The following is a 57,671-nucleotide window of genomic DNA, read 5'->3' as shown; positions in this document are numbered from 1 at the left end:
GCAGGAGGCTTTGGAGCGGGAATTGCGCAAGCTTGCCCAGGACCGCGCCGAGCTGATCCGCGGCCAAGTCCTGCGCTCGATGGAGGTCTTGCACGCCCTCGCAGGGCTGTATCGGACCGACGCCGAGGTCACGCGGGAGGAGTTCCGGACCTTCGTGGAGCCGACGCTTTCCCGCCAACCGGAACTCCAGGCGCTGGCGTGGGATCCGCGGGTAAAGGCGGCGGATCGCGAGAAATGGGAGGCGAAGGCGCGCGCCGAGGGGTTCGCGGACTTCAGCTTCACCGAGGAGAACGCGGAAGGCCACTTCATCCCCGCCGCCGCACGCGAGGAATATTTCCCGGTCTTCTATCTGGAGAGCTTGGCGAGGAATGCTCCGGCACTGGGGTTCGATGTCGGCTCGGAGCCGGTCCGGCGTGCGGCTTTGGAATTAGCACGCGACTCCGGACTGCCAACCGCCACCGCACCGGTACGACTGGCACAGGAACCGGGCTCACAGTCGGGCTTTGTGGTTTTTCTCCCGATCTACCGAGGACCGGTCGAAACAGCAGAACAACGTCGCGAGAACCTGTTAGGATTCGCCACCGCGGTATTCCGCATCGGTGATCTGATCGAATCGACGCTGCGGCCGGTGGGCAACAATGGCGTGCTAATTTCCATTGAGGACCCCGCGGCCGGCGGCACGATCTACCGCCAATCCGGCGAGCGCTGGCATGGCACGCTGTCGTGGACCACTCCGGTCGAGTTTGCCGGGCGGCACTGGAATCTGCACTTTGAGCCGGACCCGCTGTTGAGACGGCTCTATGCCGCGACCCTCCCGTGGATTGTTGGCGCGACCGGGGCGGCGATCACCGGGTTGCTGGCGGCTTACCTGTGGCTGGAGGCCCTGCGCTCGGCGCAGTTGAAGGCATCGCATGAGGCACTGTTAGGAGAGATCCTCGTCCGCAAGGAGGCCGAAGCATCGGCCGAGTCGGCCAACAAGGCGAAGTCGGAATTCCTCGCCAGCATGAGCCACGAGATCCGCACGCCGATGAATTCGATTCTCGGCTACTCGCAGATCCTCGCCCGCGATAGCGGGCTGCCGCCCTTCCACCGCGACATGATCGCAACGATCCTCAGCAGCGGGAACCACCTGCTGCACCTGATCGATGAAATCCTCGATCTCTCGAAGATCGACGCCGGCCGGATGGAGATCACGCACGTCGACTTCGACGTCAACGCCCTGGCGAACGAACTGGTGGCGATCTTCCAGCACCCCTGCGAAGAGAAGCAGCTCGGCCTGCGGCTCGATGCACCCGCGCTTGGCTGGCCGCTGTTAGTCCATGGCGACGAGGGAAAGCTGCGGCAGATCCTGATCAATCTGCTAGGGAATGCGGTGAAGTTCACCAAGAGCGGCCGGGTCGTGCTGCGGATCTACCAGATCGGTGACGCGTGGGATTTCGAAGTCGAGGACACCGGCCCGGGCATCGATCCGGGCTCGCAGGAACGAATCTTCGAGCCCTTCCAACAAGATCCGGGCAGCCACGCCGAGACCGGCACGGGCTTGGGCCTCGCGATCTCGAAACGGCAGGCAGCGATCCTCGGCGGCGCACTCACGCTCGATTCCCAGCCCGGCCATGGCTCGACCTTCCGTCTTTCGCTCAAGCTCCCTCTGGTCGGCGAGTCCGCGCGAAAACCGGCGCCGCAGCGGCAGACTCGACACCTGGCCGAGGGGAACCGCGTGAAGGCACTCGTGGTGGATGACATCGCGGAAAACCGGGACGTGCTCGCGACGATGCTCACGCAGGTCGGCTGCGAGGTAGTGCTCGCCGAGCACGGCCGGCAGGCGGTGGAAGTGACCGGCGTGTCGCGTCCGCAGATCGTATTCATGGATGTGCGGATGCCGGAATTCGATGGCATCGAGGCCACGCGCAGGATCGTCAACCAATTCGGCACGACCGGCATCAAGGTCATCGCCACCTCGGCATCGGCCTTGGTTCACCAGCGCGAGCAGTGCTTGAAAGCCGGCTGCGACGACTTCGTGGCGAAGCCGTTTCACGCCGAGCGGATCTATGCGGTGCTGCATCAGCACCTCGGCGTGAATTTCGACAGCGACCCTGTGCCGCAGTCGGTTTCGAGCGCGGAGAGCATTGATTTCAGCGCGCTCGTGCTTCCCGAAGAGCTCGCCTCCCGGATGGTGATGGCCGCCGAACTCCACAGCGCGACGGTCCTGAAGAACTGCCTCGCCGAGGTCGAAGCGCTGGGTCCGCCGGGCGAGCGTCTGGCACAGCATCTGCGAGAATTCGTCTCCAGCTACGACATGAAGACCATCCAACGCGTGCTGGCCCAAATCCAAGTGACATGACCGAAGGCCGCATCCTCGTCGCCGATGACACCCCGGCGAGCCTCTCCCTCATCAGCCATGTGCTGGAGAAGGAAGGCTACGAAATCTTCGCTGTCTCGAATGCCGTGGACGCGCTGCGCATCGCCGGCAAGGCCAAGCCTGATTTGATCCTGCTCGACGTCATGATGCCGGGTCATGACGGCTACTACCTCTGCCGGGAATTGAAGGCGGAGGCGACGACCAGCGACATCCCGGTCATCTTCATCACCAGCCGCAACGATACCGAGAGCATTCTGAAAGGATTCAGAGTCGGCGCGGTGGACTATATTCAGAAGCCTTTCCAGGCGGAGGAGGTTGTCTCGCGCGTGGCGACCCACCTCAAGATCGGGCGGCTGACCCGCGAACTTCAGGAACGCAACGCCGAGCTGGAGGCCGAGTCCGGCCGTCGCCGCGATGCCGAGCAGGCCCGCGACACCGCGAACCAGCGGCTTCACACGCTGGCCAGAAAGGAGGCCGAGCGCTGGGGCATCGGCGGCTTCATCGGCCACAGCAAGCACTTGAAGCGCATCCTCGACGACATCGAGCGGCTCCAGCAATTCGGCAAGACCAGCGTGATGATCACCGGCGAAAGCGGCACTGGCAAGGAACTCGTCGCGCGCGCGGTTCACCATCACAGCCCGCGTTCGGAAGGAGCGTTCATTCCCGTGAACTGCGTCGCCATTCCCTCCGAGCTGATGGAGTCGCTGTTCTTCGGCCACATGAAGGGCTCGTTCACCGGCGCGACCTCGGATCGCAAGGGCTACTTCGAGCTCGCCGATGGCGGCACCCTTTTCCTCGACGAGATCGGCGACATGCCCGCGACGCTCCAAGCGAAGCTGCTGCGAGTGTTGGAGGATGGAGAGGTCACGCCGGTCGGGGCGACCCGGTCGCGGCGTGTCGATGTTCGCGTGCTGAGTGCCACCAATGCCGACCTGCAGGCGAAGATCGCGAGTGGCGATTTCCGGCAGGATCTCTACTTCCGGCTCGCCCGCTACACCGTGGACTTGCCTCCGCTGCGCAACCGGCCCGAAGACCTACCGCTGCTCGCGCGGCATTTCCTTGAAGTCTTCTCCCTGGAGATGGGCACCGCGGTTCCCGCCATTTCGGCGGATGCCTTGGCCGTGCTCGCCTCGCACGATTTCCCCGGGAACATCCGCGAACTCAAGAACGTCATGGAGCGGGCACTGATTCTCTCCGGCGGAAAGCCCGTGCAACCCGAGCACCTCCAGCTCTTCGCCTCACGATCCAAGCCCGCCCCTCCACCTCAGGGTGAAAGCTTCGACCTCGAATCCGCCGAGCACTCCGCGATCCAGCGGGCCCTGGAGCAGACCCAAGGCAACGTCGCCGAGGCCGCGCGCCTTCTGAAGATCCACCGCAGCCGGATCTACCGGAAGTTCCCCCACCTCGCAGGCGGATCGCAGTAAGTGTCGCACCTGTCGCGGGATGGAACACTTGCGACAGAACACTAAAAGACCGCTTCCATAGGATTCACCGCAATCCCTTCCAAATCAAAGCGCCAATCTCTTTCTCACGCATGGCACACGCGATGCCATTGGAAATGCCGCCATGAAGTCCCTCGCTTGTCGCGCATTTCCCCTCCTCGTCCTCGCCGCCAGCAGCGCCTCCCCGCTGCTGGCAGGCGAGGCGGAATCCACCCCTGCCATCGCCCCGGCGGCAGCTCCTTCGAGAATCAACGCCCTGTTCCAACTCGATGTCTCCGACCACTACATCACGCCCCGCGGTCTGAACGTGGAGAACGACGGCATCATCTTCCAGCCGCTGCTGCTGTTCTTTGCCAATCTCTACTCCAGCGAGACGGGCTTCGTGGACAGCGTCTCGCTAACCGCAGGCATGTGGAGCTCGATCCACACCGAGAAATCCGGCCCCGACCCGGGACACTGGAATGAGTTCGACCCCATCGCCGGCTTCACGATCAAGTTCGCAGACATCTTCAAGTTGGATACCACCTGGACCGCCTTCGACAGCATGGTGGATGCGTATCCGACCTCGCATCACCTGGAGCTGAAGCTGAGCGTGGATGACTCGAAGTGGCTCGGCGCCTGGGCTCTCAATCCCTACGTCGCCTACTGGCAGGAGCTGGAGAACAAGGCCACCGTGGTCTTCAACCAGGCGACCTCCGACGAGTCGTTCTACTTCACCTTGGGCATCAATCCCTCGATCAAGTTCGAAAAGGTGAAGGTCGAGTTCCCGACCTTCATGAACATCGTGGGCGACGACTTCTACCAGCAGTTCAGCGGCGCGGGTGGAGGTGACGGCATCGCGGTCGTCTCCACCGGGATCAAGGCCAGCGTGCCGCTCACCTTCATTCCCGAGGGATACGGCCATTGGACCTGGTACGCCGGAGTGAAGTACTACCACCTTAGTAACGACGGACTGGAAGACGGCAACCTCGTCCTCACGCCCAACGGCGACAACGACGAGGACGATCTGATCCAGTTCCACACCGGCATCACCGCGTTTTTCTGATTCGAAACCCGCCGCCCCGCGTCCATGAGCGATCCTCTCCCCATCCCCGCCGAACCTTACCCGTTCGAACTCTCCCCGAAGAAGTGCGCGCTGCTGATCATCGACATGCAGCGTGACTTCCTCGAACCGGGCGGCTTCGGCGAGATGCTTGGCAACGATGTGTCGCAACTCCGCCGCACGATCGAGCCAAACCGGATCCTCCTGGACGCGTGGCGTGCCGCCGGCCTGACCGTCCTCCACACCCGCGAGGGCCACCGGCCTGACCTCGCCGATCTGCCGCCTGCCAAGAAGATTCGCGGCAAGTCCGCCAAGACCATCGGCGATCCCGGCCCCATGGGTCGCATCCTCATCCGCGGCGAAGCGGGCCACGACATCATTCCCGAACTCTACCCGCTGCCCAGCGAACCGGTCATCGACAAGCCGGGCAAGGGCGCCTTCTTCGCCACCGATCTCCACGCCATCCTGCAAAACCTCGGCATCACCCAACTCGTCGTCACCGGCGTCACCACCGAGGTCTGCGTCAATACCACCGTCCGCGAGGCCAACGATCGCGGCTACGAGTGCCTGGTCCCCTCCGACTGCGTCGGCTCCTACTTCCCGGAATTCCAGGAAATGGGGCTGAAGATGATCAAGGCCCAAGGGGGCATCTTCGGCTGGGTCACCGACTCGCAAACGATTCTCTCCGCCCTGAGCTGACTGCCGCTCACCCTTCCCCTCCCGCCTAACAGAACGAACGGACATGAACACCGGCTTCAAACCAAAAATCTGGGTTCCGGGCGACTGGAACGCCTTCTTCGGGTTCGGCACGAACATCCTCGTGAACCTGCTCACCCTCACCGGCCTGCTGCTCTTCGTCCTGAAGATGCCGGCCGAGATCGTCTTCGGCCGCATCCTGCCCGCGACCGGATTGATGCTATGCCTCAGCACTGGTTACTATGCGTGGCTCGCCTACAAGCTGGCGAAGCAGACCGGCCGCACTGACGTCTGTGCGCTGCCCTCGGGAACGAGCGTGCCGCACATGTTCGTGGTGGTCTTCGTGATCATGCTGCCCATCACCCTTCAGACCGGTGATCCGATCAAGGGCTGGGAAGCCGGCCTGACGTGGGTCTTCATCCAGAGCTTCGTGCTGATGATCGGCGGTTTCGTCGGCCCGTGGATCCGCAAGGTCACTCCCCGCGCCGCGCTGCTGGGCACACTGGCCGGTGTCTCGGTCACCTTCATCTCGATGAAGCCGGCGGTGGAAATGTTCATGACGCCGGTGATCGGCATCACCTGCTTCGCGGTCATTCTCCTGAGCTGGTTCGGCGGCGTGAAATACCGTGGCGTTCCTGCCGGCCTGGTGGCCATCGCGGTAGGCACCTTGATCGCCTGGGGTTCCAATCTCTTCGGTCTGAATTACGGTGGCATGACCACCGCAGCGCTCTCCGAGGCACTGAAAGGCTTCGGCTTCAGCGTTCCCCTGCCCGCCTTCGGGCACGTCTTCGGCGGCTTCGAATATCTCGGCATCCTGCTGGTCACCGCGATCCCCTTCGGCATCTACGATCTGGTCGAGGCGCTCGATAACGTGGAAAGCGCAGAGGTCGCTGGCGACGCCTTCCCCACCACCCGCGTGCTCACTGCGGACGGCGTGATCAGCCTCATCGGCTGCGTGATGGGGAATCCCTTCATTAATGCCGTCTACATCGGCCACCCCGGCTGGAAAGCCATGGGCGGACGCATCGGCTACTCCGCCGCCACCGGCATCGCGGTGATCATTCTAACATGGCTCGGCATCGTCTCGGTGATGCTCGCGCTGATTCCCACCGTGGCGATCCTGCCCATCCTGCTCTACATCGGCATGCTGATCGGCGCACAAGCCTTCCAGGAAACACCGAAACGCCACGCCCCGGCCATCGTGCTCTCGTTGGCACCGCACTTGGCTCACTGGGTGGTTACCATGATGACGGGAGCCCTCGCCGGAGCAGGGACCATCCTCGCCACGCTCGGCCCCGAGAAGAAAGCGGAACTTCTCAAGGCGATGAACAACGAGGGCGTGCTCTTCCACGGGCTGGAAATCCTCGGCGGCGGTTCCATCCTCGGCGGCCTCATCCTTGGCTCGATCGCGGTGTTCATCATCGACCGGAACTTCCTCAAGGCAGGCCTCTTCTCCATGACCGGCGCAGGGCTGACCTTCTTCGGGTTTATGCACGGCGACCGACTCGGGATCGCCCAGAGCCCGACCGTTGCTGCGAGCTACTTGATCGTCGGCTGCATCATGGTCGCCGCATCGAAGCTGGCTGCTGTCTCACCGGTCGTCGCCCATGAGGAAGAAGAGGAAGAAGAAGAACCCGAGGCTGGCGGTGTCCTCGCCAAATCCTAGCTGCCAATTTCCAGGACGAATCTCGGTTAAAACGGAATGGTTCCACGGATCTCACCGGTGGCGAAATGAAGGCACGCGCATCTTGGCCTGCATTCCGCTCCGTGGGGTCCGTGGCATTCATCCAACCAACCCCTGCTTTCTCACCATGCCCCACGTTGATGCCGATCCCTACCCGTGGCCGTATGACGGCGATCTCCGGCCGGAAAACACCGCCTTTCTCGTCATCGACATGCAGATCGATTTCTGTGGACCCGGCGGCTATGTCGATCAGATGGGCTACGATCTCTCGCTGACGCGCGCGCCGATCGATCCGATCAAGAAGGTCTTCGCCGCGACCCGGTCCAAGGGCTACCACGTGATGCACACCCGCGAGGGGCACCGGCCCGACCTCGCTGATCTGCCCGCCAACAAGCGCTGGCGCAGCCAAAGGATCGGCGCGGGCATCGGCGATCCCGGTCCCTGTGGCCGCGTGCTGGTGCGCGGGGAGCCGGGATGGAACATCATCGACGAACTCGCACCGCTACCCGGCGAAGTGATCATCGACAAGCCGGGCAAAGGATCCTTCTACGGCACGGATCTCGACATGGTGCTGCGCCAGGCGGGTATCCGGAACATCATCCTCGCCGGCATCACCACCGACGTCTGCGTCCACACCACCATGCGCGAGGCGAACGACCGCGGCTTCGAGTGCCTTCTGCTCTCCGATTGCACCGCGGCGACCGACCACGGCAATCACCTCGCCGCTTTGAAGATGATCAAGATGCAAGGCGGGGTCTTCGGCGCAGTTGCCGATTCGGACGCATTGATCCATGCTCTCGCTTGAACTTGTGAGCGACCTGGACCACCCGCCCTTCGAGCATCTCGAAATCCAAGACCTTTTCCACCTCGCGCAGCACCCCGACAGCATCGTCTGGGAGCCATTTCGCGACGGGGTGGAGATTCACCGGCTTTACGGAGATGGCGTGTCCGGCCCGACCGCGGCGCTGCTGCGATTCCGGAAGCAGGCCAAGGTCCCGCTGCACGTGCACGAGGGCTACGAGCACCTGCTCATCCTCGCCGGTAGCCAGCGCGATGCGAACGGCGTGCTGAAAGCCGGCACGCTGCGGGTTCACCCGCCGGGCACGCAACACAGCGCAATTAGCGAGGCCGGCTGCATCGTGCTCGCGATCTACGAGAAGCCGGTGAGGTTCGTGGAGTGAGGCGGTTCTCATCGGCTTGCACCGCTGGGATCGCGGAGCCTCTGGCCCGCAGAAGCACGCGTTCGCTCGGCTTTTAATTTCGTCCGCATCGCCTTTTCTGCGCTGCGTTCATCTTCATGAGGCAGCGTGAATCGTGCGAGGAGCATGAAGCTACGAAGCAGGCCACACTTGGCGATACGGGCATCGAGTGGGCGACGGAGCGATCACGTGCTTCTGAGGGCCAGAGGCTCCGCGATCCCAGCGTGCAATGGCATAGTCCGAGCCCTCGGCAGTCCTACATCTGATCAATTGCGAGCCATCACTCATCTTGAGTAGTGGCGCTTCAAATACTCCGCCAGATTCACGATCCTGTAGGTCGCATCCAACGGGAAGATCGAGTTCTCATCCTGCAACTGCCGGGGCGTGACGAGCCCCTCTGCCAAGCGGCGCGCATCTTCTGCACGCTGGCGGCGCTTGTCTTCCTGCGAGGACTCGAAGCTGACGTATTCCTCAGGCACAGACCACAGGATACCCGATGTCTCCGGCCGGTCAAGACGGCCGGGCCAGAGCTTCTGGGCCGCTGTCAGCTCACCCGCTCCATCTTCCCGCACGCGGAGGGTGCGGGCCACCTCAATGGCGGAAATGCCGGTGACCCGTGAAGATCATCGCCAGGCCCGCGGCGTCCGCGGCGTCGATGACTTCCTGGTCACGCATCGAGCCGCCGGGCTGGATGCAGGCGGTGGCACCGGCTTCGATCGCGGCTTGAAGGCCATCGGCGAAGGGGAACATGGCGTCCGAGGCGATGACCGAGCCCTTGAGCTCGAGTCCGGCTTCCTTCGCCTTCCACACCGCGATGCGAGAGCTGTCCACACGGCTCATCTGGCCGGCACCGATGCCGAGCGTGCGATCGGACTTGGCGTAAACGATGGCGTTCGACTTCACATGCTTCACCACGCGCCAGGCAAAGCGCATCGCGCGCATTTCCTCTTCTGTTGGCGGGCGCTTGGTGACCACTTTGCTCTCCAAGTTGTCGAGGCCGAGCGCGGTGTGGTCGCGGTCCATGACCATGAGACCGCCCGGGCAGGAACGGATGACCGGTGCCTTTTTCGCAGAGAGGTAGGCGTCGTTCAGCTTCATGATGCGCAGGTTCTTCTTCTTCTGAAGGACGGCGCGGGCTTCCGGCTCGTAGTCCGGCGCGATGATGACGTCGGTGAAGATCTCGGAAATGATACGGGCCACGCCTTCAGTGAGCGGGCGATTGCAAACGATCACGCCACCGAATGGAGCCTGGCGGTCGGTCTCAAAAGCCTTCTGCCACGCGATGCGCAGGTCCTCGTCATCCTGGCCGACGCCGCAGGGATTGGTGTGCTTGAGGATGCCGATGGTCGGGCGGACGAAGTCGAGGATCAGGTCGGCCGCAGCCTCGATGTCGAGGATGTTGGTGTAGCTGAGTTCCTTGCCTTGGAGCTGGCTGAAGCAGCTCTTGAAGTCGCCGTAGAGCGCAGACTTCTGGTGCGGGTTGTCGCCGTAGCGCAGCTCCATTTCGAGCGGCAGGCTGACGGTGAAATTGCAGCGCGTCCCCTGCTTGCACTGGCCGAGGAAATTCGAGATCGCAGCGTCATACTGCGAGGTGCGGAGGAAGACCTTCACCGCGAGTTGCTCGCGGAAGCCGAGCGTGGTGTTGCCACCGTGCTCCTTCATTTCCTCGATCACCTTCTCATAGTCGCCGGGGTCGGTGACCACGGTGACCGAGGCATAGTTCTTCGCCGCGCTGCGCAGCATTGAAGGACCACCGATGTCGATGTTCTCGATCGCGTCCCCCAGCGTCACACCCTCTTTGGCAATGGTCTGCTCGAAGGGATAAAGGTTCACCACCACGAGGTCGATCGGCGGGATATTGTGCTCCTTGGCTTGGGCGAGGTGCTCCTTGTCGTCGCGCTTGTGGAGCAGGCCGCCGTGGACCTTCGGGTGGAGCGTTTTCACGCGGCCTTCGAAAAGCTCGGGCGCACCGGTGAATTCGGACACATCCATTACCGGCAGACCTGCCTCGCGCAGGGCCTTGGCAGTGCCGCCGGTGGAAAGGAGTTCGACGCCCTGCTCATGGAGCTGCTTGGCAAAGTCGGCGAGTCCGGTCTTGTCAGAGACGGAAAGGAGAGCGCGTGCAATGGGCATCAGAACGAAATGGTTGGTGGTAGAGGCAGGGGCGACCCGCCCCGCGTAGTCGCCGGTCCGGCGGGGGGCAAGCGCGGAGTGCGGCGGGGAAATTCAGTGGCTGGCTACGATGCGCTGTTTCATCTCCCCGATGCCTTCGATGCCAAGTTCCACGCAGTCACCGGGGGAAAGGTAGCGTGGCGGCTTCATTCCCATGCCGACTCCGGCGGGGGTGCCGGTGGCGATCACGTCGCCGGGCAGCAAGGTCATGAAGCGGCTGATGTAGCTGACCAGATGGCGGACGCCGAACATCATGTCGCCGGTCCAGCCGTTCTGGCGGAGTTCGGTGTTCACCTTGCACCACAGGCGCAGGCCCTGCGGGTCGGAAATCTGTGAGGCCGGCACCAGCCATGGGCCCATCGGCCCGAAGGTGTCGTGGCTCTTCCCCTTGGTCCACTGGCCACCCATTTCCTTCTGCCAGGCCCGTTCTGAGTAGTCGCAGAATACCGAATAGCCGGCCACGTGATCGAGGGCGTGCTCCTCTTTGATATTGGAAGCGGTCTTGCCGATGATCACCGCGAGTTCGACTTCGTAGTCGAGCTTGGTGGAGCCGGGCGGAGTGACCACGTCGTCGAAAGGCCCGGACCAACAGGTGGTGGCCTTCATGAAAAGCACCGGCTCGGTCGGGATCCCCTCCCCGAACTCCTTGGCGTGCTCCAGGTAGTTCTTGCCGACGCAGACGATCTTCGACGGCCGGTCGATTGGCGGGCCGAGGCGGGCCTCGGGCGGGACTTCCTCGGCATCGGGGCAACCGTCATCAACCCAAGCTTGCAAGGCTTCCAGACCGCCGAAGGCGAAAAAGGACTCGTCGTAGTCGGTGAATTGACCGCCGACATCCAGGCGGCGGCCATCCTCAAGAATCACTCCGGGTTCCTCGCGGCCGGGCTCACCGTAGCGGATCAGTTTCATGCATGGTTCCTAACAAGCAGCGCGACCGCTGGCAATGCGGGGCTCTCCGGGCCTTTTGCAATCGTCACAAGCGGTTGAAAATGCGACTTTTCCGCCCAAGAACATGGTTTCCTTGGCAATCAGGCTCACTAAATGCTTTTCAATCCCAGATATTTCAGGCAAGGTCTGGACGCGCTGGACCGCTTCGGCATCCAGCGTCTTGGCCGTGCCGAGTCGCGAATTCCACTGACGGATTTGACCTCTGGGGGGAGATCAACCGACTGAAGTCGCGGCGGAGGCCGGTCATTCCTGAAAGGGCGCGAATCTGGACTCCGGGGGGAATCTTGTTCGCGCCCTTTCTCTTCCCTTGTTAGGAGCACGAGATTCGCCTGAACGGAAAGGTTGCCCGACGGGGCATTTGCCCGTAAACCGCGCGCCCCGATGTTTCAGGTTCTTGCGCGCGATCCTTCCTGCCTCGCCCGGCGTGGCCGCATGGAGCTGGCCCATGGCACGGTGGAGACACCGATCTTCATGCCGGTGGGCACGCAGGGCACTGTCAAGACGCTGCACCCGGACGAACTGGAGTTGCTTGGCGCGCAGATCATCCTCGGAAACACCTACCACCTGTGGCTGCGGCCCGGGCCGGAGACGATCAAGGAACTGGGCGGCCTGCACAAGTTCGCCACGTGGGACAGGCCGATGCTAACCGATTCCGGCGGCTTCCAGGTCTGGTCGCTGGCCAAACTCCGCAAGATCACCGAGGAGGGCGTGCGCTTCCAGAATCACCTCGATGGCTCGCGGATGATGCTGACGCCGGAGCTGAGCATGGAAATCCAGGCGGCGCTGGGTTCGGACATCGCGATGCTTTTCGATGAGTGCCCGCCCTACCCCTGCGAGCGGGCCTATGCCGAGAAGTCCCTGGGCCTCACCACCCGCTGGGCGAAACGCTGCAAGGACTGGGTCGAAACGAACCGGCCGGCCAGCGGCGATGGCATCCAGCGGCACTTTGGCATCGTGCAGGGCTCGATCTGGGCCGATCTGCGGGAGAAGTCCGCCCGCGAACTGGTCGACCTGGACTTCGACGGCTACGCGATCGGCGGCGTCTCGGTGGGAGAGCCGGAGGAGGAAATGATGCGCGCCGTGGAGCACAGCGTCCCATTCCTTCCGGAGCATAAGCCGCGCTACGCCATGGGATTGGGCACGCCGCCGCAGATTCTGGAAATGATCGGCCGTGGCGTGGACATGTTCGACTGCGTGATGCCGACCCGGGTCGCCCGGCACGGCCAGGCCTTCACCCTCGACGGTCCCATTCACATCAAGAATCTCGCTTTCGAAAGGGACCCCCGGCCCCTGTGCGAGAGCTCCCACCCGCACGTCGCGAGGTTCTCGCGGGCCTACATCCGGCACCTTTTCCGGGCCGGGGAAATCCTCGCTTTGCGGTTGCTTTCCTTTCACAACCTGCATTTCTTCCTGCGCCTTGCCGCCAACGCGCGGGAGGCCATCAGCGAAGGCAAATTCCTTGAATTCAAGGAGTCCTTCATCCGCCGCTACACCCAGTCGAAATCCGAATGATGCTTTCTTTTGTCACGCTGCTTGCCCAAGCACCAGCCGGCCAACCCTCAGGCGGCCTCTTTGCCCGGCCGGAAATCATGATGGTCCTGATGGTCGTCATGTTCTACTTCCTGCTGATCCGTCCCCAGCAGCGGCAGCGCAAGGAGCTTCAGAAGCGCATCGACGCCCTGCAGAAGGGCGACCAGATCGTGACCTCTTCCGGCAAGCATGCCATCGTTCACAACGTCAAGGACCGCACCGTGGTCCTGAAGGTCGCGGAAGGCGTCATGGAGGAATACGAAAAGTCCGCCGTCGCCACGGTCATCAAGAAGGAAGCTTCCACGACCGCCTGATCCGTTCGCGCCCCTTGCGCAACCCCTTCCCTTTCCCGTCATGCTCTCGTCCGCGCTGCTCGCCGTCTCGATCCTGAAGGATCCGATTCTCCTATTCCTCTCGGGTCTCGCCCTGCTGGTTTTGTTCTTCTGGTACTTCGCGACCGATTACGAAGCCCGCAAGCGCAACATCGGCACCTTCCTCATCTTCGGCATCTCCGCGCTCTGCGTGCTGGCCCTGTATCCGCCGAAGGAAACGCTCAACCTCGGCATCGACCTCGCCGGCGGCTCGTCCTTCACGCTGCAAGTGAAGCCGAAGATCGACGCGTCCAACAACCAGCCGATCCCAATCACCAAGGACGACGTCGAACAGGCGAAGATCACGATTCAGAAGCGCCTCGACGCCTACGGCACCAAGGAAGCGACTCCAGTCACCCAAGGGACTGACAAGATCCTGGTTCAGATGCCCGGCATGTCGCCCGAATCAGCAGCGGAAATCCGGAAGTTGCTTGAACAGGTCGCCCGCCTCGAAGTCCGCAAGGTCAATCCTGAAGGTTCCCAACCCGGTCCCAACGGCAAATCCCTGGCGGAACGCATCAAGGACAACGAGGAGCCGCGCATGCCCGGCTACAAGGTGTATGAGAATCATTCCGAGCACGAAGGCGTCAAGCACACCGAATACCTCCTGCTCAGCAACCGTGTCGCCTGGACCGGCAAGGACGTGCAGCAGGCTTATCCCGAGGCAATGGGCGGCGGTGTCAGTGTGGGCATCACGCTGACCAACGCCGGTGGCGACAAGATGATCGCCCTGACCAAGGATCTCGAGCCCGGCAAAGACCGCATCGCCGTGGTGCTCGATGGCGAGGTCATCACCGCCCCCGGCCTGAGGGAAGTACCGCTCGGCAAGCGCTTCCAGATCGACGGTCAAGAGAGCCTCGAAGAAGCCCGCGCCCTTTCCAATGCCCTGAAGAACCCGCTGGAGAATCCGCTCGAAATCATCGACGAGCGGACCGTTTCCCCGACTCTTGGCGCCGCGGTCGTCCAGCAGGGCGTGTGGGCTGGCGCGATCGGCCTTAGCATCACCGCCCTTTTCGTGCTGATTTACTACCGCGCTGCCGGCCTCGTGGCCTTGTTCGGTCTGGCCGTCAACACGCTGATCATCTTCGGCTGCATGGCCATGTTCGGCTTCACCTTCACGCTGCCCGGCATCGCGGGCATGATCCTTTCGATCGGCATGGCTGTGGATGCAAACGTCTTGATCTACGAGCGCCTTCGCGAGGAGATCGCCGCGGGCAAGTCGCTGAAGACCGCCATCGTGACCGCTTACGAAAAAGCATTCACCGCGATCTTCGACTCGAATCTCACCTCCTTCATCACGGCGGCCATCCTGCTGTGGATGGGTAGCGGCACCATCAAGGGCTTCGCCATCACGCTCGTGATCGGCATCGCGGCCTCGATGTTCTCCGCCATCCTGGTGACCCGGGTGCTCTTCCGCTGGAGCAACGACCTCAACATCTTCAAGAAGCTCAGCTTCCTCAACCTGATCAAGTCGACGAACATCGACTTCCTCTCGAAGACGAAGATCTCCTACATCGTCTCGGGCGCACTCATCCTCGCTGCCATCGGCGCGGTGACCATGCGCGGCGAGAAGAGCTTCGGCATCGACTTCATGGGCGGCACGTTGACCGAATTCCAGCTCGGTGAGAAACACCTCGACCAACAGGAAGTCGAAGCCGCACTCGGCCAGCTTCAGACCGAGAAGCGACCGGTCGTCCAAGTGGAAAAATCGATCACCGGCGAGTTGCTGACCGTGCGTAGCGCGAAGGGCGACGAAGGGAAGATTGAGGAGCATTTGCGCTCCACCATCCCGCTGCTTGGCGAGAAGGACGCAGAAGGAAAAAATGTGGTCCAGATGAGCACGACGGCCGTCTCCGCCGCACTGGGCAAGGACTACCTCATGGAATCTGGCCTCGCGCTGCTGCTTGGTCTGCTGGGCATCCTGATCTACATCACCATCCGCTTCGAGTTCTCCTTCGCGCTCGGTGGTTTCGTCGCGCTGCTTCACGACGTGGTGCTGTCGGCCGGTTTGGTAATCCTGTTCGGCGGGGAGCTTTCCCTGATCCACGTCGGAGCCTTGCTGACCATCGCCGGTTACTCGATCAACGACACCATCGTTATTTTCGACCGTATCCGCGAATCGCTGCGACAAGGTGACGGTGATGTGAAGCAACTGATGAACGAGGCGATCAATGCGACCCTGTCCCGCACCGTGCTGACCTCGCTGACCACCATCGCCACGGTGGCCATCCTCTCCGTCTTCGGTGGATCGGCCTTGAAAGACTTCTCCTTCATGATCCTGATCGGCCTGCTGATCGGCACCTACTCCTCGATCTTCATCGCCTCGCCGGTGGTGTTGTGGTGGAGCCAGCGCAAGGGCGGCAGCCTGCGGAAGGAAATCATGCACACCTCGCTGGCCGAGTCGGATATCCAACCCGTCCCGTAAGCGATCCATTCGCCCCGCATGAAACACCTCATCCTCGGTCTCGCGCTGCTCGGTCCCGCTCACGCCGAGACCACGGATGAGTTGCCGATCGGGATCGAAGTGGTCACGGGTTTCCGCACCGACTACGTCCATCGCGGGTTCCAACTCGCGGGGAGCCTGATCGACGTGCAGGCCGAGGCGGAGGTCGCCCTGAGCAATGACTGGTTGCTCGCCGTTGGCGGCTACTACGGCACCGCCACCGGGGATGGCGACTTCTCCGAAGCCGCTGCCTTTTTCGACCTTCGCTACGAGACGGAGAAGTGGACCGCCGCCTTCGGCACCACATGGCGCGACTACCAGGACAGCTTCTTCAAGGATGGCTTCGATCTGGCGCCGTCCTTCACGTGGCATCTCACCGATGACTGGGACCTCGGCACCGGCATCGCCTATGACACGGGCGACGGCGGTTTGTATGGCCACCTTGAGGCCAATTGGTCGAAGCCGACCGGCGAGCACTCATTCCTTTCCACAGAAGTCGGCACCTCGTGGACCGAGGACTACTACGGTAGCAGCGGCTGGCATGACCTGTATGCCCGTGTTGGCTGGACCTACGCGTTCAACCGCAATGTCTCGGTGACGCCCTTTGTGGGCACTTCCATCCCGATGAGCAGCGGCCCGGAACGCAACCGACTCTTTGGCGGCGTGTGGTTCGAGGTGAACTTCTGACTTCCGGCGCGCCGCGGGAACGGCGGTTGGCCTGGGAGCGCCGGTCTCCAGACCGGCTCGAATGGTCCTTCTCTGCCGGTCTGAAGACCAGCGTTCCCCGGATTCAATTCCCAAGAGCCGGGTCAGGGACCAACAGGAGCCCCATCCTTCTTTGGCCCCTCAGGCTTCGGGCCGTCCTGCGGCGGAGGGAAGTCGGCAGCGTCAATCTTGAGGTCCTTGTTGCGGTCCATTTCCTCGAAGCGGTCCTCCTGCTCGTCCTCACTCTTCTCCTTCAGGAAGCCGGCTTGGCGGAATTCCTCGAAGCTGAGAGCTGCATCGCCATTCTGATCGAGCTTGCGGACGATATCCGACGGGTTGCCGCCGCGACCGCCCTTGCCGTCCTCGCGACCCCCTTTGCCGTCTTTGCCATCCTTCTTCCCATCGCGCTTGCCGTCTCGGTGCGGCGGACCTTCGGGACGATCCTTCGGGGTCAGCGCCCCGTCGCCGTCCCGGTCCATGCGACTGAACATCTTCTGCTGCCGTTCTTCCGGAAGCTTGGCAACGAATCCAAGGTTCTTGAACTCCGTGAAGACGATCCGGCCATCCTTGTCCGCATCGACCTCTTCCAGCGGTGGCATGCCACCCTGAGGCCGCCGCGGCAATTCCTTCAAATCGATGCGTCCGTCCCCATCCTTGTCGAGCCGCTTGAAAATCTCGGTGCGCTTCTCCTCCGGAAGCTGGCCGGGACGCTCCATGGTCGCGAATTCGGCCGCGGAAATGAAGCCGTCGCCATCGGAATCGGCCTTCTTCCAGAAGTCCTGCATCCGTCCCCCGCGATCCTTGTCCTTGCCCGGACGATCCTTGCCACCCTCGCCTCGTGGCGGGGGCGGAGTGTCGTCGGTCTTCGGCGGTTCCTGCGCGAGGGCGGTGCCGACGAAAAGCAAGGCGATCCAAGGGGTGAGAGAGGAGTTCATGGGGCCGGAGCGAGAATAGCGGGACCGTTACGGTCCGCGAGGTGGAAAACTCCCCGGATCCTGCGAAGTTGCGACAGCGCCGGTTTTTTGCTCCCCACGCCGGGGCGCAGGCACCCATGCTGCGGCTGTCTTTCAGCGCATGCATATCCGCGACATCCTGGCGAACCGCCGTCCGACCTTTTCCTTTGAGTTCTTCCCACCGAAGTCCACCGCCGGGGTGGAGGACCTCTACAAAACCATTGTCGAACTGGAGGCCTATCAGCCGTCGTTCGTGTCGGTGACCTACGGGGCCGGCGGCAGCACGCGGGAAATGACCCACGAGCTGGTGGTGAAGATCAAGCAAACCACCTCCGTCCCACCGGTGCCCCACCTGACCTGCGTCGGTCACAGCGAGCCGCAGATCGAGGAGATCCTTCGCCGCTATGCTGCGGCCGGGGTGAGCAACATCCTTGCCCTGCGCGGCGATCCGCCCCGCGATTGGCCGGACTACGACTGGTCCGACTGCGACTTCCGCCATGCCGCGGACCTGGTCCGCTTCATCCGCAAGTTCAATGAATCCGGGGCGCATCCAGACCCCCGGGGCTTTGGCATCGGCGTCGCCGGCTTCCCCGAAGGTCACCCCACCACTCCCAACCGGCTGTTGGAACTCGATCACCTCAAGGCCAAGATCGATGAGGGTGCGGACTACATCTGCACGCAGTTGTTTTTCGACAACCACGACTTCTTCGACTTCCGCGACCGCTGCCGGCTCCATGGCATTCACGTTCCGATCATCGCGGGCATCATGCCGGTGACTTCGCTTTCCAGCATGAGCCGGATGGCCGAACTGGCCGCCGGCGCCCGCTTCCCGGCGAAGCTGCTGCGGGCGCTGGATCGCGCCAAGGGCGAACCCGCAGCAGTGGAGAAAGTCGGCATCCACTACGCGGCACAGCAATGCGCCGAGCTGCTCGACCACGACGTGGACGGCATCCATTTCTACACGCTCAACAAGAGCAAGGCCACCCGCGAGATCTACGCCAGCCTGGGGCTCGCTACCCCGGCGATCTGACGGGGATTCACGGCCGTCAGCGCTTTTCGGTGAGCTGGCTGATCTCCTCCGCTTGGCGGCGGGTCAGCTCGAAGAGTGTGCCATCCAGCGGCACATCCATGGCGATGCGGCCCGTGCCGGGGTCGACCGGAAAGGCTTCGCGCAAGGGCTGATTGCGATCAAAGGCTTCACCTGGGATCGTGATCCGCACGCCGCCGCTGCAGCGCAGGGACTGGGCGCGGCGGATCAGTTGCTCCTGTTCGAGTTGCTCGTCGATGCGCTCCTGGGCCCGGCGGTCGAAAATCTGCATGTCCTTCGAATCCGACGAGTTCGCCTTGCCCGCCTTTGAAAGAGACATCTCGTCACCCTTGGTGCTCTCGGTGGCAGCTTTCGCGTCGAAGACCGGGGCAAACCGGCCCGGAGAATTCGTACCCTCGGGGCCGGAAAGTTCCTGATCGGTCGGGTAGCGGACCTCCAGCAGACCCTGCATGGTCATCAGATCGCCCGCAACGAGGTCCACTCGGGTCAGCTTCAGCGAACCACCGCCGGTCTTGAGATGAAAGCTACCGCGGGTAAAGTCGACCTTGCGGTAGCTGTTGAAGCGGTCGGCCAAGGCCAGCGACTTCAGGAGTTCGATCCGCTCGCGAAGGCTGATCACGGAGCCCTCGGCCAACTTCACGTCGCCTTCGAACTGGATCCCCTCCACCGTATTGGTCGATCCGGATATGGCCAGTTCACCGGAAATTACTCCCTCCACCAGCGAGGTGGCAGCTTCCGGCAGCAACGACGAAAGTTCCACATTCGTAAACTCCACCTTGCCGGAGACCTGCGGCTTGTCGCCGCCTGTCACCGCCACGTTGTTGAAGACCACGGTGCCCTTGCCGCACTTGAACTTGCCCTCCTTGACGTTAAGTCCCCCGCGGCCGATCTCGACGATCATGCTCTCGATCGCGAGATCCCTGAGCCAGTTCTGGGAAAATCTGCCGCCGGTGAGGACCAATCGCCAGCCTTCCGGCGAGCGGGTCGCGATCATGCGGCTCTTTTCGATGCGGCCGGCCGCTCGCTGCGAGAATCCCCAGCGGAGCGACGCTTCATCCACTTCCACCGAGGAGAAGTCGAAGCCTGCCCAGTCGCGGAAAAGCGCGTCCCCCAGCAGTTTTGCCTGCTCCGTCGAATCGGTGCCCGCCTTCACCTCCATCTCCAGCCACTTTGCCTGCAAGGTGCCGGCCTTCCAGGTGCCGCTGAGGCCCGCCATCAGGGGCATCTTGAACCGGATGTTCCCGGCGTCCAAGCTGCGGAAAAAGCTCTTCTCGCCACCTTCCACGCCCACCCGGCGGATCTGGGCGTCGCCCTGTACCCGGCGAAGTTCCAGGATTTTCGCCTCACTGGCGGAAAGCCCCGTGGCCAATCCACCGTCGAGCGATTGGATGAAGGACCCCGAATCCACCCGCTTGATCAGGTAGATCCCGAATACGGCCGCCGCGACCAGCAGGGCGATCAGCACCTTGAAGCCCAGACGCGTCAGGTGACTGAGCGTCATTGCCCAGCCGCCGCCGCCCGACATCGAGTGCCGGAGCTGGAACCAGAAGCCTTGACTGGCGATCCACTGGCTCAGCTTCTGATTGAATGACTGCGTTTGATCCGCCTCCATGATAAGCCCCGCGGGGAGCGGCGGGATTACACCGGTGCAGCCTTACGCTTGCGAGCGCAAATTTCCCCTCGCCCGCCGGGGGGCGATCCCCTACCTGTCCGGCCGTGGAAGGCACCGACTACAAGGTAAAACTGGACATTTTCGAGGGTCCCCTCGATCTGCTTCTCTACCTCATCAAGAAGGATGAGGTGGACATCCACAACATCTCGATCGCCCGCATCACCAGCCAGTACCTCGACTACATCAACACGTTCCGACTCCTGAACATCGATCTCGCCGCCGAATTCATCTTGATGGCGGCGAACCTGATGTATCTGAAGAGCCGCACGCTGCTGCCGCGCCAGGACCAACCGCCGGAGGAAGACGCCGAGGAAGACGACCCGCGCTGGGAGTTGATCCGCCAGCTCATCGAGTACAAGAAGTTCAAGGACGCCGCCGGATTCCTCAGCCTGAAGGAGGTCGAGCAGGAAGGGTCGTTCGCCTACCAGTCGGAAAAACCGGATCTTCCGGAGGAACCGGTCAGCCTCGCCGAGGTGTCGATCTTCGACCTCATCCGGGCCTTCCAGAACGTGCTCAAGCGCTTCGAAGAGTCGCACGACCTCGGCGACATCGTCGATGACCGCTACACGGTGGCCGACAAGATCGAGATGCTGTTGTTCCGCTTCGTGCCGGGACAAGCCGCGCGCTTCGATTCCCTCTTCGAAACCGCGACCACCAAGGCGGAGGTCATCGTGACCTTCCTGGCGGTGCTGGAGCTGATGAAGATGAACCAGTTCATCCTGCGCCAGGCGCACATGTTAGGCGAGATCGAGATCGAACGGCGCCTCCACACCGCGCCTCATGTTGTGGAGGGAGAGGAGGAACTCGAGGAATCGGAAGCCTGAACGCCTCAGCCTTCCGCCAGCCGGATTTCCTCCGCTTGAACAATCCGGCGGATGCCCTCGGGAGTGCGGATCAGCAACTCACCGCCGTCGCCGATTCCGGCGGCTTCTCCTGCGAGAACTCCGTCGGCGCAGGTCAGGCGGATTTGCTTGCCAGTCAGCGCGCAGCGCTCGCGAAAGCGACGTAGCAGTTCATCGAAGTCCGCACCGATCTTGGCCTCCCATACCGGCAGGCGTTCCAACACGGAGGCGAGCACCAGCGGCAGTTCCGGGGCGTCGCCACACTCGAGGGCGAGCGAGGTGGCGCTGGCTGCCAGCATTTCGGGGAAATTCGTCACGCCGACATTGATGCCGATGCCCACGGTCACGAAATCTTCGCCGGCTTCGACCAGGATCCCGGCGATCTTTTTCCCGCCGATCCAGACGTCGTTTGGCCACTTCACCTCGGCGGCGACACCGTGACGGTCGAGTCCTTCCGCGACGGCGAGTCCGGCGGCGAGAGATAGCCGCGGCCAGAGCGACTTGGGCTCCGACGGGCGTAGTAGAACGGAAAAGGCGAGGCCTTCGCCCGGCGGGCAAATCCACGCGGCTCCGCGACGTCCCCTGCCCGCTTGTTGTCGTTCGGCGACGACTACCAAGCCTGCGGAAGCACCGGTTCGTGCCGCTTCGCGGACATCGTCGTTGGTCGAGCCGGTCGACTCCCGGAAGTCCAAGCGGAAACCAGCTGGCAGCTCGGCCTCTTGCCACATCGGACTCATTCGCGCTTCACGAAGTCCAATGCCAGATCGAGTGCCTTCACCGAATGCGTGATGGCCCCCACGGAAATGAAGTCCACTCCGGTCGCGGCGATGCCGGCGACGGTGTCGAGATTCACGCCGCCGCTTGCTTCCAACAACGGCGCCGCCTTGTCACCGCGCAATTCGACGGCTTGCCGCATATCGGCAAGACTCATGTTGTCGAGCAGCAGGTGATCGACACCTTCAAGCCCGAGGAATGCTTCGACCTGCTCCAGGTTGTCTGCCTCAAGCTCGACCTCCACATCCGGATGCTCGTCCTTGAGCTTGGTGATCGCTTCCTGAAGTTCCTCCAAGCGACCTTCGGCGACGAGGTGATTGTCCTTCACCATCACCCGGTCGTAGAGCCCCATGCGATGGTTCACGCCACCACCATGGGTCACCGCCAGCTTGTCCAAGTGCCGCCAACCGGGGATGGTCTTGCGGGTGTCCAGGATGCCGGTGTTGGTGCTCTTTACTGCCTCCACGAACTGCCACGTCGCACTGGCGACGCCGCTCATGCGTTGGAGGAAATTGAGCGCCGTCCGTTCGGCGGTGAGCACCGAGCGCGCCGGGCCCTCGATCTTGATCAGGAAAGCCCCCTCGGAGATCCGGCTGCCGTCTTCGACCAGCAACGTGGCATCGATCGACGGGTCCACCCGACGGAAGACTTCCAGTGCCACCTCGCCTCCGGAGAGCACCCCGGACTCGCGGGCCACGATGAAGCCCGTCGCACGGCGGTCTCCAGGGACGAAATACTGCGACGTCAGGTCCCCCGACCCGATGTCTTCTGTCAGGGCCGCCTGAATCAAACGCTCGATGCTTTCGTGCACGGGCGGATTTTTCTATGCCTTCCCCCGGGGAGGCAACAACCATTCATCCGGGGCGCTCCGGCAGGCTACGGGACTCGAAGTAGATGGCGACGGCTTCGGTGCGGGTGTTGACGTGCAGTTTTTCGTAGATGTGGCGGACGTGGTTGTTCACCGTGTTGTAGCTGACCTTGAGCTGCTCGGCGATTTCCTTGTAGAGCAGGCCTTTCGACAGCAGGTCGAGGATCTCGCTCTCGCGCGCGGTGAGATCCTGGAAATTGCCCGGCGCGGAAGCCGATTTGGGACGGAAGGCGGTGACCACTTTGCGGGCGATGTGGGACGACATCGGGGCACCGCCCTGCTGCACTTGCAGGATGGCATCGTGGATCTCGCCGAACTCCGCCTGCTTGAGCAGGTAGCCGCTCGCACCTGCGGCCAGCGCTTGGAAGATACGCTCCGAATCCTCATACACCGTCAGCATGATGAACTCGGTGCCTGGCATCTGCGGCTTGAGCCTCTGCACGCAGCCGATGCCGTCGAGACCGGGCAGATTGATATCCATGAGCACGACTTGCGGTCGCAAGCCTGGCAGCCGCTCGACCGCATCCTGCCCTGTGGCGTGGTCGCTGATGCATTCGCAGTCCTCGCTGCGACCGAGCAGACGCTGCAGCCTGAGGCGCAGGCGATCGTCGTCATCGACAATGGAAACGGTGATCTTCATGGCGAATCCGCGAGCGGCAGGACGAAGCGGACTGTCGTTCCTGCGGCTGGCTTGCTCGTGATGGTGGCGGTGCCGCCGAGTTCAGACAACCGGCGTTTCAAGTTGGCGAGCCCGTTGCCGGCTGTCACGGAAGCCGGGTCAAAGCCGCGGCCGTCGTCGCTGAGAGTGATGACGAGGTCGCGTTCGATCTTTTCAACGCGCAGGATGATGGCTTCAGCTCCCGAGTGCTTCACCGCGTTATGGGCGGCCTCCTTGCACGCGAGATAGAGTTCACGGCGAACGCGGGCGTTGAGGCCAAAGCGGAGTGACTCATCCGGGAAATCCAACCGGCAGCGGATGCCGCTCGACTTCAGCCAGACCGGCATCGCGTGACCGAGGTAGGAGATCAGTCCTTCGAACGTGTCATTCTCGGGATTCAGCGCCCACACCGTTTCATCCATGGTGCGGGTCAGCTCGCGCGCGCGGACTGAGACCTCGGCGGCTTCTCCGCCATCGCCGCGTTCCATCCGCAGCGAGTCGCCGAGAAAGGCAATCTCCGTCAAACCGGATCCGAGATGATCATGGAGGTCACGGGCGATCCGGGCTCGCTCGGCTTCAAGTGCTCGCTCGACGCGTAGCGCCGTGAGTTGTCGTTGCAACCGCCAGCGAGCGACCAACCACGCAACACCCGCGGCAATGATCAACCCGAAGGTCGTCACCACCGCGATGAACCAACCTCGTTGCCAGAGCGGAGGAAGGATCCGGAATGCCAAGGAATGCTCGTCGCTCCAAGCCCCGCTGCGATCGCGCACCTTCAACCGGAACCGGTGCTCTCCCGTCGGCAGCGCCGAATGAAAAACGGCATCGGTCCTCCCGAGATCGGTCCACCCCGCATCGACCCCATCGATGCGAGCGGCAAAGTCGAGCATCTCCGGATGGCGCAGATCGATCGCCGTGAAACGGAACTCAAAGCCGCGGTCGCTGCTCTGAAAGACCGGCATCCCTGCCTGGCCCCGCTGCCATCGCGGCAAACCGTTTACCCGCAAATCTTCTAACAGAACCGGCGGAACCTTGCTTTCCATCGCGAAGCCGGACGGCTCGACCGTCGCGACGCCGGCCGTGGTCGCAAACCACAAGCGCCCCGCATCGTCGCGCACCGATTGGGGATGTCCGCTGCCGGCGCCTTGCAACCCCGGCACACCGTCCGCTTGGCCAAACCGGGTGATCCGTGCGGGCGAGGTTCCCACGTCCAAGCGACACAGGCCTTGGTCATCGGTGGCCCACAAGCCTCCTCGTGTGTCCGCGCAAAGGGTGCGGAGCACTCCCGCGTGCCACCCCGGCTCGACTTGCCATGTCCCTTCCCTCTGCCAGATCCGCGCCAGTCCGCCATCCGCGGCGACCCATAGCTCACCCGTGCCTCCCACTTCCAGAGCGGTCACCTGCCGGAAACTTCCTACAGCATCGACCTTCCCTTCAGAGTGGCGAAACAATCCCGCTCCGTCGGTGCCGATCCACACCGCCCCGGTTTCGTCTTCAGCAAAGTCGCGGACATCGAACTCCGTTTGGGCATCCGCGCGCAGGCGGACCTCGCCAGGAATCCTTCCTCGCATGCAGATCACCGAGCCTGCACTGCGTTGGCCGACCCACAGTCCTCCTTGGCGGTCGCGATGCAGGGCTTCGACGGCCCAACCGCTGCGAGGCCAGCCGACGACGCCCTCTCGCTGCCCTTCGCTCCAAAGGGCCAGCCCGCCCGAGTGGCCGATCCACAGGTCCTTTCCTTCCGCGGCCAGCGACAGCACCCCCGTGGTCTCGGGAAAGCCCGGCACCCGCGAGAACGCGCTGCCATCGAAGCGGTTCAAACCATCGGCGTGGGTTCCGATCCACAGCGAACCGTCGGGACCGCGCTCGATGGCCGTGACGCGGTCCGAGCTGAGACCCTCGACCCGCCCGGCGACACCAAACAAGGCAGGGGTAACGCGGCTGAGTCCGCCGCCATCCGAACCCACCCACAAGTTGCCCTGACGGTCGACGTAGAGGCAGCTCGCGAAATCACCACACAGGCCATCGCGCGTGTCGAGCCGGCGGTGGGTGACTTGGTCGCGATAGCACAGGATGCCGTATCCGCCGGTAGCCACCCAAAGATTGCCGTCATGATCTTCGATTCCGAACGTGAGGTGCCGCCCGCCCCAATTCCCAGGACCGACCGGTGGCGAAAGCCTTCCCTCGGAAAGGCGGCGCACGCCGGAGCCATCGCTCACCCAGTAGCTGTGGTCACGACCGGGAGCATGATAAATCGAGTCGCCTTTGTAGCCGGGTACCGGTTCCAAGGTTTCGCCTTGGACGGTCCAGATCATTCCTCCTCCATTGGCGATCGGACGGCCTTGCTCATCCACTCGCATCTGCGCGACGTGTCCGGCTCCCGTTTGATCCCAGTGCGCGGTCATGTCGCGCAGTTCTCCTTTTTCCCAGAGATACACGCGGAAGTGGCCAATGGACGAAATCCACAAGCGTCCATCGCGATCCTCCGCAAGGATCTCGAAGCCTCCCGGAAACCCATCTTGGAATACCTTTTCGAAGCGCATGCCTTCGCCGCGCCACAGGGTGCCGTCGCCGGTGCCCACCCACAGCCGGTTGCCCTTGCCCGCGGAGAGGCGAACGACCGAGGGGTTGTCAGGAAGCGGGGCGAGTTCGAAGTCCACACCGTCGAAACGAGCCAGTCCTTGCGCGGTGCCGATCCACAGGAAGCCATCCTCCGTTTGGCAGACCGCCTGCACCCGCTGATGAGGCAGACCGGAGCCGACTCGCCAGGTCTGGATCGCGTCTCGCGGCGGCCAAGCCCGCGGCTCCTCTGCGCCAAACAACGCCGCGGCGAATAGCAGCGTCAGCCACGCGGTGAGGAAGAGGCGTCCGATCACAGTGGCGATGCTAGTGTGATGATTCCGGAATTGCTACTCTACCCCACCAACGAATTTCGCCGCCCGGCATGGAGTCCGGGCGGCGGCTTGCAGATCACGGATGGACTCCATTCACGGACCGGTCACCACCAACCGGGTGAAGATCCTGGGCTGGCCGGCCGGCAGCGTGAACTGGAGGGGGCTGCCGTTGGTGAGGTTTGGATCGCCTGAAAGAACCACGCTCCAACCCGCCAAACTCAGCGTGGAGGATGTTTCGATCCAGTAGTCCACGCCATAGGTGCCCACGTAGGATGCACCCTTGGACCAGGAAACCGTCTTCCCTGCCATGGAGGGACCGGCGGTGAAGGATACTCCGGTTTCGCCCATGAAGTATTCGATGCCGTTTGCCACGCCATCGCCGTCGAAGTCGAGATTCATTCCCTGTCCGTCGGCCCATTGGGAAGCCCAGTCGCTATAACCGGTGGCCTGGACGATCCGGACTTGATTCGGCGTGTTGAGATCCAAGGCGTATCCCTCGGGAATGCCCGTCACCTGCGGGGTGCCGCTGAGCGTGCCGGTGTAGCTGGCGATCACGTAGGCATCTTCGGTAGCTTCGCCCGACACCGCGATGGTCGAGGTGGCAGCGAACGTCAGGTTGCCGGTAATCGTGAGCCGGTCGTAGGCAACGCCGCCGAGCTGGCACTGGTAAGTGCCGTCGATGGTGGTGGCCCCGCCATGCAACTCGCCGGTCGTGCTGCCGCCGGGCGCGACAAAGGCGGTGGCTCCGATGGTAGCGCCTCCAGTGGCCGTGCCGGTGCCTGCTAGCGTGGCAGTGCCATTGATGGTGGTGGCGGATGAGACCGAGCCGTTGATCGTCAGCGTGCCTTCATTGACGGTGGTGGCACCGCTGTAAGTATTGGTTCCTGCAAGCAGGAGATTGCCTGCTCCGCCCTTGACCAGCGAATAGCCGCCACTGATCGGCGCATTGATCTGAAGATCGATGCCGGTGGAAGTCGTGCCCTGCGCGACGGTGACCGGCAGCGAGGTCTGGCCGAAGATTCCGGTCAGGGACAGGCCCTCCGCATTGATCACCGAAGTGGTGGCACTGGACGATGAGGTCAAAGTCACATCCGGGAATCCGGTGAGCACACCCAGACGGATCAAGCCGGTGGCATTGATCGAACCGCCGGTGAGATGATAGGACACGCCGAGCGCCATGGCTCCCGTGCCGGTCAACTCGCCGCCATTCAGGTAAATGTCCGTGACCCCTCCGCCCCAACCGAGCGCCGTGGAGGAGGCCAGCGAGCAGGTCGCCCCGCCGTTGACCGTGAGGGTGCCTTGAAGAGTGGAATTGGTGTAAGCCGCGGCCCCTCCGGCGAGTTCCAGCGTGCCGCCGTTGACCACGGTGTTGCCGGTGTAGTCTTCATTCGCCGCAAGCCGCAGGATGCCGCCGCCTTCCTTTCGCATGCCGGCGTTGCCAGCCAGTGGCGCGGAAATGATGGTTCGTTGATTGTTCACCGTGATCGACGGCGACGTGCCAGCCAACGCCAGTTCGCTGCCTCCGAGCGTCCACTGGTAAGCATTTCCCACATCACCAAAGCGAAGGTGGCCGATGGACCGGGCATCGCTCAAGGACACCAGGCTATCGCCATCGAGCGTGAGGGTGCTGAAGTCGGCGGTCACGCCGGCACCGTTGCCGACCACGCCACTGAGCCAGTTGGCGGTCTCTCCATCGGACCAATTGCCCCCGAACACTTCCGTCCAAGTCGGGGTGGTAACGGTCGTATACAGGGCAGTGGCGATCGTGCTGTTCCCTTGGCCGGCTTTCACGGCGTAGGCTTTCACGGTCATCGACGAGTTGGTCGGGACCGTGATGCCACTGACCGGACTGGGACCATTTGGCGACGACGGTCCCGGGGTGCTGCCATCCACCGTGTAGTAGATGGTGGAACCACTATCCGAGCTGATGGTCACGCTCTGGGCTCCCGCGTAGCCACCACCCGGCGGAGTGAATACCGGCGACGAGACATTGTTGATCACACTGATCGTGCCGTTGGAGGTAAGGGTCGACCTGTCCCAACTCAGACCCGCAGGCAGTGCGGGCAGATTGAAGGTGGTGAATCCACCGGAATACGAGAGTGCATCAAACAGCTTGAAGCTGTCGCCGACCGTCAGTCCGGTGGAATCGGAGGTGATGTTGGTGACGCTCAAGGTCCCGCCGTAGGTGACGCCGCTCAGGATGAATACCAGGTCGGCAACGGGAATTCCGCCGTCTTTGGTGATCTCCAATGCAGTGGTGCCGGCCAGGGTGGCGGAGCTATTAAGCGTGAGATCCTCGATGACATTGTCGGCCGTCGTGAGCACGCCGTTTGCCTGAACCTCCACCACGCCGCCAGCCGTGCCGGTGCCTGCCAGGGTCGCGCCGGTAGCAACGGTGATCTTGCCGGTGCCGTGAGCCCCCGTGAGTTCGAGGGTGCCTTCATTGACATTGGTGGCACCGTGACTGCTGGCGGTCGAGGAAGCGAGGATCAGCTTGCCCGCCCCGGTCTTGTTCAGGGCCTTTCCGGCGGCGTGAGCCAGCCCGGTGAAATAGCCGGTGACGTTGAGGGTGGAGCCAGCATCAACTTGCACCGTGGTGGCCGAGTTGCGGAACTGGAAATCGCGGGCGCTCAAGGCGGAGGTCGTCGCACCCGTGGCGATGATGCTCGCGCCGCCGAAGTTGTAGGAGCCGTAAGTGCCATGAACCGAATTGTCCTCCGCCACTGTGCCACCCGCGAGGGTCAAGGAGCCGAACATGTTAGGGCCACCATTGGCACCGCCATTCACGGTGAGCAGGCCGCCGGCGTTCACCGTCACCGGCACCGGGTGGTTGTTGTAACCGAATAGTCCGTTCGAGCCGGACGCCAAGGTGCCGCCGTTGTTGATCGTCACGCTGGCGGCATTGGGGAATACGCCATCGGCGGCGGGTCCTTGCGTGCTGAGCGTGCCTTCATTGACAGCCACCTGTCCGGTCAGGGAGCATCCCCCTGTCATCGTCAGGGTGCCGCCACCTTGCTTGGTCAGGCCCGCGCCAGCACCGCTCAGATTGCCACCGTAGCTGGTGTTGCTGCCATTGCCGACTTTCATGGTCACCGCGGCCGCTGCGGTGTCGGTCAAGGCCAGGCCGCCGGAGCCGGCAAGATTCCCCAGAGTGAAGGTTCCGATACCGGCAGCAAACGACAATCCGTTGGCAAGGCTCACCGTCACCGGACTGCTCCCCAGTGAGGAGGCGTTGCCCAACCGGATCGAACCGCTTTCGATCGTGGTCGCGCCGGTGTGGGTATTGGCACCTGCCAATGTCAGCATGGAGCTGCCAGACTTGCTGAGTGCCGTGCCCCCGGTGAGGCCCGTTGCGTCCGCGCCGTTGAGAATATAGGCGATCGCCGAACTCGGGAAATTCGCAGTGGTGCAGGAAACACCACCGGCGGCGATGGTAACCAGGTTTTGGGTAACGGGCACGGTAGCGCCGTTGTCGTAGTAAAGGTCGCTGAAGGTCGCGACGCCGGTACTCGCGGACATGGCCGCGGCGAAGTTGCCACTGCTCAAAGGTGCCGTGGAGTCATTGAGCGACCAACTCGCCGTGGTGGCCGCATCCCATGTCGCACCACCGGTTCCATTCCAATATCCGGCAGTGGAGAAAGTGGCCAATCCAAGATCGCGGAGTTGGATGGCATTGAGGTAGCAATCCCCCCAACTGCTGCCCGCCGTGAACGTCTGGGTCGCATTGTCGGCCACGAAGAGACCGATCGAATGGGTGCCGACTCCGCCCGCCAAGCCGGTCCCGTTGATCGGCAGATTGACGCTATTGGCCGCATTCAACGTGACATAGGCACCACTCGGCGGGCTTCCTGTAGCGGCGCGGGAATCGTTGCTCCACACTTGCACCGCATACTGGTGACCCGGGGTCAGACTCTTGAGGGACACCGTCGAGTTCTTGACGTTGTACCGGCCATTCGCCAGCAGGGTCTTGTAGCCAGCGGTGAGATTCGCGTAGGCCGTGCCTGCCGCGCCCGCACCAAAACCGTTATATGTCGCTCCGGCGGCGGATATTTGGAAGTAGGTCCCCAGATTCGTGCCGCTCCCATTGGCGAAGGCAACTCCATTGACCGTGCTTGCGCCGTTGAAAAAGCTATAGGCGGATACCAGGGTGCCTGTGGTGGACACGTCCGATTCACCGGCAATGGTAGCCGGCGCTCCCCAAGTCATCTGAGCGGCGGTGGACGGTGTGGCCAGTGCGAGCATGCTCGCGCTGATCAAGAGCGAGGTTCTGATGTTCATAAGGTGGGTCTTTGGGAGGGTCATGGGTTTTGGGTTTGGAATTTTGAATCAGGGTCAAATGGGAGAAATTAGCGACGGCGGCGCAGCAGTCCCAGCACGCCGAAGGCACCGAGCAGGGCGATCGAGGACTCGGGAACGACCGCAATCGAAACGTTGTCCACGATCAGGTCGCCGCTGGTGAAGGCGGTGTCGCGGGATTCGGCAATGCGGAGCCACACTTGGTCTCCGATGCTGAGGCCACTGATATCGATGTTCCCGACGAACACATTGCTTTGGCGAGAGGCGTTACCCGCGGCCGCGGTCAGGCCCTGGTCCGAGGCGTTCAAGGTGATCGTGCCGAGCGACGTGATGCCGCCCGCTCCGAGGACATCCGTGCCATCTGCCGCCGAAAAGTTTCCGGTGAAGATGTCGAACCGGGCGCCATTGCTGGCTCCATCGGTTTTCTCGGCGAAGTCGGAAAAGATGCGCAAGGTGCCGAGACTGATCTCGGTCGCGGTCACCGTTCCCAAGCTCTGATAAGTCCAGCCCATGGTGGCCGATCCGCCGTCGAACAGCAGGGCCGGACCGGTGCCGGAGGGGAAAGTGGTGGAATCCGAGTTGGTCCAGCTTCCTTCGATCCAGTTGGTGGATGCGGTGCTCTCGAACCAGGCGGGATCGTTCTGCGCGCCCGCGGACGCATCATCGATGTACTGCGCATTGACGCTGTTGGTGCCGAAGCCACCGTTGGTTACCACAAGTGCCGCGTTGCCGGGAGTGGTGAGGAGGGCGATGGCGGCAAGGGAGCAAGTGGCAGCGGAACGGTAGGAGGTCGGAAAATTCATGGAGCGCGCTATGGATGAGTCGCTATCCGTAGCCGAAGTGCGCGCCCCGCCGCCATGACTAGAACTAGTCATATCCCTGGCCGCGGACCTCGCTACCCTGTCCAGTCGCCAGACCCATGATCCACTCACTCCGCCCGCTGCTTGCCCTTTCGGTCGCTATCTCGTGGTCAGCGACTGCCGCGGAAACGACCATCAGCGTCGCGACCCACGGTGCCTCGCCTGACTCCGGGCAAGACGCCACCGTGGCGTTCCGCCAGGCAATCGCCGCCGCCAAGGCCGTCGGCGGGCCGGTGACGCTGGCGATCCCGCCCGGACGCTACGATTTCGATCTCGCCAGCTCGACGGTGCGCGATTGCCACACGTCGAACTCGACCGAATCCGGCTCGCCGCAGCGCCACATCGCGCTCGATTTCACCGACATCGACGACCTCACCCTCGATGGGCCAGGCGCCACCTTGATGATGCGCGGCCAGATGACCATGCTTGTGGCCGAACGCTGCCAGGGTTTCACCGTGCGCGGCGTGGAGTTCGACTTCGAACGGCCAACTTTTTCCGAGATCACCGCGGTGGAGAAGGGCACCAGCCACTGGATCGGCGCAGTTCATTCGGATTCCGATTACCAGATCGTCGGAGGAAACAGCCTGCGCTGGATCGGCCCCGGCATGGACACCGGCTACGACCAGATCCAGCGCTACGACCCCGCCACCCGGACCGTGACGCGGAACAACAACGACCCGATCGGTGCGCCCACCGCGGTCACCGAACTCGGCGGCGGACGCCTCCGCTTCGACGGTGGCAATCTCGGCAACGTCGTTCCCGGCATTACCTACCAGTTCCGCCGCGCCCGCCGCAACGAGGTCGGCATGTGGTTCAACCGCTGCTCGGACGTGGTCATGGAGGACGTTTCCGTGCGCGCCATGCACGGCTTTGGCATCCTTGCCCAATTCACGGAGAACGTGACCTATTCGCGCCTCACCATCGCGCCGAAGCCCGGCAGCGGCCGCACCTGCTCTTCACCGGCCGACGTCCTGCATTTCTCCGGTTGCAAGGGCACCGTCCGCATTCTGGACAGCACGCTGTCCGCCGCGCATGACGACGCCCTCAACGTCCATGGCACCCACCTGCGCGTCGTCGCGCAGGATGCGCCCAATCAATTGCGGCTACGCTTCATGCATCATCAGAGCTGGGGCTTCGAGGCCTTCGTCCCCGGCGACCAGATCGAGTTGCTGCGGCGGGCCACGCTGTTGCCATACGAGAGCGCCACCGTGACCGCGGTGCAGAAGACCAGCGACTACGAGCAAGTCATCACGCTCGACAAGGACGTGACCGGCGTGACGCTCAACTCGGACGCGGTCGAGAACGTGACGTGGACGCCCGCGGTCGAGATGATCAACTGCGACATCGCCCAGATCCCGACCCGCGGCATCCTGCTCACCACCCGGCGGCCGATCTTGATCCAGGGCAACCGTTTCTTCCGCACCCAGATGCACGCCATCCTCATCGAGGATGATGCCGCTGGCTGGTATGAATCAGGCCCCGTTCATGATCTCACCGTGCGCGGCAACTCCTTCTACGAATGCGCCGAGCGGGTGATCCACATCAATCCGGAGAACACCACCCACGGCGGACCGGTGCACAAGAACATCACAGTGGAAGGCAATGTCTTCACGCTCTCCGGCAATGGAGCCGCAGATGCGAAGTCCACGGACGATCTCGTGTTCTCCGGAAATCTCTTCCGCATGCGCAACGGCACCACGCCGGCAGCATCGAGCCTCGTCTCAACCAGCAACACCACCAACCTCTCGATTACTGGCAACACCGTGGTGAACGCCACCACACCGGCTCTCGCGGTGACCGATGGCGGCTTCGAGCAGAATCCGACTAGCCCGTGGTTCGGCACGCCGGCGGGAGCAGTGCGCTTCATCGATGGTGGCGGTGCTACTGGAAAGCTCGCCGAGATCGATGCTGGTGCCGCGATCTATCAGAACTTGGGAAGCTATGATCCGGCCCAGGGCACCCATCTCCGCTGGGCCTTCGAGCAAAGCGCGATCAGTGGCGGCGGCGGTGCGGTCAGGGTGAGCTTCCATGCATGGGACGGACGATTCGCCGGTGCCGCGGGCAGCGATATCGCCAGCCTGCCGGCATTCGATTCGCGCACCTTGCCGGCATGGACTGGCACGGCGCGCCAACGCAGTGGCTATGTTGACCTGTCCGGGCTTCCGGCCGGCACGCAGGTGTGGATGCGCCTGGCTTCTGAAAATGCTGTCGTTCACCTCGACACGGCATCGGTCACTGTCGGCTTGCCGCCCGACCCCTCGCACTACGGCGGCTGGGCAACCATCGCCGGCCTGACTGGCAGCGAGGCCGATCCCGAAGCGGATCTCGACCATGACCACTTGCCGAATCTGATCGAATACCTGCTGGAAGACACCGACCCGCTGCGAGCCGATGCAGCCGCCCTGCAAGCGCTGTTGAAAGAGGAGGACGGTTTGCCGATCTATCGCTACCACCCGCGGGCGGTCGCCGATGCCGTGCTGGTGGTGGAATATCAGAAGGACTCCCTTGGCACTGACGGTTGGCAGCCGGTTCAAGACGGCGTCGATGGCTTGGTCTTGCACGAGGAAGCCGATGGCAGCAAGTGGGTGGAAGTCGTGGAAACCCTCGCGGACAAGCTCTTCATCCGCCTGCGTGCCGCCTTGCTCCCCTCGCCTCCGCCACTGGTCCCGAACGCCAGCTTTGAATCACCGGATCGCACCGGCCAAAGCCCCGCGTATTCGAACGGCAATCCCGACGGCTGGACATTCTCCAGCGGCGTCAACTGGGGCGTCGAGGAGATCCGCGACAACCGCTTCGGAACTTCCGGTGCCGAGGGGTCACGACTCACCGCACTGGGGGGGCATGGCGATCAGGTCGCCTACATCAACATCGGCAATTCCGGCGGCGCCACCGCGACTTCCGCCGCCGTCGGCACCATCGCGCCGGACACCACCTACACGCTCCGCATTATCTTCGCGCAGCGCGCCACGGGCGACCGTCAACCGGACGGCAGCTTCGGCCTCACCGCCAATGGAATCCCCGTGGGCACCTTCACCTCGTTCACCAGCGTGTCGCTCCCCACGGGCTTCACCGAGAAGACCTATGTGTGGACCTCGCCGGCCATCGGCGATCCGCTGATCGGCCAACCGCTCCAGATCCGCATGAACTTCAGCCATTCCCCCGCCGCCGGCTGGCAGCAGGCGCAATTCGACAAGGTGCAGTTGACCACTGAGTGACCCGCACGGGCTCATACCTTCAGGCACCCAGATGCTTCGCCACCGCATGGCTCCGTGAGTGGACGTGGAGCTTCTTGTAGATGCCCTCGATGTGGCGGTGGACGGTGGAATAGCTGATGCCGAGTTCGGCGGCGACCTCCTTGTAGGCCAGCCCCTTCACCAGGAACTCCAGCACCTCGACCTCCCGCGGCGAGAGCTTCTCCGCCTCCGGTGCCGAGGAGGCGGTCGGCACCCTCGTTGGGAACGGAACCTTGGGCAATGTCTCGATTGGAGCGAGTGGCACCCTGCTGGCTATCGTGCCGGAGCCCCGCGCCGCCATGCTCGGTGGGTTGGGTCTACTCGTCCCGCTGCGCCGCTGCCGCTAGCTCGATGTCACTTTTTCTCCCATGCCTTCACCCAATCGATCTCGAACTTCTGCGGATACGCCTTGGGGTCGGGCTCCTTGCCCCAGGTGCCGCCGACGGCGAGATTGAGCATCAGGTAAAACGCACCGGACTTGCGGAATGGATTCTCCGCTCCCGCACCGGCGGCATCGAGATCGACCGTATGATAGGGCTTCCCGTCGAAGAGGAAGGTGATGGTCTTCTCGTTCCACTCCACGCCGTAGACATGGAATTTGGTGTGCAGGGTGCTGACCTTGATGCTGCCTCCTAGCTTCTGGTGGGTGGTCGTGCCGGGCTTGGCGAAGTGGATGGTTCGGTGGACCTCGCCGGGCCGGTGGCTGACGAATTCCATGATGTCGATCTCGCCGCACATCGGCCAGCGGCTGTTGCCCTTGTTGTTGCCGTGCATCCAGATCGCCGGCCAGACGCCCTTGCCGGCCGGTAGCTTCGCAGATACCTCGATCTTTCCGTAGTGGAAGGCCTGCAGGCCCTTCGTGATGACTGAGGCCGAGGTATACTGGGCTTCCTTGCGGGCTTTCATCCACTCCGCGGCTCCTTCCTTGAACACCGGGTTCGGAAAGACCTCCTTGCGAGCCTCGATCACGAGGCGTCCGCCCTCGACCCGCGCATTCTCACGGCGGTTGTCAGCGTAGAACTGGAGCTCCTGATTTCGCACGAAGCCCTTTTCGTAGGTCCACTTCGTGGGATCGGGAGCACCGGCGCGATTGAAGTCTTCGAACCACACGAGACGCCAGTCGTTGGCGTGAGCGGAAAGAACCAGGGCGGAAAACAGCAGGACGGATTTCATTCTGAGAAGGGGCGGGCCGCCTCACGCGGCGACTGTGTGAGATGAGATTCAATCTTCAATCCCCCTCCTTGGGGAGTCGGCAGAATTGCCCACTACCGGCCTGCGAGAAAATCCGTCAACCTGTCCAATAGTGCGGGAATGCCCGGAGCCCACATGCAAACCCTCGAGCCTGTGAAAGCCTTTCTTTTCTTCCTCCTCACTGCCCTGCCGGCACTCGCGCAGGCCCCACCCGCCACGGTCACGAAGAACCTCACCAACGGTTCCACCACGCTGACGGTGAACTTCACGCTGCATCCGATCCGCAGCACGAATTACAACGTGAAGGTCCAGGACGCGACCGGCAACTTCACGACCTACACCGCAGACGTGCCGCGGACCTACATCGGCACGGTGACCGGTCGCCCCGGTGCGATCGCCGCGGGCTACCAGAAGGCGAATGGCACCTTCTGGTCCTACATCGCCTTTGAAGATGGCAAGACGTGGAGCAGCAGCGGCACCTCGGCCAGTGCGGGCGGCGGCGATTGGACGCCCAATGTTTATCCCACCACTGGCGTGGGTGCCGGTGGTGCGGGGTCGGCCGTGAAGGCCGCGGAACTCGGTATCGATGCCAGCTACCGCGAGTGGCAAGCGGTCGGATCGAACATGGTCAACCTGATCGATATGGTGGAGTTCTGCGCGATGAAGGCGAACATCGTCTACCTGCGCGACACCGCCATCCTCCACCGGCTCGGCCGGATCGTCGTCCGCACCGATGCCGCGAAGTGTCCCTATCAGGCACTGCCAACGTCAACCGTCTCAGAGTGGAGCGTCTTGCTCAATACGATGAAGACGCAGTGGAATACCACCTTGCCGCCGATTCTCGGAGCGAGTGCCCACGATGTCGCCTCGTTGGTCCGGCCGGGCGTGGGCGGTGGTCTTGCGTCGGTCGGGGTCATCGGTTCATCGAGCCGCTACAGCATCACCGGTGCAACATCGAGCGGCGACTTCCTTTCCGCGTGGCGACATGAACTCGGCCACAATTGGTCATCGAGCCACTACGAGGGCGACGGCAAGCCGGAAGGACCGACGATCATGTCGGACAACTCACTGGCCCGCTTCTCCAGTCCCGAGGCCACCAAGATCATCAATCACCGCAACTCGAAAGCGAGTGTGCTCGACAACCTCGGCGCCTATCCATCCCCCCTGCCCCCGCGCGCCTTTGGCGACCGCGTGACGATGAGTTCCGGCGCGCTCTCCACGGTGATCGACGTGCTCGCCAACGACAGCGATAGCAATGGCGAGGCAGTCACGCTGGTCTCCGCCGACATGGCTTCCACGATGCGGTCGCTCGTTGTCAGATCGCCCGGCACCGGCCCTTCCGGCCGGGATCAATTGATCTACTACGCGCCTCCGAAGTTCAGCTCCGGCTACGACCACTTCAACTATCGCATCCAGGATACCGCGGGCTACCAAGGCATCGCGAAGGCCTACGTGAATCCGGTGGCGCTGCCACCCCTGCCGCCCCTGTGGACATCGTCGGACATTGGCACCGTGGGCACGGCCGGGGATGCCGGTGCCGAAGGCGGCACCTATGTCGTTTACGGATCCGGTGCCGATATCTGGGGCACGGCGGATGAATTCCGCTTCGTCCGCCAGACTACCAACGGCGACTGCGACATCCGGGCACGGGTGAAGGGACAAGCGAACACCAACGGCTATGCCAAGGCCGGGGTGATGCTGCGCGATGGCACTGGAGCGGGTGCTGCCCACGCTTCGATCTTTGCCACGCCCTCGAATGGCTTCGCCTTCCAATACCGCACGACCAGCGGCGGCACCTCGACCAATGTCAACGGCCCCGCCTTGAATGCCGGAATCAACAATTGGGTCCGGCTCACGCGCAGCAGCAACCTGATGACGGCCTACGTTTCTGCCGATGGCATCGCGTGGACACAGGTGAGCACCGCAACGATTCCGATGGCGACGTCGATCCAAGCGGGCTTGGCCGTCACCAGCCATGTGGATGCCTCCCTCGGCGGCGTGGCCTTTGACCAAGTGAGTCTCAACCATGCAGAGCCGTTCGCGACCCTGGTGAACGACACCTTCAATGCGACCGCCGGCAATGATCCCTCGGAAGCGCTCGATGCCAACTGGCTGCCGAATTCGCAGCTCTCGATCGCTTCCGACGCCACGCTGGGCGGCGGCAACGCACTCAATATCGACGGCAATACCTACGCGGGCTCGGACACTGCCTTTGCCGGCCGTGCGCTGGTGAATGTCGGAGACGCGCTGAAGCTCTCCTTTGACTTCCGCTACACGCAAGCGCCTGGCAACCTCGGGGCGGGCTTCCGCTTCGGCTTCTTCAACAACGTCGGCGATGGCTACATGGTCCACCACGGAACCGGCGGCAATGGAAGCTGGTCGCTCTTGGAAGACAGCGGTGCCGACGGCTCCTTCGGCTTCGGCGGCCTGACCACGCTGACATCCGGATCCAAGGCCACGATCAACGACCAGGCGAACCACTCGATGGCGTTCTTGTTGGAAAAGACAGCCACAGGCATTCGGGTGACCGCTACCGTTGATGGCGTTTCACTCACCGTGACGGACGCGACGCCGCCGATCAACGCCTTCGACCACGCGACCATCACCAACGGGAACATCACCGGCGACCACCGCATCGACAACGTCAAGGTGGAAGCTTTCCAACTGATGCCCCCAGCCTTCGACAGCGATCCCTTCACCAAGCCCACGGCCGGCATTGGCATGGCCTACTCGGGGTCAGTGGTGGCGAACGTGACGACTCCCCACCCGAGCAACGTTTATGAGAAGACCAGCGGCCCGGCTTGGCTGAGCATCGCCGCCAACGGCAATCTCACCGGCACACCCGCAGCAGGAGATGCCGGCATCAACACCTTCGGCGTGCGGGTGACGAATGCGACCGGCCTGGATGCCGAAGCCACCATGTCGATCCCCGTCGCCTATCCGGTGAGCATCTCCGCCATCGATTCCTCGGCGAGCGAAGACGATCTCTCCACCGGCACTTTCACCATCACGCGCAGCGGCCCCACGACCTCCGAACTAGCTGTTGCTTTCAACGTTTCAGGCACGGCGACTGCAGGCAGCGACTATGCTTCGGCGGGCACCTCGGTCGTGATCCCCGTGGGCCAGTCGAGCGCGACCATGACGATCACGCCGCTGGATGACGCTCTGTTAGAGCCAGCGGAAACGGTGACTCTCACCTTATTGGCATCCCCCGCCTATGCCTTCGGGGCGACATCCGCCGCGACCGTGACCCTGGCGGACGACGAGAGCTTGTTCGTCCGCATGAACGACGGCTTCGACAGCGCGACCGCGACTCCCGGCAACGACGGCGACGACGCCTTCGATGCCGCGTGGACCGGCAGCGGCGCCACGCTCACAGTTGCCAGTGACACCACGCTGGCGACCGGCAAGGCGCTGAATGTCGACGTCACTTCATCCTTCAGTGGCGCCAAGGGAGCCTTCGCCGCACGCGCGCTTCCCGTGAATGGCGACTCGATCACCCTGAGCTTCAATTTCCGCTACACTGCCGCGCCGACCGACATGGGCGGCGGCCTCCGCATCGGCCTCTACAATGCGGCCGGCGCGGGCTTCTGCATCCATCACGGGACCGGAGGAAACACAGGCCTCAGCCTGCTCGAGTCACCAAGCGGTGCCTTCGGTTCAGGTGGGTCCATGACCACCTTCCACAGCGGCAGCAAGGCGACGCTCAACGACCAGGCGAAGCACACGATGTCGCTAAAGCTGACGCGCATGGCGACCGGCATCCTCGCCACGTCGAATATCGATGGCGTCGTTCACTCGGGCACCGACACCACGCCGGTCATTACCAGCTTCGATACCGTCTTCATCGCGAACGGCAACCAGACCGTTGATTTCCGTCTCGACAACGTGAGGGTGGAATTCAGTCCGAATCTCGCACCGGCATTCACCTCAAGCCCGTTGGTGAAGTCGGCGGTGCTAGACACCTTGTTCGCGGGCTCGCTGGCCAGCGATGCTTCGGATCCAAACCCAGGCGATACCTTCACCTTCGCCAAGACCGCTGGTCCGTCGTGGTTGAGCGTGGCCGCCAATGGCAGCTTCACCGGCACGCCGGGCTCGGTAAACGCAGGAGCTAACAACTTCACCATTCGCCTCACCGATCAGCACGGCGTCTTCGCGGATGCCTCGCTGGTGGTGAATGTCGGCCATCCTCTCACGGTGACCGCAACCCAACCCCTCGCCCGCGAGTTCGGCGAGATGCCCGGCGGGTTCCTCATTACCCGTGGCGGCCCCGCCACCGGCGATCTGACGGTTCTCTATTCGTTTGGCGGAACCGCAGTTGCCGGCGAGGACTACTTCGAATCCACTGGCAGCGCGGTGATTCCGGCAGGACAAGCCAGCGTGCTGCTGCCGCTGGTTCCGATCGACGATGGCCTGTTCGAGGATGACGAGACGGTGGTGCTTTCGCTCTCCCCGAATGCCGCCTATGCCGTGGCCTCGCCGGCCAGTGCGACGGTGACCATCGCTGACGATGAGACCTTGGCTCACGCAGTCGAGGATAGCTTCGACGTGGGCGTCGCACCCTCCTCGGGCAACGATGCCGATGATCCGGACGACGCTGCGTGGTCCACCAGCGGCGGGACCTTGTCGGTAGCGGACGACGCCACCCTCGGCAGCGGCAACGCTCTGACGACCGATAACACCGGCACCTTCCCGCTGACCCGTGCGAACTTCTCCGCCGTATCCCTTTCGCAGCCGGGCGATAGCCTGCGGCTGAGCCTCGACTTCCGCTACACGCAGGCTCCCACGAGCGTCGGCTCCGGCTTGCGCTTCGGCCTCTACAATGCGGCGGGCGACGGTTTCCTGGTGCAACAAGGCGTCGGCGGCGCGACCGGCTGGTCGCTGGCCGAGGACACCGGCGCGGATAACGGCTTCGGCTCCGGAGCGACCGTCACCGGTCTGACTTCCGGCAGCAGGGCATCGATCAACGATCAGGAACCGCACACGCTGGCGCTCACCTTGACCCGCACCGCAACTGGCATCGCGATCACGGGAGCCGTGGATGAATCGCTGATCCAGTTCAGCGACACCACCCCCGTAACCACCACGTTCGAGGCACTGGGGATTCGTCACGGCAATCTTACGGTGGATTTCGCGATCGACAACGTTCACGTCGAAGTCATCCGCAACCTGACGCCGTTCTTCACCTCGCGACCCCTCGTCATGCCGACCGGCAGCGCCGATGCAGCATACGCTGAATCGATCGCCGCGGAGGCGGTCGATCCCAATGAAGGAGACGAAATGGTCTTCTCGAAAGTTTCCGGGCCAAGTTGGCTGGCGGTCGCAGCCGATGGCTCGCTGACCGGAACGCCGGCAGGCACCGACACCGGAGTCAACGTCTTCACGATCCGCGTCACCGATCCCCACGGACTCTTCTCCGACACGACGATGCCGATCGAGGTCGGCAACGAGCAAGCGCCGCTTGAGGCGTGGCGCGAGGAGGAATTCGAAGGCCAGAGCGGCAACTCCACCGTCTCGGGCAACGACGCCGACCCCGATGCCGACGGACTGGTCAACTTGATCGAGTATGCATTGGGATTGAACCCCAATGCTCCGAACCCCTCACCCGCCGCGGTGGTGGAGAACGGCACGCTTTCGATCACCTACACGCTCAATCTGTCGGCCACGGACGTGACAGTCCTCGCCGAGCATTCGGGGAATCTGGTGGGATGGGACGACGCCGGGATCACATTCGAAACGCTGGGCGAAACCGGAGGGATACGGACGGTGAAGGCCAGCCTTCCCGCCAGCGGTAACAGCCGCTTCCTCCATCTCAAGGTCACCGCCCCTTGAGCAGGTCTGCCCTGCCAAAGTGGGCAGAATCATTAGAAACGCCTCCTTCCCCTGCGCTCGATGGCAGGAAACCCTCTCGGGATCGTAATATGTTGCGCCACCTCCTCCTTTGCCTGTTGCCGCTTTCCACGCTCTCCGCGCAATGGGGGGCAAACTCCCAACCGACCCGTACCACGGCCGATCATACCAAGCGTGTGGTCGGCTACGTGACGCAATGGGATGCGTGGAAGACCACCAGTGCCGGCCTGCCGAAGCAAGGGTTCCTGAATCACCTCAACCTCGATTACTCGCAGTACACCCACCTTAACTTTTCGTTCTTCGGCGTCGCGAACGATGGCTCGCTGCACTCCGGCGACTACCGGAATCAAGCCATCTATCAAGCGGGAAGCACCCAGCAGCCCGCCCCGCTGCTGCACGGCGACGTCTCCTCATCGTGGGACTACCACTTGATCTGGGGGAACCTCACGCCTCAGTGGGAAATCAATGCCACGGTTCAAGCGGCCGGCTTCGTCGCCTTCAACGGTGGTTGGAAGCACGTCGCGACCGGTCTCTCCGGCCCGCTGCCAGTGCCTTATCATCCGCCGGGAACCGCTCCGGGAATCCTCGATCTCGCCCACTCGAAAGGCGTGAAGGTGATGGCAGCGATCGGCGGATGGTCGATGTGCAAGCACTTCCCCGAAATGGCAGCAGATCCGGTGAAGCGCGCTCGTTTCATCGCCGATTGCCAGAAGCTGATCGCGCTCGGTTTCGACGGCATCGACTTCGATTGGGAGTATCCCGGGGCTTTCGCCGGCATGAACTTCACCGGCACGAATGCCGACTACGCGAACTTCCTCACGCTGGCCACCGAGCTGCGCGCGGCGATCGGCAGTGGCAAGGAGATCACGTCAGCCATGTCGGCGTCGCCGGCAAAGCTCGCCGGCTTCGATTGGCCGGCGATGTCCGCCGTGCTCGATTCGATCGACCTGATGACCTACGACTTCGAAGGCGGCTGGTCGGATTTCGCCGGGCACAATGCCCAGCTCTTCCCCCACCCCGGTCAGGAAACTACCACCTTCGCCTGCTCCACCAGCGTGCAGTATCTCATTAGCCAAGGTGTGCCTCGCTCGAAGATCGCGATGGGACTCGGCTTTTACGGCCGCGGCGTGGTGTGCAACGGCACCGCGGCACTCGGGGCACCCACGGTGAAGATTTCCAAGACCGTGCAGCCAGACGGCCCGATCGTCACCGCTGCCGACTTTGCGTCGTGGGAACCCTTCGATGCCACACCCACCTACCAGCGGATCACCCAACTCATGGGGAGCGGCTGGACGCGGCATTGGGACGACGTGGCGAAGGTGCCGTATCTCACCAAAGGCACCTCGTTTCTCAGCTACGACGACTCTCGTAGCATCGGTCACAAGGCGGCCTACGTCCGCGATCAGAATCTCGGCGGCGTGATCGTCTGGCATGCCTTCGGCGATCTCCGCGCCGATTCGGCCACCAATGACAAGCTGCCCTTCAACCCGAACACCGACGCGCCATTGATCAATGTGGTCAACTCCGTGCTCGCGGGCGACGCCATCCCGGCCGAGGGAACCGAGGGACCATCGCCCGCAGGAGGTCCATTGCGGGGGCTGCCCACATTACCATCGAGAGCGCTGGCATTCGGCTACCTCAATGCCCTGCGCAATGAGAACGGTCAGGACCAGGTCATCGCCGACCTGCCTGCGGCCCTTGATGCAGCGAACCTTGAGGCCTTCGACGTGATCATCACCGCCTTTGCCGAACCGAAGTCGGACGGCACAATCGGCACCGGACTGGGCGCGTTTTCGAGCTGCCTGCCTGCCGTGGTGGCGGAGGGGCATTCGCTGGACAAGTCCGTCGTCGTATCGATCGGCGGTGCCGCGCCGGCATCGCTCGCGACCCAGTTCGCGACCATCGCCGCAAGCCCGGCGCTGCGGCAGACATTTTCTAACAATGTCGTCGCGTTCTTGGATGACCACGACCTCGACGGTGTGGACATCGACTACGAGTTCCCCGCCGATGCCACGGCACGGGCGAATTTCACGCTGCTGATGCAGACGCTGTATGCCACGGTGAAGGCGGAGGACCCGCGCTACATCGTGATGTTCGGCGGCGGACCCGGCTGGTTCATGGGCAGCTTCGACTTCGCCGCGCTGCATCCGCACTGCGACTTCTTCTTCTACTTCGGCTACGACTGGAAGAACCCGGCCAATGGTCCGATGCGCAAGCCCGGATCGGTCCAGTGGACACTGGCCAACGACACCTTGCCCGAAGCCTCGGTGAAGGGCGGCATCGACTACGCGATCGGCAAGGGCTTCCCGGCGAGCAAGATCGTCTGCGGCCTCCCCTTCTACGGATCTAACAACAGGTCGTGGTCGGCAGTGAGGGATACTTGGGCCGCCAACCCCGCAGCCTTCATTCCCAACGCCGACTCCCTCGAAGTGGAAATCGGCGGCGAATGGTTCACACCGCCCGACGCGATGAAGCGAAAGATGGACGCGCTCCTCTCTCCATCCGACAGCGTCCTGGCAAACTCGGCCGTCATCCGTGGTGTCGGCTGTTGGGAGATCGGCCACGAGCACGCCAGCCACCCCGACCTCTCCACCGCCTTCGTCGAGTGGATCGCAGGCGAACCAGTAGATCCCGTCGATCCGCCGCTCGACCCCGACGCAGGATGGACCTCGCACGCCATGGCCGGCGGGCTGACGCTCACGCTTCAAGTCACCGACGATTGGGGCACCGGCTACCAAGGCCAGCTCCTGCTCAACAATCAGACCGGTGCGGCGCTGAGCACCTGGACCATCCAGTTCGACGCCCCCTTCACCGTGGCGTCCATGTGGGACGGCGTCTATGGCGGGAAGAGTGGCAACACCCATACGGCCTCCAATCCCACGTGGGGTGGCTATTCGTTGCCTAACAACTCGACCGGGACCATCGGTTTCACCGGCAGCGGAACCCAGAGCCAGCCGACAAATCTCAAGCTCAACGGAAATCCCGTCGGCACGTCAGGCACGCCATTCGCGACGTGGGCCACGACCCGCGGCTTGCTGGCCACCTCCCAAAGCACCGACAGCGATGGCGACGGCCGCGCGAACCTGATTGAATTCCTCAACGGCAGCAACCCGCTCACCCCCGGCAGCGATGGCCCCCGTCACGAAATCCGCAGCCTGACGGTGAACGGCGTCACGGCCGACTACTTCTGCCTGATTATCCCCGCCGACATCGCCGCCGCGGATGTGGAATACAGGGTAATCTCCTCCGCTACGCCCGCCATGAGTCCGGCACGACTGATGGCGCTTTACGGCACCACCACGGTCGCACCCGGAAAATTGGAAGCGGTCTGGCGGAATGCCACACCGCTCGGTTCGCGCGGATTCGCGCGCCTGGAAGCGAGAATGAAGTGACCGAGGATCAGAGGGCCTTGGAGTAGCGCAACTCTTGCACCGGGCAGCCGGAGATCTCCTCGGTTTTCTCCGATCCATCGGGAGCAAAGCCGAGGCTCTCGCAGAATCGCTTGGCCCGGTCGTTCGCGCCGATGACCCACTGGGTGATCCGCGAATAACCGCGGCGTTTCGCCTGATCCATGACTTCTTCCGCCAGCTCATGACCGGCGCCACGACCCCACGCAAGGGGATCGACGAAGAACGAACTGATCTCGGCGGTGGCGGAACTCGCATCGGGATCCTGCGACTGCGACAGCGTGCAGAAGCCGGCCATGCGGTCGCCCCTCATCGCGACCAATACGGTCTGCTGGCAAGGGGTTCCCAGCATGTCCTTCCACTCCAACGCCCGGCGCGATGCGTCGAGTTCCCGGAGCTTGGTTTCAGGCACCAAGCCCTGACAGGCAGCCTGACAGGACCGGACCTGAATTCCGGCGATCCGGGTGGCGTCGCGGCCGGAGGCGTGACGGATTAAAAATCGGGCGAGGGTTTTCACGTTGCATTACTTTGCACGGCCTTGGCCTCCGGTGCAACTCGTCAAAACCATACCGGCTTCCGTGCTTCTTCGTAGGTCAGCTGCGACGAGACTCCTCGATTTGGCGGATAAGATTATTTCTCCGCTCATTAAATGAGCGTTTTGCATCCCTATAGCCGGATGCCTTGCTGGTGCCGTTGATCATTCCGAAAATCGCGAACCCGATGAACAACAGACCAAACAAGGGAAACGGAAACGGAGCACCCATCCCGGCGGCAAAGGACATCCAGACGACGCCTGCCACGATTGCGATCACTCCACCAGTGATGCTCCCTGCTTCGCTCGGCAAGGAACGATGGCCGTGCTTTCCTGTCACCATGAAGCTCTCCCGGCGATTCTCCCACTCCCGGTCAAGCCGCTCCAAGTCATTCTGAAGCTCAATCACCCGGAGGTTCCCTGCCATCTGCTCGGTCGTCCGCCCGATGTTCTCCAGCAGACGCGTGTGCGTCACCGTAGGATCATGGACGATCTCGAGACGGGCATGACAGTAGTTGCAGGTGGCGAAGCGGATCGTCTCATCGACCTGCAAATCCGCCCCGCAGCCTTGGCAGCATACCTTGGTGATCTTCATCCGGTGGAGAATGAGAGAAACGTGCTGATTCTCGCACGTGGAATTTCGCAGTCTGTATGGAGTGCTGCCACTCGTCGCAGCTTTCCCGACCGAGGCTTGCCGAGGAGGAAGAAAGGCGGACGTAAGGGTGCTTCACGGCGACAAGTCGCCTGCTCGAAAGCGGTGACAAGCCACCGCACTCCAAAGGCTCACTTCTTCTTCGCCTGACCCAATGCCTGGCTGAACCAGTCATTGCCACCACCGCCCCCGCCCTGCTGCGGACGGTTGTCGCGGCGCTGATCAGGACGAGGGCCGCGATCATTGCCACCACCGCCGCCGCCTGCGGGGGCGCGGCGCGGCTCCATGTCCGGCTTGGACTTCATGGAGAGGGAGATGCGGTTCCGCGGGAGATCGACTTCCATGACGGTCACGTTGACGCGTTGGCCCACTTTGACGACCTCGCTGGCATCACGGATGAAGTGGTCGGCGAGTTGGCTGACGTGAACGAGGCCGTCCTGGTGGACGCCCACATCGACGAAGGCTCCGAAGGCTGCGACATTGGTGACGATGCCGGGCAGCTTCATCCCAGCCTTGAGGTCGGACGGCTTCTCGACGCCCTCGGCGAACGAGAAATGCTCGAACTGCGCGCGCGGGTCGCGGCCGGGCTTGGAGAGTTCCGCGAAGATGTCCTGGAGCGTCGGCAATCCGACGTCACCGGAGACGTACTGCTTGAGGTCGATCTTCTTGCGCGCCGTCTCGTTGGTCAGCAAGTCAGCGACCTCGCAACCGACGTCGGCAGCCATGCGCTCGACCAAGGGATAGCGCTCCGGGTGGACCGACGAGCCGTCGAGCGGGTGCTTGCTGTCGCGGATGCGAAGGAAGCCGGCAGCCTGTTCGAAGGCCTTCTCGCCGAGGCGCGGGACCTTCTTCAACTCATCGCGCGAGGAGAAGCCGCCGTGTTCGGTGCGGAAGGCCACGATATTTTCAGCAAGGGAAGCGTTCAGGCCGGAGACGTAGGCGAGCAGTTGCTTCGACGCGGTATTGAGTTCCACGCCGACGGCGTTCACCGCACTGATGACGGTGTCATCGAGGCTGGTCTTGAGCGCGCGCTGGTCGACATCGTGCTGGTACTGGCCGACGCCAATCGACTTCGCGTCGATCTTCACCAGTTCGGCGAGCGGATCCATCAGACGGCGGCCGATGGACACGGCACCACGAACGGTGAGATCCTCGTTGGGGAACTCCTCGCGGGCAACATCCGAGGCCGAGTAGATCGAGGCACCAGACTCGTTGACCATGATGACGGGGATGCCGGACGGAAGCTTGAGCTTCTTCACAAAGGCCTCGGTCTCGCGGCCTGCGGTGCCGTTGCCGATCGCGATGGCTTCCACCTTGTATTTCGTGAGAAGACCGGCGAGTTCTACCGCGGCTTCATACATCTGGTTGTTAGATCCCGCGGTCGCGTAGAGCACGGTGTGATGAAGCAGCGCACCCTGGGCATCGAGCACCACGGTCTTGCAGCCGGTGCGGAAGCCCGGGTCGATGGCGAGGGTGCGCTTGCGGCCGAGTGGCGAGGCGAGCAGCAGCTCGCGGAGGTTGTCGGCGAAGACGCGGATCGCGGTTTCATCGGCGGCTTTCTTGCCAGCGAGGCGCATCTCGGTCTCCATCGAGGGCATAAGCAGACGCTTGCAACCGTCGTCCACGGCGAGCTTCACCTGATCGGCAGCCGGGCCGCGGCCGGTGACCCATTCGGGCTCGGCGATGCGGCTGACGCGTTCCAGCGGAACCTCGATCCGCATGATGAGGAAGCTTTCCTTCTCGCCGCGTCGGATCGCCAGCATGCGGTGGGACGGGATGGATTTGAAGGGCTCGCTCCACTCGAAGTAGTCGCGGAACTTCGCGGCTTCGGCGTCGGTGTCCTTTCCGTACATCACCTTGGAGGCGACGGTCGCCTCTTCCTCGTAAATCCGGCGGACCCGGCCGCGCAGCGCGGCATCGTCGGCCACGCGCTCGGCGATGATGTCGCGAGCTCCGGCGAGGGCGTCATTGGCGTCCGGGACCTCCTTCTCGGCATTTACGAATTTGGCGGCCTCGTCGGCCGGTTCGGCACCCTGATTGGCGAGCAGCCAGTCGGCGAGCGGCTCGAGGCCCTTTTCTTTCGCCTTCGTCGCACGAGTGACGCGCTTCGGGCGGAAGGGCGCGAAAATGTCTTCCAGCACCGTCATGGTGCTGGCGGCGTCGATCTTCTTCTTCAGTTCCGGGGTGAGCAGGTTGCGCTCCTCGAGTGACTTGATGATCGAAACGCGGCGGCTATCGAGTTCGGCAAGCTGCACCATGCGGTCGCGCACGGCCTGAATCTGCACTTCATCGAGCGATCCGGTGGCCTCCTTGCGGTAGCGGGAAATGAAAGGAACCGTCGCGCCTTCCGCGAGCAGCTTGGCAGTGGACGCGACGGAGGTCACGGAGATGCCGGTTTCCTTGGCAATGGTGGCGATGTGCTGCGCGGCAGCTTCGGTCGGGACGTCAGACATGGGCGGGGAGGAAAAATAGGCGTCCCCGGTCCGCCGTGGCAAGCGGGGGAAAATTACAAGGCCAAAGACGCTCGCAACTCCGATGCTTTTTTCCGTGCCGGGCGGATTGTGTCATGCTTTGAAAGGCGTGTGGCCTACCTCGAAATCCGCGAACTGCAGACCCACTTCAAAAAGCGCGCCGGCTCGATCTTTTCCCCGCACGTGGAGACGATCAAGGCGGTGGACGGGGTCAGCCTGTCGATCGAGAAGGGCGAAATTCTCGGTCTGGTCGGCGAATCCGGCTGCGGAAAGTCCACGCTTTCCCGCACCGTCATGCAGCTCCTGCGGCCGACGGCCGGGTCGATCATCATGAATGGCGAGGACCTCGCGAAACTGCCGTCGTCCGAGGTCCGCAAGCGCCGGCTGGACTTCCAGATGATCTTCCAGGACCCCTACGCCTCGCTGAACCCGCGGATGACGATTTTCGCGACGCTGGCCGAGGCGATCAAGCAGCGGCACCCGAATGTGGGCGGGGCCGATCTTTCCGCCCGGGTCGCCAAGCTGATGGAAACCGTGGGTCTCGACCCGCGTTTCCAGAAGAAATACCCGCACGAATTCTCCGGCGGCCAGCGCCAGCGCATCGCTATCGCCCGGGCCCTGGCTCCGGAACCGAAGCTGGTGATCGCGGACGAACCGGTGTCCGCGCTCGACGTCTCGATCCAGTCGCAAATCCTGAATCTGCTCAAAAAACTGCGCGCCGAGCTGGGACTGACGATGATTTTCATCACCCACGACCTCGGCGTCGTGCGCTACCTGGCCGACCGCATCGTGGTGATGTACAAGGGAAAAATCGTCGAGGAAGGCGAGGCCGAAGCGCTTTTCGCGAATCCGCAGAACGCCTACACGAAGAAGCTGCTGGCGGCGATTCCGAAACTGGCGGCGACGGCGTGAGGTTCCTCGGCTTGAATTCGCGGCGCAACCGGATCAATCTTCTGCCATGGCAAGCCCCATAGAGGACGATGAGGACTTGGCCGAGGCCTACCGTCGTTCGGAGGAAATGGACCTTGATCCTGGCGCATGCCTGACTCACGAGGAGTTTCTCGAGGCGCTTGCGCGAAAGTAGCATTCCTTAAGGGAGGTTTCCCTTGCCCGGATTCGTCGTCCGGCCAGACTTCCCGCCGATGAATCCTTTCCTCCTCAAGACACTCCATTTGGCCGGGGCGCTCGGCGTGTTCACCGCCATGGGCGCGATTATCGCCGCCGCGGGCGAAGGCACCAAGAAATGGGCGAATATCCTGCACGGTGTCTCCCTCTTGCTGCTCCTTTTGGTCGGCCTCCACATGCTTTTCAGCCTCAAGCTCGCTGGCACCGGCGGCTGGTGGCACGCCAAGATCGTGCTCTGGCTCTTCCTCGGCGCCGCTCCCGCCCTCGCCAAGCGCAAGGTGCTTCCCGCCCCGGCCCTGCTCGGACTGGTGCTCGCCGCTGGCATCGGGGCCGCCTACCTCGGCCTCGCCAAACCATTTTAATCCGCAGGATTCGCTTTTTTCACCGCTGATCCTGCGGCACGGGGAGTCTCCCCTTGCATGGCCGCAGGGCCAAACCTAATTCTCGCGTGCGCCGGTCTCGAAACCACCGCCCATGAACGCATCCGCCTGCTCGTTCCCCATTGTCTGCCGCGTTTGGAAATCCTCCATCGGCCGGAAACTCATCGTCGCCCTGACGGGCCTCGTGCTCGTCCTCTTCATCGCCGGTCACCTCGCGGGCAACCTGCTGGTGTTCGTGGGCCGCGACGCCTTCAACGAATACGCCGAGCTGCTGAAGCACCTGCTCCATGGAGCAGGTATTTGGATTGCCCGCCTCGGCCTGCTCGGTGCCGTTGCCTTGCACATTGCCGCCACGGTTTCCCTGACCGCAGAGAACAAGGCAGCCCGCACCGCCTATGCCAAGGAGGCCACCATTCAGGCCAGCAAGTCCTCCCTGATCATGATCTGGAGCGGCATCACGATCCTCGTCTTCGTGATCTACCACCTGCTGCACTTCACCCTGCACGCCGGCAATACCTACGAAGATTACCGCGACTCCCTCGGCCGCCACGATGCGTGGAAGATGGTCATCGACGGTTTCTCGGTCTGGTACGTCTCGGCCTTCTATATCCTGGCGATGACCCTGCTTTGCTCGCACCTCAGCCACGGCATCGGCGCGATGTTCCAGACGCTCGGCCTGCGGTCAAAGAAGTCCGCCCCCTTGATCACCGTCATTTCCAAAGGCTCCGCGATTCTCATCTGGCTCGGCTTCATCTCCATCCCGATCGCCATCAATTTCTTCGGCTTCGGACGCTGAACCTTCGCTTTCCCTCACTCCTTTCCACCCATGTCTCTCGACAGCAAAATCCCGTCCGGTCCGATCGATCAGAAGTGGTCCAAGCACAAAATGGACTCCAAGCTGATCAACCCGGCGAACAAGCGGAAGTTCACCATTCTCGTCGTCGGTTCCGGCCTCGCCGGGGGTGCCGCGGCCGCGACGCTCGCGGAACTGGGCTACAAGGTGAAATGTTTCTGCTACCAGGATAGCCCGCGCCGCGCCCACTCCATCGCTGCACAGGGCGGGATCAACGGTGCGAAGAACTACCAGAACGATGGCGACTCGGTGCATCGCCTGTTCTACGACACGATCAAGGGCGGCGACTTCCGCGCGCGTGAGGCCAATGTCCACCGCCTGGCCGAGGTCTCGGTGAACATCATCGACCAATGCGTGGCCCAAGGCGTGCCCTTCGCCCGCGAATACGGCGGTCTCCTCGACAACCGCTCCTTCGGCGGCGCGCAGGTTTCCCGTACTTTCTACGCCCGCGGCCAGACCGGGCAGCAGCTTCTCATCGGCTGCTACCAGGCGCTCGAGAAGGAGATCCACAAGGGCGGAGTGACGATGTATCCGCGCACCGAGATGCTCGATGTCGTCCTCGTGGACGGTCACGCCAAAGGCATCGTCGTGCGCGACATGGTCACCGGCAAGATCGAGTCCCACGCCGGCGACGCCGTCATCCTTGCGACCGGCGGCTACGGCAACGTCTTCTTCCTCTCGACCAACGCGATGGGCTGCAACGTCACCGCAGCCTGGCGCGCAGCGAAGCGCGGGGCTCTCTTCGCAAACCCTTGCTACACCCAGATCCACCCAACCTGCATCCCGGTCAGCGGCGACTACCAGTCGAAGCTCACCCTGATGTCCGAATCGTTGCGCAATGACGGCCGCGTCTGGGCACCGAAGACCCGCGAGATCGCCGAGAAAATCCGCAAGGGCCAGCTCACCGCCTCCGATGTGGCCGAGGATGACCGCGACTACTACCTCGAGCGCAAATACCCGTCCTTCGGCAACCTCGCCCCGCGCGACATTTCCTCACGCGCTGCGAAGGAAGCCTGCGACGATGGCCGAGGCATCGCGAAGACCGGCCTCGGCGTGTATCTGGATTTCCGCGATGCCACCGCTCGTCTCGGCGAGGCGACCATCCGCGCCCGCTACGGCAACTTGTTCCAGATGTACGACAAGATCGCCGGCCAGGACCCCTACAAGCAGCCGATGATGATTTACCCCGCGGTGCACTACACCATGGGCGGCCTCTGGGTGGACTACAACCTGATGTCAAACGTCCCCGGCCTGCACGTGCTGGGCGAAGCGAACTTCTCCGACCACGGCGCGAACCGCCTCGGTGCCTCCGCCCTCATGCAGGGCCTCGCCGATGGCTACTTCGTCATTCCCGCGACCATCGCGAACTACCTCGCGACGCAGAAGCCCGGCACGATCAAGCCCGATCAGCCCGAGTTCAAGGCGACCGAGGCCGAGGTCAACGAGCGCACCAACAAGCTGCTTTCGATCAATGGCAAGCGCACCGTGGACAGCTTCCACAAGCAGCTTGGCGAGGTCATGTGGAACAAGTGCGGAATGGCCCGCTCCCGCGAAGGCCTGACCGAGGCGATCGCCGAGATCCCCGCGATCCGCGAGGAGTTCTGGCAGAACGTCCGTGTCCCTGGTTCCGGCGCCCAAGCGAACATGGAACTGGAGAAAGCCGCCCGCGTCGCGGACTTCCTCGAATTCGGCGAGATGATGTGCTACGACGCCCGCGACCGCGAGGAAAGCTGCGGCGGCCACTTCCGCACCGAGCACCAATTCACCGAAGCCGACCCCGAGGTCCAGTCCGGCAAGACCCAGCCCGGCGAGGCCAAACGCCACGACGACAAGTTCTGCCACGTCTCCGCTTGGGAGTACAAAGGCGCGGGGGTCGAGCCGGTGCTGCACAAGGAGCCGCTGGAATTCGAGGCCGTGCACCTGTCGATCCGCAGCTACGCGTAAGGAGTGTCGACATCCTGTCGACACGGCGTGGACGGCGGAACTTCGCCTTTCCGTCACAACGGGGAGAATGCTAGCCTCTGGAATGGACGCTCTCATTCTCGAGCAGGAAGCTCTCAAGCTTCCTCCATTGGCCCGCCTCCGACTCGCCGACCTGCTTTACTCCAGCCTGGAGGTGGCAGCGGATGAGGAGTGGAAGCGCAAGGCCGCGGAAGAATGCGAATCCCGTTGGGAAGCCTACAAGCGGGGTGATATCGGCTCCACTGTTTGGACCGATTTCCTTGATAGGATCGAGGCGAAATACCCTCGCCCATGAAGTTGCGCGTTCTCGACTCTGCGGACTTTGAAGTCGAAGCGGCATTCGACCACTACGAGCGCCAAGACGTCGGGCTTTGACTCTGAGTCACCGAGGAATGCGATGCTCTTCAAGGGATCTTGTAGTCGCCGGAGGGACATCCGATGTTGAGCGCACCCACCGCCGAAGGAACTTGAAGAGGTTTCCGTACGCCATTCTGTTCCGCAGTGATGGCGACGAAGTGGTGTTGGTTGCGTTCCTTCACCAGCAATCGGACCCAAGGAAGTGGCGTGAGCTACTTCAAAGCCGCTGATCTGCGGTCATTCCCTCAGCCACCCCGCCGCCCTCTTGGCGTAGTAGGTCAGGATCATGTCCGCTCCGGCGCGCTTGATGCCCATCAGGCTTTCGAGCGCGACGGCCTTGGCATCGACCCAACCGGCGGCCGCGGCGCTCTCGATCATGAGATACTCGCCGCTGACTTGGTAGGCGGCCACCGGCAGCGTCGTGCACTCGCGGATCCTCGCGATGATGTCGAGGTAGGGACCGGCCGGCTTGACCATGACCATGTCCGCGCCCTCGGCCTCATCCAACATCACCTCGCGCACCGCCTCGCGGGCATTGCCGGGATCCATCTGGTAGGTCTTCTTGTCGCCTTCCTTTGGAGCGGAATCGAGCGCCCCGCGAAACGGGCCGTAGTAGGCGGAAGCATACTTGGCCGAGTAACTGAGGATCGACAGCTGATCGAAGCCCTCCGCATCCAGCGCCGAGCGCAGCGCGGCCACCCGGCCGTCCATCATGTCGCTGGGCGAAACGATGTCCGCTCCCGCACGGGCGTGGCAAAGCGCCTGCTGGCAGAGGATTTCCACCGTCTCGTCATTCAGAATCTGCAGATCACCTCGCTCGTCGCGCATCACGACGCCGTCGTGGCCATCGGAATTGTAGGGATCGAGCGCCACGTCGGTGATGATGCACAGCGTCGGGTAGGCCGCCTTGAGCGCACGGATCGCCCGCGGCACCAGCCCGTCGTCATTGTGGCACTCCTCGGCAAGGGGCGTCTTGAGGCTCTCCTCGATCTTCGGAAACAGCACCACCGCGGGAACGCCCAGCGCATGAGCCTCGCCCGCCTCCTTCACGAGTCCCTCCAGCGACCAGCGGCTCACGCCGGGCATCGAGGCGATCGGCGTATCAACGGAGTCCTCGTGCAGGAACAGCGGCAGGATGAAATCCGCCGGGCTGAGGACATTCTCGCGGACCAGCGATCGGATCGCCGGGGTGCGGCGGTTGCGGCGGGGACGGATGTGCATCGTGCGGTGAAGTGGGATGGAGCCGCGCCATGTTCCCCGCCCCCGCCGGACTTGCAAAGGGCATTTCGCGCCGGACACTGGTCATTTGAGCGCGGCCATGCTCTCTTCCGCCGGCCCGCGCGGCTTTGATGCTCCTCTACCTCCACATCCCCTTCTGCCACCGGGTCTGCCCCTACTGCTCGTTTTACAAGCATACGCCGGGCGACACGTCGATCGGGGCATTCGTCGCGGCGCTGTTAGATGAGGCCCGCGGCCGGATTGCGGCACTGGAGGAGAAACCGCGGACGCTCTACCTCGGCGGTGGGACGCCCTCGATGCTGTCCCCCACCCATCTTCGAACGCTCTTCGGAGGACTAGGAGAACTTCTTGATCTCCAGTCGCTCGACGAAGTGACGCTTGAGGCGAATCCCGCCACCTTTGACGTGGCGAAAGCGCGGCTTTTCCGGGAACTCGGCGTGTCCCGTGTCTCGCTGGGCATCCAATCCTTCACTCCGCACGTCCTTGAAACGCTCGGCCGCGAACACGACCCCGCGCAGGCCGCAGAAGCCGTCAAAATCCTGCGTGAAGCGGGAATGCCGGCGGTGAACATCGACCTGATGTTCTCGATTCCCGGGCTCTCCCACGATGACTGGCGGCAAACCTTGGAAACCGCCATCGCCCTGGAGCCGGACCACATTTCCGCCTACAACCTCACCTACGAAGAGGACACCGCCTTCTTCGAGGGGCTGAAGCGCGGCACGATGGATGCCGACGAGGATCGTGATGCCACGCAGTTCTTCCTGGCCGACGATCTCCTCCGCGCTGCTGGCTTCGAGCACTACGAGACCTCCAACTACGCCCAGCCCGGCTTCCGATCGACCCATAACCGCGGCTACTGGCGCGGTGAAGATTACCTCGGGCTTGGCCCCTCGGCGGTATCGACGCTCGGCGGCGAGAGATTGAAGAACATCGCCGACACCGCAGGCTACGTCCTCATGATCAGCTCGCTGGGGAACGCAGTCGTGGAGAGCGAATCGCTCGATGCGGAGCAGCGCCGTCTCGAGCGCATCGCCCTGATGCTGCGCACCGAGGAAGGCGTGCCGCTTTCGCTCGTGGATCGCGCCATAGTGCCGCGATTGTTAGAGGAAGGCTTGGCGGAGATGCATGGCGACTCGCTGGTGCTGACTCGTGAAGGCTCGCCGCTGGTGGACCCCATCGCCGCCGAATTGGCGTAGGTGGTGAAGTCCCGGGAGCGCCGGTCTTCAGACCGGCCCGAATGGTCCTTCGATACCGCGCTCCCAAGGGGCCGATCGAACTTCCCTAGCGCTGCGGAGCCGGTGCAGGTGCCGGCGCCGGAGTTCCCGAGGGAGCAGGAGCAGGAGCCCCGGACGGTGCCGGGGGAGCCGGAACTGGAGTTGGCGCCGGAGGCGGCGTAGCGTTTGGCAAAAGGTTCTCCCAACGGTGCAGCGCCACCCCTTCACCGAGGCCGCCACATTCCTTGATCAGTTCCTCGCAGCGCGTCCGCCATTTCTCATAGTCTGGCGGCCCCTTGGTCTCCTCGCGCGAGCCCGGAAAAACCACGTAAGTCACCACCAGATCGGACTCCGGACGGCTGTAGGATGAGGCCCGCGGATTGATCTGCTTCGCCATGCGCAGCGAAGCCTCACCCACTTTGAACGTCGGGCCGCCGTCACCCACGATAGCCGGGTAAAGCTTGTCGCCATGCACCACCACGGCGTAGTCGCCGACCTTGGGCGAAAACGGCTCCCGCGCCGTGAGCAGGTTCACGGGAATCACGATGAACGGGTCATAATCCGCGATCAGGAAGCTGCGGCTCTTCATGTCATCGATGCCCCGCTGAAGCTCCTTGATGCGGTTCCGCAGCCAGGTCTTGCGCTCCGCCGTGGTCGCGGCAGCGGCCAATTCCTTGTTGGCACCTGCGATCCGCTTTTCAAAGCCGGCGATCATCGGGTTTGGCGTGGTCGTCTTCTTGGGCCAGCCGTAGCTCGTGTAGGGTTGGTAATGGGTGGAATTGACGATCTCGTCTGGCATCGTCGGCAGCCGGTCGCCGTCGGAGCCATCCGAGACCACATCCATCTCCGCCTGCAGCAGGAAAACCTTCCGGCCGCTTTGCGGGTGGGTCAGGTTGAGCATGGTTTCGCAGTCGTAGTAGTTGTGCTTGGTCAGGAGCTCGTTGAGCTTCGTTGAATCCTCCTTCAAGCTCCTTGTTTTCCTGTCGTAAAGTTCATAGAACCAACGGGAAACCTCAGGTTTTTCCAGCAATACCGGAAGCCCGGGTAAGAGCTTTGAGAGCCGCGGATTAACGGTCTGAAGCTGGTCCAGCGTCTTCGATGGCTCGGGCACGCGGATGCTGAGCTTGTACTCGGCGGTGTAGGAGTTGGCGTCCTTCCGCTCCACCGAGGCAATGCCGCCCTTGTCGACCTTCACCTCGGTTTTGAAGGGGATGCCGGAGCGCAACGTGCGGACGTCGCCGCCGCTATTGGCGGTGTGGGCGGAAAGCGGCGGCTCCGGGGCCGTGGCGCGCCGTTCGGCGTCCTCGGCCTGCTTCTTCAAGTTGGCAACCTCGCGTTGGTAGTTCGCCTCCAATTCCTCCATCTTCTGGCGGTGGCGGGCTTCCAGATCGCGCATCTGGTCCGCCGAATCGTCGACCTGCTTTTCCACGACCGGCGGCGGAGGCGGTTGGATCAGGTTCTTCACGCCGCGCAGGATTTTCTGCCCCGGCGGCGTGAAGGGCAGGATCGCCCCGGCGAGCACGATGACGAAAACCGAGGCGCGCAGCCATGGGAAACCACCCTTCGCGGGTCGGCGGCGCAGGCCTTCGATCTGATGCGGGTCGCCAGAACTCATGTGCGGGATACTACGAGTTCCCGGCGGAAACTTCCAAGACGAGACCGGGCAAAAATAGAGCACCTCCAAAGCAGGCCCCGGTTCGACGCGCCGGAGCGGAAATACCACGGGAGCGCCGGTCTTCAGACCGGCAC

41 protein-coding genes (1 of these 41 cut by a window edge) are annotated in these 57,671 nt (G+C 63.1%); 23 read left to right on the top strand and 18 right to left on the bottom strand.

From position 1 onward, the window contains the following. The 7 genes from OKA05_RS02345 to OKA05_RS02315 form a co-directional block, all read left to right on the top strand. A protein-coding gene (locus tag OKA05_RS02345) for a CHASE domain-containing protein (protein WP_264485483.1) crosses the window boundary here: on the top strand, positions 1–2,341 show its 3' portion. It extends 110 nt beyond the left edge of the window; only the last 2,341 of its 2,451 coding nucleotides appear in the window; its start codon lies off the left edge, out of view; the stop codon is at positions 2,339–2,341. Then, positions 2,338–3,783 carry a sigma-54-dependent transcriptional regulator gene (locus OKA05_RS02340; RefSeq protein ID WP_264485482.1) on the top strand — a complete coding sequence of 482 codons (1,446 nt, stop codon included), beginning with the start codon at positions 2,338–2,340 and terminating at the stop codon, positions 3,781–3,783. The genes OKA05_RS02345 and OKA05_RS02340 overlap by 4 nt, the downstream gene beginning before the upstream one ends. Before the next feature lie 142 nt (positions 3,784–3,925). Continuing rightward, on the top strand, positions 3,926–4,846 hold the full coding sequence (locus OKA05_RS02335) for a hypothetical protein (RefSeq protein WP_264485481.1): 921 nt from the start codon (positions 3,926–3,928) through the stop codon (positions 4,844–4,846). Between the two features lie 24 nt (positions 4,847–4,870). Continuing rightward, entirely contained in the window at positions 4,871–5,542 is a 672-nt protein-coding gene (locus tag OKA05_RS02330; RefSeq protein WP_264485480.1) for a cysteine hydrolase family protein, read from the top strand. 43 nt (positions 5,543–5,585) lie between these two features. Beyond that, on the top strand, positions 5,586–7,205 hold the full coding sequence (locus tag OKA05_RS02325; RefSeq protein WP_264485479.1) for a regulator: 1,620 nt from the start codon (positions 5,586–5,588) through the stop codon (positions 7,203–7,205). A 145-nt stretch (positions 7,206–7,350) separates the two neighbouring features. Then, entirely contained in the window at positions 7,351–8,028 is a 678-nt protein-coding gene (biuH, locus tag OKA05_RS02320) for a biuret amidohydrolase (RefSeq protein ID WP_264485478.1), read from the top strand. Positions 8,029–8,032: 4 nt separating this feature from the next. After that, positions 8,033–8,404, top strand: coding sequence for a cupin domain-containing protein (locus OKA05_RS02315; RefSeq protein ID WP_264485477.1), 372 nt, complete (start codon positions 8,033–8,035; stop codon positions 8,402–8,404). A 302-nt stretch (positions 8,405–8,706) separates the two neighbouring features. Here the strand turns inward: OKA05_RS02315 and OKA05_RS02310 are convergent, their stop codons facing one another. The 3 genes from OKA05_RS02310 to OKA05_RS02300 form a co-directional block, all read right to left on the bottom strand. Further along, positions 8,707–9,012: a hypothetical protein gene (locus OKA05_RS02310; protein ID WP_264485476.1), complete on the bottom strand. Its 306-nt coding sequence runs from the start codon at positions 9,010–9,012 to the stop codon at positions 8,707–8,709. A gap of 1 nt (position 9,013) precedes the next feature. After that, complete coding sequence (purH, locus tag OKA05_RS02305; RefSeq protein WP_264485475.1) at positions 9,014–10,555, bottom strand: bifunctional phosphoribosylaminoimidazolecarboxamide formyltransferase/IMP cyclohydrolase; 1,542 nt, start codon at positions 10,553–10,555, stop codon at positions 9,014–9,016. A gap of 93 nt (positions 10,556–10,648) precedes the next feature. After that, positions 10,649–11,503 carry a fumarylacetoacetate hydrolase family protein gene (locus tag OKA05_RS02300; protein WP_264485474.1) on the bottom strand — a complete coding sequence of 285 codons (855 nt, stop codon included), beginning with the start codon at positions 11,501–11,503 and terminating at the stop codon, positions 10,649–10,651. Between the two features lie 420 nt (positions 11,504–11,923). On the opposite strand from OKA05_RS02300, the gene tgt reads away from it, so the two are divergent. Genes tgt through OKA05_RS02280 form a run of 4 tightly spaced genes read left to right on the top strand, consistent with a single transcriptional unit; the run spans position 11,924 to position 16,573 of the window. Beyond that, positions 11,924–13,054, top strand: a complete 1,131-nt coding sequence (gene tgt / locus OKA05_RS02295; RefSeq protein WP_264485473.1) for a tRNA guanosine(34) transglycosylase Tgt — start codon at positions 11,924–11,926, stop codon at positions 13,052–13,054. Further along, the gene (gene yajC, locus OKA05_RS02290; protein ID WP_264485472.1) at positions 13,054–13,386 is read left to right on the top strand and encodes a preprotein translocase subunit YajC; all 333 of its coding nucleotides are present in this window, start codon (positions 13,054–13,056) and stop codon (positions 13,384–13,386) included. The genes tgt and yajC overlap by 1 nt, the downstream gene beginning before the upstream one ends. Before the next feature lie 40 nt (positions 13,387–13,426). Continuing rightward, positions 13,427–15,868 (top strand): protein translocase subunit SecD, encoded by a 2,442-nt coding sequence (gene secD, locus OKA05_RS02285; protein WP_264485471.1) that lies wholly within the window; start codon positions 13,427–13,429, stop codon positions 15,866–15,868. Positions 15,869–15,886: 18 nt separating this feature from the next. Beyond that, positions 15,887–16,573, top strand: coding sequence for a hypothetical protein (locus OKA05_RS02280; protein WP_264485470.1), 687 nt, complete (start codon positions 15,887–15,889; stop codon positions 16,571–16,573). Between the two features lie 122 nt (positions 16,574–16,695). Here OKA05_RS02280 and OKA05_RS02275 read toward each other — a convergent pair whose 3' ends face one another. Next, entirely contained in the window at positions 16,696–17,526 is an 831-nt protein-coding gene (locus OKA05_RS02275; RefSeq protein ID WP_264485469.1) for an EF-hand domain-containing protein, read from the bottom strand. Positions 17,527–17,665: 139 nt separating this feature from the next. Here OKA05_RS02275 and metF point away from each other — a divergent pair, with 139 nt between their 5' ends. Then, positions 17,666–18,574: a methylenetetrahydrofolate reductase [NAD(P)H] gene (gene metF / locus OKA05_RS02270; protein WP_264485468.1), complete on the top strand. Its 909-nt coding sequence runs from the start codon at positions 17,666–17,668 to the stop codon at positions 18,572–18,574. A gap of 16 nt (positions 18,575–18,590) precedes the next feature. Here metF and OKA05_RS02265 read toward each other — a convergent pair whose 3' ends face one another. Beyond that, the gene (locus tag OKA05_RS02265; protein ID WP_264485467.1) at positions 18,591–20,204 is read right to left on the bottom strand and encodes a hypothetical protein; all 1,614 of its coding nucleotides are present in this window, start codon (positions 20,202–20,204) and stop codon (positions 18,591–18,593) included. A 104-nt stretch (positions 20,205–20,308) separates the two neighbouring features. Here OKA05_RS02265 and OKA05_RS02260 point away from each other — a divergent pair, with 104 nt between their 5' ends. Beyond that, complete coding sequence (locus OKA05_RS02260) at positions 20,309–21,088, top strand: segregation and condensation protein A (protein WP_264485466.1); 780 nt, start codon at positions 20,309–20,311, stop codon at positions 21,086–21,088. A gap of 5 nt (positions 21,089–21,093) precedes the next feature. Here OKA05_RS02260 and OKA05_RS02255 read toward each other — a convergent pair whose 3' ends face one another. The 6 genes from OKA05_RS02255 to OKA05_RS02230 form a co-directional block, all read right to left on the bottom strand. Continuing rightward, complete coding sequence (locus OKA05_RS02255) at positions 21,094–21,843, bottom strand: biotin--[acetyl-CoA-carboxylase] ligase (protein ID WP_264485465.1); 750 nt, start codon at positions 21,841–21,843, stop codon at positions 21,094–21,096. Further along, the gene (gene nadC / locus OKA05_RS02250; protein WP_264485464.1) at positions 21,840–22,691 is read right to left on the bottom strand and encodes a carboxylating nicotinate-nucleotide diphosphorylase; all 852 of its coding nucleotides are present in this window, start codon (positions 22,689–22,691) and stop codon (positions 21,840–21,842) included. The genes OKA05_RS02255 and nadC overlap by 4 nt, the downstream gene beginning before the upstream one ends. A 43-nt stretch (positions 22,692–22,734) precedes the next feature. Continuing rightward, positions 22,735–23,388 (bottom strand): response regulator, encoded by a 654-nt coding sequence (locus tag OKA05_RS02245; RefSeq protein ID WP_264485463.1) that lies wholly within the window; start codon positions 23,386–23,388, stop codon positions 22,735–22,737. Continuing rightward, positions 23,385–26,282: a sensor histidine kinase gene (locus OKA05_RS02240; protein ID WP_264485462.1), complete on the bottom strand. Its 2,898-nt coding sequence runs from the start codon at positions 26,280–26,282 to the stop codon at positions 23,385–23,387. The genes OKA05_RS02245 and OKA05_RS02240 overlap by 4 nt, the downstream gene beginning before the upstream one ends. Positions 26,283–26,393: 111 nt before the next feature. Then, entirely contained in the window at positions 26,394–30,578 is a 4,185-nt protein-coding gene (locus OKA05_RS02235; RefSeq protein WP_264485461.1) for a beta strand repeat-containing protein, read from the bottom strand. A 68-nt stretch (positions 30,579–30,646) separates the two neighbouring features. Then, positions 30,647–31,399 carry a hypothetical protein gene (locus OKA05_RS02230; protein WP_264485460.1) on the bottom strand — a complete coding sequence of 251 codons (753 nt, stop codon included), beginning with the start codon at positions 31,397–31,399 and terminating at the stop codon, positions 30,647–30,649. A 116-nt stretch (positions 31,400–31,515) separates the two neighbouring features. Here OKA05_RS02230 and OKA05_RS02225 point away from each other — a divergent pair, with 116 nt between their 5' ends. Continuing rightward, on the top strand, positions 31,516–34,671 hold the full coding sequence (locus OKA05_RS02225) for a right-handed parallel beta-helix repeat-containing protein (RefSeq protein WP_264485459.1): 3,156 nt from the start codon (positions 31,516–31,518) through the stop codon (positions 34,669–34,671). 19 nt (positions 34,672–34,690) lie between these two features. On the opposite strand, the gene OKA05_RS02220 is transcribed toward OKA05_RS02225, so the two are convergent. Further along, positions 34,691–34,903, bottom strand: coding sequence for a response regulator transcription factor (locus OKA05_RS02220; protein WP_264485458.1), 213 nt, complete (start codon positions 34,901–34,903; stop codon positions 34,691–34,693). A gap of 140 nt (positions 34,904–35,043) precedes the next feature. Continuing rightward, positions 35,044–35,862 (bottom strand): glycoside hydrolase family 16 protein, encoded by an 819-nt coding sequence (locus tag OKA05_RS02215; RefSeq protein WP_264485457.1) that lies wholly within the window; start codon positions 35,860–35,862, stop codon positions 35,044–35,046. A gap of 171 nt (positions 35,863–36,033) precedes the next feature. Between OKA05_RS02215 and OKA05_RS02210 the strand changes: the two genes are divergently transcribed. Together OKA05_RS02210 and OKA05_RS02205 are read left to right on the top strand one after the other, a co-directional pair. Beyond that, positions 36,034–41,712 (top strand): putative Ig domain-containing protein, encoded by a 5,679-nt coding sequence (locus tag OKA05_RS02210; RefSeq protein WP_264485456.1) that lies wholly within the window; start codon positions 36,034–36,036, stop codon positions 41,710–41,712. A gap of 89 nt (positions 41,713–41,801) precedes the next feature. After that, on the top strand, positions 41,802–45,122 hold the full coding sequence (locus OKA05_RS02205; RefSeq protein ID WP_264485455.1) for a glycosyl hydrolase family 18 protein: 3,321 nt from the start codon (positions 41,802–41,804) through the stop codon (positions 45,120–45,122). A 7-nt stretch (positions 45,123–45,129) separates the two neighbouring features. On the opposite strand, the gene OKA05_RS02200 is transcribed toward OKA05_RS02205, so the two are convergent. From OKA05_RS02200 to OKA05_RS02190, 3 genes are all read right to left on the bottom strand, one after another. Beyond that, on the bottom strand, positions 45,130–45,654 hold the full coding sequence (locus tag OKA05_RS02200) for a GNAT family N-acetyltransferase (RefSeq protein WP_264485454.1): 525 nt from the start codon (positions 45,652–45,654) through the stop codon (positions 45,130–45,132). Positions 45,655–45,730: 76 nt separating this feature from the next. After that, entirely contained in the window at positions 45,731–46,264 is a 534-nt protein-coding gene (locus tag OKA05_RS02195) for a hypothetical protein (protein ID WP_264485453.1), read from the bottom strand. 188 nt (positions 46,265–46,452) lie between these two features. Further along, entirely contained in the window at positions 46,453–48,774 is a 2,322-nt protein-coding gene (locus tag OKA05_RS02190; protein ID WP_264485452.1) for a Tex family protein, read from the bottom strand. 129 nt (positions 48,775–48,903) lie between these two features. Here OKA05_RS02190 and OKA05_RS02185 point away from each other — a divergent pair, with 129 nt between their 5' ends. The 6 genes from OKA05_RS02185 (at position 48,904) to OKA05_RS02160 (ending at position 53,407) form a co-directional block, all read left to right on the top strand. After that, the gene (locus OKA05_RS02185) at positions 48,904–49,704 is read left to right on the top strand and encodes an ATP-binding cassette domain-containing protein (protein ID WP_264485451.1); all 801 of its coding nucleotides are present in this window, start codon (positions 48,904–48,906) and stop codon (positions 49,702–49,704) included. Positions 49,705–49,750: 46 nt separating this feature from the next. Then, positions 49,751–49,876 carry a hypothetical protein gene (locus OKA05_RS02180; protein WP_264485450.1) on the top strand — a complete coding sequence of 42 codons (126 nt, stop codon included), beginning with the start codon at positions 49,751–49,753 and terminating at the stop codon, positions 49,874–49,876. A gap of 58 nt (positions 49,877–49,934) precedes the next feature. Then, positions 49,935–50,279, top strand: coding sequence for a hypothetical protein (locus OKA05_RS02175; protein WP_264485449.1), 345 nt, complete (start codon positions 49,935–49,937; stop codon positions 50,277–50,279). Between the two features lie 112 nt (positions 50,280–50,391). Next, on the top strand, positions 50,392–51,093 hold the full coding sequence (locus tag OKA05_RS02170) for a succinate dehydrogenase cytochrome b subunit (RefSeq protein ID WP_264485448.1): 702 nt from the start codon (positions 50,392–50,394) through the stop codon (positions 51,091–51,093). Positions 51,094–51,123: 30 nt separating this feature from the next. Further along, a complete protein-coding gene (locus OKA05_RS02165) occupies positions 51,124–53,094 on the top strand; it encodes a fumarate reductase/succinate dehydrogenase flavoprotein subunit (protein WP_264485447.1) in 1,971 nt (656 codons plus the stop codon). A gap of 82 nt (positions 53,095–53,176) precedes the next feature. Further along, on the top strand, positions 53,177–53,407 hold the full coding sequence (locus tag OKA05_RS02160) for an addiction module protein (RefSeq protein WP_264485446.1): 231 nt from the start codon (positions 53,177–53,179) through the stop codon (positions 53,405–53,407). 299 nt (positions 53,408–53,706) lie between these two features. Here OKA05_RS02160 and hemB read toward each other — a convergent pair whose 3' ends face one another. Further along, positions 53,707–54,690, bottom strand: a complete 984-nt coding sequence (hemB, locus tag OKA05_RS02155) for a porphobilinogen synthase (RefSeq protein WP_264485445.1) — start codon at positions 54,688–54,690, stop codon at positions 53,707–53,709. A 128-nt stretch (positions 54,691–54,818) separates the two neighbouring features. Between hemB and hemW the strand changes: the two genes are divergently transcribed. Further along, positions 54,819–55,904, top strand: a complete 1,086-nt coding sequence (gene hemW / locus OKA05_RS02150; RefSeq protein ID WP_264485444.1) for a radical SAM family heme chaperone HemW — start codon at positions 54,819–54,821, stop codon at positions 55,902–55,904. An 85-nt stretch (positions 55,905–55,989) separates the two neighbouring features. Here the strand turns inward: hemW and OKA05_RS02145 are convergent, their stop codons facing one another. Continuing rightward, positions 55,990–57,537: a glycoside hydrolase family 75 protein gene (locus tag OKA05_RS02145; protein ID WP_264485443.1), complete on the bottom strand. Its 1,548-nt coding sequence runs from the start codon at positions 57,535–57,537 to the stop codon at positions 55,990–55,992. Between the last annotated feature and the right edge of the window lie 134 nt (positions 57,538–57,671).

The organism is Luteolibacter arcticus (assembly GCF_025950235.1).
Classification (GTDB): Bacteria; Verrucomicrobiota; Verrucomicrobiia; order Verrucomicrobiales; family Akkermansiaceae; genus Haloferula; species Haloferula arctica.
Note: the sequence above shows the minus strand (reverse complement) of the source record. Positions and strands in the feature narration are given on the sequence as shown.

Excerpts from the sequence above, each read along its gene's own strand:
- OKA05_RS02340 (WP_264485482.1), top strand. The coding sequence starts at position 2,338 with ATGACCGAAGGCCGCATCCTCGTCGCCGATGACACCCCGGCGAGCCTC.
- OKA05_RS02335 (WP_264485481.1), top strand. The coding sequence starts at position 3,926 with ATGAAGTCCCTCGCTTGTCGCGCATTTCCCCTCCTCGTCCTCGCCGCC.
- OKA05_RS02330 (WP_264485480.1), top strand. The coding sequence starts at position 4,871 with ATGAGCGATCCTCTCCCCATCCCCGCCGAACCTTACCCGTTCGAACTC.
- OKA05_RS02325 (WP_264485479.1), top strand. The coding sequence starts at position 5,586 with ATGAACACCGGCTTCAAACCAAAAATCTGGGTTCCGGGCGACTGGAAC.
- biuH (WP_264485478.1), top strand. The coding sequence starts at position 7,351 with ATGCCCCACGTTGATGCCGATCCCTACCCGTGGCCGTATGACGGCGAT.
- purH (WP_264485475.1), bottom strand. The coding sequence starts at position 10,555 with ATGCCCATTGCACGCGCTCTCCTTTCCGTCTCTGACAAGACCGGACTC.
- OKA05_RS02300 (WP_264485474.1), bottom strand. The coding sequence starts at position 11,503 with ATGAAACTGATCCGCTACGGTGAGCCCGGCCGCGAGGAACCCGGAGTG.
- tgt (WP_264485473.1), top strand. The coding sequence starts at position 11,924 with ATGTTTCAGGTTCTTGCGCGCGATCCTTCCTGCCTCGCCCGGCGTGGC.
- yajC (WP_264485472.1), top strand. The coding sequence starts at position 13,054 with ATGCTTTCTTTTGTCACGCTGCTTGCCCAAGCACCAGCCGGCCAACCC.
- secD (WP_264485471.1), top strand. The coding sequence starts at position 13,427 with ATGCTCTCGTCCGCGCTGCTCGCCGTCTCGATCCTGAAGGATCCGATT.
- OKA05_RS02280 (WP_264485470.1), top strand. The coding sequence starts at position 15,887 with ATGAAACACCTCATCCTCGGTCTCGCGCTGCTCGGTCCCGCTCACGCC.
- OKA05_RS02275 (WP_264485469.1), bottom strand. The coding sequence starts at position 17,526 with ATGAACTCCTCTCTCACCCCTTGGATCGCCTTGCTTTTCGTCGGCACC.
- metF (WP_264485468.1), top strand. The coding sequence starts at position 17,666 with ATGCATATCCGCGACATCCTGGCGAACCGCCGTCCGACCTTTTCCTTT.
- OKA05_RS02265 (WP_264485467.1), bottom strand. The coding sequence starts at position 20,204 with ATGGAGGCGGATCAAACGCAGTCATTCAATCAGAAGCTGAGCCAGTGG.
- OKA05_RS02255 (WP_264485465.1), bottom strand. The coding sequence starts at position 21,843 with ATGAGTCCGATGTGGCAAGAGGCCGAGCTGCCAGCTGGTTTCCGCTTG.
- OKA05_RS02245 (WP_264485463.1), bottom strand. The coding sequence starts at position 23,388 with ATGAAGATCACCGTTTCCATTGTCGATGACGACGATCGCCTGCGCCTC.
- OKA05_RS02235 (WP_264485461.1), bottom strand. The coding sequence starts at position 30,578 with ATGAACATCAGAACCTCGCTCTTGATCAGCGCGAGCATGCTCGCACTG.
- OKA05_RS02230 (WP_264485460.1), bottom strand. The coding sequence starts at position 31,399 with ATGAATTTTCCGACCTCCTACCGTTCCGCTGCCACTTGCTCCCTTGCC.
- OKA05_RS02225 (WP_264485459.1), top strand. The coding sequence starts at position 31,516 with ATGATCCACTCACTCCGCCCGCTGCTTGCCCTTTCGGTCGCTATCTCG.
- OKA05_RS02215 (WP_264485457.1), bottom strand. The coding sequence starts at position 35,862 with ATGAAATCCGTCCTGCTGTTTTCCGCCCTGGTTCTTTCCGCTCACGCC.
- OKA05_RS02205 (WP_264485455.1), top strand. The coding sequence starts at position 41,802 with ATGTTGCGCCACCTCCTCCTTTGCCTGTTGCCGCTTTCCACGCTCTCC.
- OKA05_RS02195 (WP_264485453.1), bottom strand. The coding sequence starts at position 46,264 with ATGAAGATCACCAAGGTATGCTGCCAAGGCTGCGGGGCGGATTTGCAG.
- OKA05_RS02190 (WP_264485452.1), bottom strand. The coding sequence starts at position 48,774 with ATGTCTGACGTCCCGACCGAAGCTGCCGCGCAGCACATCGCCACCATT.
- OKA05_RS02180 (WP_264485450.1), top strand. The coding sequence starts at position 49,751 with ATGGCAAGCCCCATAGAGGACGATGAGGACTTGGCCGAGGCCTACCGT.
- OKA05_RS02175 (WP_264485449.1), top strand. The coding sequence starts at position 49,935 with ATGAATCCTTTCCTCCTCAAGACACTCCATTTGGCCGGGGCGCTCGGC.
- OKA05_RS02170 (WP_264485448.1), top strand. The coding sequence starts at position 50,392 with ATGAACGCATCCGCCTGCTCGTTCCCCATTGTCTGCCGCGTTTGGAAA.
- OKA05_RS02165 (WP_264485447.1), top strand. The coding sequence starts at position 51,124 with ATGTCTCTCGACAGCAAAATCCCGTCCGGTCCGATCGATCAGAAGTGG.
- OKA05_RS02160 (WP_264485446.1), top strand. The coding sequence starts at position 53,177 with ATGGACGCTCTCATTCTCGAGCAGGAAGCTCTCAAGCTTCCTCCATTG.
- hemB (WP_264485445.1), bottom strand. The coding sequence starts at position 54,690 with ATGCACATCCGTCCCCGCCGCAACCGCCGCACCCCGGCGATCCGATCG.
- hemW (WP_264485444.1), top strand. The coding sequence starts at position 54,819 with ATGCTCCTCTACCTCCACATCCCCTTCTGCCACCGGGTCTGCCCCTAC.
- OKA05_RS02145 (WP_264485443.1), bottom strand. The coding sequence starts at position 57,537 with ATGAGTTCTGGCGACCCGCATCAGATCGAAGGCCTGCGCCGCCGACCC.